The following is a 55181-nucleotide window of genomic DNA, read 5'->3' on the forward strand; positions in this document are numbered from 1 at the left end:
CACGATCGCAACCGCGCGGGCTGCGCCGCCGCCGCCGAGGCTGGCGCGGACGTGCTGCGCGCCGGCGGCAGCGCCGTGCTCGCGGCCGAGGCGGCAGTGCGGGTGCTGGAGGACGATCCGGTGTTCAACGCCGGCTTCGGCTCGGTGCTGACCAGCGACGGCATCGTCGAGATGGACGCGGCGTTGATGGAAGGCACCGAGCTGACGCTCGGCGGCGTCGCCGGCGTGCGGCGGGTGCGCAACCCGGTCAGCGTGGCCCGGGCGATGTTGTCCGCCCGCCCCGTACTGCTCGCCGGAGAGGGCGCCGAGCGCTTCGCGGCGAACCATGGCACCGACTTGGTGGAGCCGGAGGCGATGCTGTCGCCGGAGGCACTCGCCTCGGAGAACAGCAAGGCGCACGACACCGTCGGCTGCGTGGCGATCGACACCACCGGGGCGATTGCCGCGGCGACGTCTACCGGCGGGCTGCCCGGCAAACATCCCGGCCGCATCGGCGACTCCCCCGTGCCCGGCGCGGGGCTCTATGCCGACGACACGCTGGGCGGCTGCGCCTTTTCGGGCGATGGCGAGGCGATCCTGCGGACGATGCTCGCCGCGCAGGTGATGCACGCGCTCGAACGCGGCGGCTCGGCGGGCGAGGCGGCGGAACATGCCATCGCCCGGCTTGGCCGCGTCGGCGGCGAAGCGGGCGCGATCGTCGTGGAGCGCTCGGGTGCCTTCGGCGTTGCCCATAACAGCGACCATTTCGCGCTGGCACTCCATTCCGACGGGCTCGATGCCCCGCGCGCGGGCGTTCACCGCGACGAATTGAAGGACGTGCTGCATGGCTGAACGCACCGGACCGCTCATCATCATCGGCGGCCATGAGGACAAGGAAGGCGACAAGACCATCCTCAAGGAGGTCGCGCGCCGCGTGAACGGCGGCAAGCTCGTCATCGCCACCGTCGCCAGCCATCAGCCCGACGGCTATTTCGACGCCTATCAGAAGGCGTTCGGCGCGCTCGGCGTCGACAACCTCGTCGAGCTCTATGTCCACGAGCGCGGCGAGACGCTGGAGCAGGAAACCCAGTCGGTGTTCGACGATGCCGCCGGCATCTTCTTTACCGGCGGCGACCAGCTCCGCATCTCCAGCCAGATCGGCGACACGCCGGTCGAGCGGATGGTGCGCGACATCCATGCGCGCGGCGGCGTGATCGCCGGCACCTCGGCCGGCGCCTCGGTGATGAGCGAGACGATGCTGGTGAAGGGCTCCAGCGCGGAATCGCACCGTATCGGCGACCTCCACATGGCGCCGGGGCTCGGCCTGGTCCGCGACGTGATCATCGACCAGCATTTCGCCGAGCGCGGCCGGATCGGCCGGCTGCTCGGCGCGGTGGCGCAGAACCCCCGCGTGCTCGGCATCGGCATCGACGAGGATACCGCGATCGTGCTGGAGGGCTGCTGCTTCCGCGTCGCCGGCGCGGGTGCGGTCTATATCGTCGACGGCTCGGGCGTCACCCGCTCCAACATCGCCGAGGCAAGCCCCGAACGCACGCTATCGATGCACGACGTGCGGCTGCACGTGCTCAGCCATGGCGACGAGTTCGACCTCGACGAACGCCGCCCGTGCCCGCGCGCCGACCGCTGACGCTCAGTTCGCCGCGACCGGCTCGACCCCGTCGAGCCGTCCGCGGAACACCGAGATGCCGCGCTTGTGCAGCTGGTACCAGAAGGCGGCCGTGACCAGCGCTTCGGTGAACAACAGCGCCGCCGCCGCGCCGACCGCACCGAGCTGGTGCCCGAGCACCGCCAGCAGCACCACGTTCAGCGCGCCGCAGGCGACCAGCATCGCGCTGAACTGCCGCTTCAGCCCCAGGTTCAGCATCACCAGGTTGCCGAACACCGAGTTGAGGCCGACGATGAACGGGATCGGGGACAGCACCCGCAGCACCGCCGCCGCCGCCCCGAAGCGCGCGCCCAGCACGATATAGACGATCAGGTCCGCCGCGACGAAGGTGACGATCGACACGAAGCCCATGCCGAACACCAGCAGCCAGGTGACATTGCGCAGCAGCGGCCCGGTGCCCGGGGGGTCGGTCCGCAGCCCCTTGGCGATCCGCCCGAAATAGGCGTTGGTCACCGCCACGATCGGCATCGAGGAGAGCCCGCGCAGCCGGTCCGCCGCGGCGAAATAGGCGACCTGGGTGTCGGTGCTGACGAAGCCCAGCACGATCGCGTTGCTCGCCGCGTACAGGCTCACCGCCCCTTGCGCGATGAACAGGTGGAAGCCGTCGCCATAGGCCGCGCGCACCGCACGGAAGCTGGGCAGCACGAAGCGGGTGACCAGCTTGCGGCGCAGCACGATGCCGGTGCAGATCAGCCCGCCGAGCAATGCGCCGCCGCTGTTGAGCAGCGCGAGAATCCATTCGTCGCCGGGTGCGCGCACCAGCAGGAACACCGGGATCACGAACGCCAGCCGCGCGACCAGCACCGCGATCGACGAGGCCGCCATCGCGCCGACACCGAGGAACAGCCAGGTCGATTGCAGGATGCTCGCCAGCAGCAGCGGCAGCGAGGCGAGGATCACCCCCATCGCCTGGCGGATGTCCGGTGACAGCAGCCAGAAGATTCCGATCGAGGCGGTGGTCGCGACGAACAGCCCGAACTTCGCCACCTGCACCGTCCAGTAATAGGCGGAGATATCCTTGCCCTGGGTCTGCAGTTCGACGACGCGGCGCGACGCCGCGAACTGGAAGCCGAAATCGACGATGATCAGCAGATACTGCACCACCGCGACGCCGAAGGAATAACGGCCATAGGCGGGCGGGTGCAGCGCGCGCACCGCCCAGGGGAAGGTCATCAGCGGCACAAGGAGCGTCGCCACCTGGGTCAGCATCAGGTAGAAGACGTCCTTCAGGCCCTTGTCGCGAGCGATTGCGCCGATGCGCGCCATGCCGCTCAGTGGGCCGCCTGGATGCCGAACACGGCCCGCACCTCATCTTCGAACCGCGCCGGCTCGGCGGCGATCGAGGCACGATAGCGGTCGAAGCGCGGCGCGTGGCTGCCGAAATCGTCCATGATGGCGATGATGCGGTCGACCGCCTCGACCGCGAAGCCGTCGCGCGTGTCGTCGACCTTGTAATATTCGTCGATCGCCACGTCGCGCGCATTGGCCGCGCTGCCGCGCTTGTTGGTGAGGATGCAGGCGCCCTTTGCCGCCGCCTCGCGCGGGATGCGATCCTTGCCCGGGTGCCCGCCGAAATCGATGTAGAGCTTGGCCCGCGTCAGCAGGTCCTTCACCTGGTCGCGGTTCATGTTCTGCAGCGGCGCCGGCTTGATGTCGGTGCGACCGCGCCGCTCCAGCTCGGCGAGGATCAGCGCGGTGCGCTCGGCGCCCTTTTTCGGATTGTAGACCAGCAGATTTTCGCGCGCGGTGGCGTTCGCGGCGGTCTCGATGCCGTCGAGATATTCCTGCGCGAGGTAATCGGTCAGCGATTCCGCACGGCCCAGCTTGTTTGCTTCGAGGAACTGGCGGGCATAATCGCTCTGGTAGAGATGGACGTCGACGCCCTGGCGCAGCCGCGCCATCGTGCCCCGTGCGTACAGCCAGCGCGGAAACATCCGGGCGAGCCGGGAGAATTCGACCATGAAGAAATTGTCGACGCTCATCCACCAGAAGTAGATGCGCATGCCCTTGAACATCGGGAGCAGCCTGGGGAACGCTTCCGGCAGTACCACGATGTCGCCCGGCGTCATGTCGTCAAGGCTGGCGACCGGCACGTCGTAGCGAATAAAGGCCTCGGGCGTCGCGGCAGGCTGGTCGAAGGGGGTGTAGAGCATGCGCGCATCGACCCCGTGCCGACGCAGACTATGCCCCAACTGCTGGCTCAGCTCGGTGCCCCCGGTGACGATACCGGTCGGCGCTACCAGAAAAACCTTCGCCATCGAACGCAAGTCCCCTCATCTCCGCGCCGGAAGGCGGGCGGACTTGCATCTAACGGGTGCGCAAAGGTGGCACAAGCGCGTGGTGCGACGCGAAATTCGCCGCCTTGGCCCGCCGGTTATAGCCAGCTATGATGTCTTCGAATCCAAGATCATCTTTGGGGGTATCATGTACGACTGGCTTGTTGTTGGCGCCGGTTTCGCTGGGGCTACCTTGGCGGAACGCCTCGCCAGCCAGCGCGGCGAGCGGGTCCTGGTGGTGGACCGCCGCCCCCATATCGGCGGCAACGCGTTCGATGTCGCCAATGCGGACGGGCTGCTGATCCACCAGTACGGCCCGCACATCTTCCACACCAACAGCGACATGATCGTCGACTATCTGTCGCAGTTTACCGAATGGCGCCCCTATGAGCACCGCGTGCTCGCCAGCGTCGACGGGCAATTGGTGCCGATCCCGATCAATCTCACCACGATCAACAAGCTCTACGGGCTGTCGCTCACCGAGGAGGAAGTGCCCGCCTGGCTGGCCGCGCGGGCGGAGCCGGTCGAGGTGATCAAGACCAGCGAGGACGTCGTCGTCTCGGTCGTCGGTCGCGAACTCTACGAGAAGTTCTTCCGCGGCTATACGCGCAAGCAATGGGGCCTCGACCCCAGCCAGCTCGACAAGTCGGTCACCGCGCGGGTGCCCACCCGCACCAACACCGACGACCGCTATTTCGGCGACAGCTTCCAGGCCATGCCGAAGGAAGGCTATACCAAGATGTTCGAGCGGATGCTCGATCATCCGAACATCGAGTTGCGCACCGGCGTCGAGTTCAAGGACGTGACCGACGGCTATCGCAACCTGATCTTCACCGGCCCGATCGACGAATATTTCGAGTTCCAGCACGGCAAGCTGCCCTATCGCTCGCTGCGCTTCGAGCATGTCACGCTCGACCAGGAATGGCACCAGCCGGTGGCGGTGGTGAACTATCCGCAGGACCAGGACTATACCCGGATCACCGAGTACAAGTATCTGACCGGGCAGGAGCACGCCAAGACCGCGCTCACCTACGAGTATCCCTCGGCCGAGGGCGATCCCTATTATCCGATCCCGCGCGACGAGAACTACCAGCAGTTCAAGAAGTACGAGGCGCTGGCCAACGCGCAGGACAAGGTCTGGTTCGTCGGTCGCCTGGCGACCTATCGCTATTACAACATGGACCAGATCGTCGGTCAGGCGCTGGCGACCTTCCGCCGCATCGACGAGCGGCTCGAGCGGCCGGCAGCCGCCGCCGAATAATACCAACCTGCACGGAAAAGAACCTATCTTCGTCCTCCACATCGTCACCCCGGCGAAAGCCGGGGTCCATTGCGGTCTCGCTATCGGCGTTTGCTGAGACCGAGAGGCGAATGGATCCCGGCTTTCGCCGGGATGACGGGGAGAGGCTGGAGGAGTTGGTATCAACGCAGCCTGGTATAAGCCCGCGCGGGCGCGTCCTCCGGGCCCCAAGGCACGCGCAACGCAAAAGGCCCGCCGGCTCCCGGCGGGCCTCTTTCTTGTCCGGCACCTGGCCGCCCGGCCGCCCAGCCGGGCGCGGCGTTCAGGCGACGAGCGGTCGCCCGAGCGGGTCGGGCGTGCGGACGTCCTCGCTGCCATATTGCTCGGCACCCGCGTGCACGATCTGGCCGGTGCGGTTCCGATAGACCACCGCGATGCCGATGCCGAACAGCATCCAGTAGAGCATGTCGCTGTCCCATTGGGAGAGCACCGACCGCGTACTGAGGAAGGTGGCGAACACCGAAACCAGCGCGAAATCGAACGGCATGCCGTTGCCCTTCCACAGCACGCCGCTGATCGACAGGATGATCATCAAGGCGATGACGCCGCCGAAATAGGTGCCGAAGCCGATCAGCCCCTCGTCGGCCGCGGTCGACAGGAAGGCGCTGTCGATCGACAGGAAGCCGGCACCGTTGCGCCAGCCCACCGCATAGGCGCCGGCGCCGGGGCCGTAGCCGAATAGCGGGCGCTTCGCGACGGCGGGGATCGTCATGCGGAACTGCTCCTGGCGCGCCTGACTGCTCCCCTGGGTGGCGCCGCCGCCGAGCACGCGGTTGTGTACCGCCGGCACGAACAGGATCGCGCCGAGCAGCGCGACCATGAACGCCGGATACATCATCATCGCGGAAACACCGATCAGGCTGCCCGGATGGTTCCGCCAGCGGCGGACCGCCCACAGGAACACATAGACGGTGTGCGCAAGGATCGCGCCCACCACGGCCAGCCGCGCCCCGCTCATATAGCCCGAGGAGACCAGCGCCAGATCATAGGCCGCCCAGAGCAGCTGCGACGCATTGGTCTTCGCGTTGAACAGCCGGTGCAGCGCGAACGGGATGGCCAGCGCCGTCAGCTCGCCCCAGGACAGGGGGCCGGTGAAGGTGGTGGAGATGCGGTAGCCGTTCCGGAAGTTGGGCGTCAGGATCATGTTCAGCATCTGCTCGTCGACGTGCAGGAAGCTCGGGATCGAGTTCGCCCAGAGGATGTGCTTCTCGTGATATTCGAGCACGCCGATCACCATCAGGATGGCGACGAAGATCATGAAGCGATTGATCCACCAGTCGAACGTGCGCACGCCGGTGGCGAAGATCCAGATCGTGACGAAGAACATCGGCGTGTTCACCAGCGTCGTACCGATCCAGCGCGAGATCGCTTCCGAAGGCGACACCGAGGTGAAGGCCGAGATCGTGCTCGATACGAAGAAGATGAGGAACAAGGTCGAAATCGGACGCGATTCCTTCAGCGCGACGCTGAGATCCGCCCGGAAGGGCCGCGACATCGACAGGCACATGAGGAAGACGATCGTGGTGATGGTGCCCACGAGGCGCCGCAGCGCAATCCAGGGCAGCCCGCCGACGTCGAGCGCGATATAGTTCGGCCAGAGCAGCTGGACCGCGAAATAGACCAGGAACAGGCGGAGCAGCACCTTGAACGGCGGCGTGCGCGACCCCGGCAGCGCCCAGATCACGAACAGGCCGAGCAACGCATAGGGCGCACCGATCATCGCCAGCAATGCCGGCGGCAGGATGGCCGAGGCGACGCCGTAGAACATCGCGGTGATCATCACCACCGCGAACAGGACGGTGCGACGAAACGCGATCAGCCAGCCCGCCCGCTGCGGCGTGTACAGGGGCAGCACATCGCGGCGACGCTGGAGGAGTTCCTGCAGCCAGGCAGGGCGCCGGGCGCGCGACACGAAACCGCGAAGCGGGTCGATCCTGAACCTTCGCGACACGGTCACCATCGGCATCTCCTCCAATCCGCCGCGCCGGTCAGTTCGGGCAGGCGAAGCGACGCAGCACGTCGTGTTCGTTTGGTTCAGCAACACAAAGAAAGCAAGGTACATGACGCACCGCACAAGATGAAATGGCGGAGGTTTGCGCCCCCGCCATCTTCCATACTGCGCGACACGCAGATCGACTTATACCAAGGTGCATTCAGGCGGACTCATCATGCCGCACACCGTCATCCCAGCGAGAGCCGGGGTGACGATATGGGGCCGCGATGGGTTCTTAACCGCGCAACCTGGTAATACACGTCGATCCGTTTACGCGTGGTTGAGCTGCAGCGCGCTCAGCTTCGACGACAGCAGCGCGCTCGACGAGGACGACGAGAGGCTGCCGGCGCCGATGCCCGCCTGCTGGGCCATTGCCAGCATCAGCTGCGCGGCCTGCGCGCTGGCGCTGTTCACCGTGTTCGTCGCGAGCGTCGGGGCAGGCTGCAGCGTCTGGCTCGAGCCGGTGCCGGTCGCCAGCGAGGTTGCGGTCGGCACCACGCCCTGGGTGAGGTTGACCTTCACCGCATCCGCCGACGCCGGGTTGCCGGTCAGGGTGAGCGACTGCACCTGGGCGGCGCTGAGCGCGGTATCGCGGATCTCGATGTCGCCCACCGTGCCGCTGACCGCCTTGCTGAACTGGCCGCCAATGTACAGGCCGCCCGATTCGACGCCCTTGGTCGTGCCGGTGACGAGGCCGCTGCCGCGCTGGACGCCGTCGACATAGATCAGCAGCTGGCTGCGCTGGCTGTCATAGGTGAACGCGATCTTGTGGTTGTTCGCGTCGGTCAGCTTGGCCCCGCTGGTCGCGACACTATAGCCCTTGCCGCTGGCGTTCTCCATCGCGAAGACGAGTTCGCCGTCGGCGCGCAGCGACACCGTCCAGCTGCGGAAGATGCTCATGATGTCGCCCACCGCGGCGGTCGGCGCATCGCGCTTGAGATCGAAGCTGATGGTGAACGCCGAAAGCCCGTAGAGCTGCTTGCTGGTATTCTTGTCGAGCGCGACGCCAACGCCGGTCTGGATCCGGAAGCTGTTGCCCGAAACCTTGGTCAGGTCGATCGGCGCGATGACCGACGTCGATGCCCAGCGCGACTTGTCGACCAGCCCGGTCGAATTGAAGCTGAGGTCGAGCAGCAGCGAGGAGGCGGTCGGCTTGGCCGCAGCCTGCTGGCTCTGCACCAGATCGGCGACGATGCTGCCCTTCGGCGGCTGATAGCCGACGCCGGACACCAGCAGATCGGCAATCCGCGCTGCATTGACGTCGTTCAGGCCGGCGATGCTGCGCATCACGCCCAGATCGGATCCGAGATTGACGTTCTTCGACTGCTGGATGTTCTTCGAGCTCGACGTCACGATGATGCTGTCGGCGATGTTGTTGGTGACCTTGGCGCCATCCACCGCGTTCAGCTGGATCCAATAGGCAACCCCGTCCACCTTCGACATGACGCTGTTCGAATCGAGCGTCACGTTCTTCGCGCTGCTTACCGAAATGCCCTGCGACCAGCCGTTCGAATACACCATGTTATTGGAGATGTTCAGGGTATCGTAGATCAGCGACGGGTTTTCGCCGCCGATGAAGATGCCCTGCGAGCCACGGCCGGCGCCCTGCATGATCACGTTGTTGGTGATCGTGACGTTGCTGCTGGCGTACTTGCTGTTCGCGGTCCAGAACTGGATCGCATCCGGGTGCTCGGTGCCGACAGGGAACAGGTTGGTGAAGCTGTTGCTGTCGATCGTGGTGTTCTTCATCTCGGAAAAATTGGTGTGGTCGCGGCGGTTGTTTTCGAAAATGCTGTCCTTGATCAGCATCCCGTCCACGGTCTGACCTGCCAATCCGACGGCGAAGTGATCGATGGACGAGTTGGTGATCGTGACATTGTTCGACTGCCGCACCTGCAGGCCGACCCCGATCGACGCGCTGGGATCCCCGGTGCCCCCGCTGAACCCGACCTTGTTCAACACGATGTTGCTGGAAGAGGCCACTTGGTTGGCCAGTGTATCCGTCGTCATCGTCCGCTTGACGTCGAGATTGTCCACCGTGAGGTTGCTGCTCGACGCGACCGTCAGCACGCTGACGTTAACCTTGCTGTTCGGATCGAGCGAGGTAATCGTTACGTTCGAGGCGAAGTTTTTGTACATCACGGTCAGGTTGGTATAGCTACCCGCCGCAAGCTTGATGGTCTCGCCACCCCTCGCCGCCTTGATCGCGGCGTCGAGTTCGCTCTGATTTTTAACGATGATGTCCGGCATGTTCGTACTCTTGACTAGTTCGACCCCCGTCGAACGTTGACCCCAACAATCCGAAAGTACCGCCCGGCCTCTGAAAATTGGCCCAAGGGATAGGGTTAAGGGTTCTTTATCAGGTTTTTAGCTGCGCGGCCGAAACGACCCGTCCGGCCGGCATTGCGGCTCGACGCCGCAGCGCAGCGTAGCTATAGCGAGCTATGCCCAGCGTCCCCGCTCCCGAGGTCAGCGTTCTGGTGGTCGCCTACCAGTCGGCCGCGTTCCTAACCGAATGCTTCACCAGCATCGCCGCCTCCGCCGCGCAGACGCCGCACGAGATCCTGCTGATCGACAATGGCGACGGCTCGAGCGAGGCCTTTGCCCGTGCGAACTTCCCGCACGTGCGAATCGTCCCGAGCGAGGGCAATATCGGCTTCGGCGCCGGCAATAATCGCCTCGCCGCGCAGGCCCGGGCGCCCCGGCTGCTGCTGGTCAACCCCGATGCCGCGCCCGTCGCCGGCGCGATCGATCGCCTGGTCGCCTTCTCCAAGCAGCATCCGGAGGCCGCGGCCTGGGGCGGGCTCTCCTATTTTCCGCATGGCGAGCTGGATCCCTCGAACTTCATGGCGCTGCCCACCCCGCGCGATTTCGTCGTCTCGGTGGTCGACAGCCGACCGCTGCGCCGCGGCGGGCTGCCGGTCGGCACCAAGGAGCCGGGCCCGGTGGAAGTGCTGAGCGGCGGCTTCATGATGGTTCGCGCCGATGTCTGGCGCGAGATCCAGGGGTTCGACGAGAGCTTCTTCCTCTACGCCGAAGAGATCGACTTCTTCGCCCGGATCCATGCCCTGGGCTATGCGGTGCTGGTCGATCCGGCCGTGCGCGTGATCCACAGCCCCGGCAGCGGCGCGTCGATGTCGGGCAGCAGGCTGCTCTATCTCACCACCGGCCGCATGCACTATGCGCGCAAGCACTTCAGCAAGCTCGGCGCGTGGATGACCGGCAGCGCCTTCGTGCTGACGGCCGCCAAATATGCCTTTCTGTGCCCGGTGCTGGCAAAGCTGAAGCCGCACGATGCGGAGCGGCTGATGCAGCTGAGCAAAGGCTGGGGAACGGTGCTGCGCCAGCGCGCGCGCTGGTGGCAGGGCTATGGCTCGCGCAGCGCGCGCGGCTGAGACAGCGGACTCACCGGGACGGACGTTCCGCGCCAGTCGGCGGACGCGCGGGGAGGAAGAAGCGGGGCTGCGCCGTACAGCCCCGCCCGTCTTCGCTTAGTTGGCGTTGCCGGTCACCGCAGCCGACGGCTCGGTGCGCGGTGCCGGGCTGGCACCCGCGCCGGCCTTGGCCTGCGGCGGCGGGCTGTAGCCCGGCTGGTACTTCACCGTCTCGCGGGCCTTCTTCAGGCGATCGTTGAGCTGGGCATCGGCCGCCTTGCTGAAGCGCTCGCTGCGCAGCGCGTTGAGCGCGAGCTCGTGCGCCTGGTCGCCGGTGAGCGGCTGGATCGTCGTGGCGGTGATCATGTTGGCGCTCAGGCCCTGCGGCGTCGGCAGGATGAACAGCTCGCCCGCGGGCAGCGCCGCGATCTTCGCCGCGATTTCCGGCGGCAGCGCGGCGGTGTCGATCTGGCTCGGCGCGCGGCGGAACTGGGTGCCGTCGGCAGTCAGCTTGTCGGCCAGCTGCTCCAGCGTCTTCAGCGGCGCGAACTGCTTGAACGCATCGGCCGAGGTGGGCGGCGGGAACATGATCTGGTCGACATTGTAGACCTTGCGCTGCGCGAACCGGTCCGGATGCTGCGCCTGGTATTGCGTGATCTCGCTTTCGGTCGGCTGGGCGATACCGCTGGCGATCTTGTCGCGCAGCATGGTGGCGAGGATCAGCTCATCGGCGCGGCGCTGCTGCACCAGATAGGCCGGGGTCTTGTCGAGCTTCTGCTCGCGAGCGATCTTGGCGAGGATCTTGCGCTCGATGACGCGCTGCAGCGCCATCTGCTCGGCCAGCTTGCGGTCGGTCCCCGGCGGCACCGGCGTCGCCTGCATCTCGGCATTCAGTTCGAAGATCGTGATCTCGTCGCCGTCGACGGATGCGACAACCTGCCCCTTGTCGAGGTTGCCGCCCTTGCCGCCACATCCGGATACGGCCAGCGCGGCCGCAGCCACCGCCGTCACCAGGTACCATTTCTTCATGAAGACCTCCCCACCGCCGCGGAATTGCGCACGGCACAAACTTCTACTTGAACCTATTCGGGCGCGCGGGCATCCGCAATAGCGTTGGCAGCGCAGCATGGCTCCCGCCGGGAGACAGTTGGCACGAGGGGACAGCATGGCAGAAGCGACCGCGACACAGGGGACTGCCGGCAAGCCGCTGAAAATGTGCCTTGCCGCCTCGGGCGGCGGCCATCTCCGCCAGATCCTCGATCTGGAATCGGTGTGGCGGGAGCATGATTATTTCTTCGTCACCGAAGATACCGCGCTCGGCCGCAGCCTCGCCGAAAAGCATCCGGTGGAACTGGTCGAGCATTATGCGCTGGGCCAGGCCAAGCTGGGCCACCCCTTGCGCATGCTCGGCGGCGCGCTGCGCAACCTGCGCCAGAGCCTGTCGATCATCCGCCGCCACAAACCCGATGTGGTGATCTCCACCGGCGCCGGCGCGGTCTATTTCACCGCGCTGCTCGCCAAGCTTTCGGGCGCCAGGTTCGTGCATATCGAAAGCTTCGCCCGCTTCGACCACCCCTCCGCCTTCGGCAAGATGGTCAAGGGCATCGCCTCGGTCACCATCGTCCAGTCTGCCGCGCTGCAGCAAACCTGGCCCGATGCGGAGCTATTCGATCCGTTCCGCATGCTCGACACGCCGCGCCCGCCCAAGCAGGCGCTGACCTTCGCGACAGTGGGCGCCACCCTGCCCTTCCCGCGGCTGGTGCAGGCGGTGCTCGATCTCAAGCGCGCCGGCGGACTGCCGGGCAAGCTGATCCTGCAATATGGCGACCAGGATCTTGCCGACCCCGGCATCCCCGACGTCGAGATCCGCCGGACCATTCCGTTCGACGACCTGCAACTGCTGCTGCGCGATGCGGACATGGTGATCTGCCATGGCGGCACCGGCTCGCTGGTCACCGCGCTGCGCGCCGGCTGCCGCGTCGTCGCCTTTCCGCGTCGCCACGACCTGGGCGAGCATTATGACGACCACCAGGAGGAAATCGCCCAGACCTTTGCCGATCGCGGCCTGCTGCAGGCCGTGCGCGACGAGAGCGGGCTGGGCGCAGCCGTGGCGGCGGCCAAGGCGACCGAGCCGAAGCTCGCGACCACCGACCATAGCGCGCTCGCCGCGCGGCTGCGCGAGCTGCTGGCCGGCTGGAGTGCGAAGCGATGAGCGCGCCGCGGATCAGCGTCGTCATCCCGCACTATAACGATCCGGACAGCCTGCGGCTGTGCCTCGACGCGCTCGATCGCCAGACGATCGGCCGCGACGCCTTCGAGATCATCGTTGGCGACAATGATTCGCCCTGCGGCCTGGCGGCGGTGGAGGCGGCGGTTGCCGGCCGCGCGCGCATCGTCACCATCCGCGAAAAGGGTGCCGGGCCGGCGCGCAACGGCGCGGCGGCGGCGGCGCAGGGCGAGATCCTCGCCTTTACCGACAGCGACTGCGTGGTCGATCCCGGCTGGCTCGCGGCGGGGGCCGCGCGCGTCGCGCCCGGGCTTTTCCTCGGCGGGCACATGTATGTGCTGCGCCCCGACAAGCCCAATGGCGCCGCCGCGCTGGAGATGGCGCTGGCGTTCGACAATGAAGGCTATGTCCGCCGCGGCCGGTTCACGGTCACCGCCAATCTGTTCGTGCTGCGCGCCGATTTCGAGCGGGTCGGCGGGTTCCGCACCGGCGTGTCGGAGGACCTGGAATGGTGCCACCGCGCGATCGGCCAGGGCCTGTCGATCGACTATGCGCCCGATGCTTCGGTAGGGCATCCGCCCCGGCCGGACTGGGCGGCGCTGCTGGTGAAGACGCGCCGCATCCAGCGCGAGCTGTTCCTGTTCCACCTCGAACGCCCCAAGGGCCGGCTGCGCTGGCTGGCGCGTTCGGTGCTGCAGCCCGCGCTGCTCCCATCGGATCTGGCGAAAATCCTGCGCACGCCGGGCACCGAAGGCGCACGGCTGCGGGCGATCACGATGCAGGTAGGGCTGCGCTTCTGGCGCGGCGGTGCCGGGCTGGTGCAGATGCTCGGCGGCAAGATCTGAGCTTCGAAGCGCTCCGCACGGCAGGGGACCACCCTGCCGTGCGGAACCGGGATCAGGCGGTTGCCAGCACTTCTTCGAGCGAACCGCTGTCGAGCCGCAGGCGGCCGACCATCAGCCAGAGATAGATCGGCAGGGCGTCGTCGGTGAAGCGGAAGCGGCGCTCGCCATCCTGCACATCGCTTTCCAGCCCCAGCTGCGCCTTCAGGCTGACCAGCTCCTGCTCGACCTGCTGCGGGCTGATCGAGACGTTGGGCAGCAACGCCACCACCGACTCGCCATCGAACCAGCCATCGACCGACCGCGACGCTTCGCCCAGCGCCGCGACCAGCGGATCGTAGCGGCCGCCGACGAACTTCTGCATCTCGGCGACGGTCCGCGGCGTCATCCGCCCCTCGAGCTCGAGGATCACCTGGTCGAGCCCGCGGCGCAGATGGCTGAGGCTGACCGAGAGTCGCCCCTGGTCGAGCGCCTCGAGGGCCGAATGGTGGCACAGCAACCGCGCCAGATAGGGCGAGCCGAGCGCGAGCAGATGGATGATGTGCGCCAGATCCGGATCGAAGCGAACGCCCGTCCCCTCCTCGCCGAGCGCGATCATCTCCCGCACTTCGGCCTCGCCGAGCCGCGGCATCGGGAAGCCGATCACGTTGCGGCGAATCGACGGCACATAGCCGATCAGTTCCTGCAGGTTCGACGCGACGCCGGCGATCACCAGCTGCACGCGCGCCGAGCGATCGGACAGGTTCTTGATCAGCTCGGCGACCTGCTGGCGGAAGCCGGTGTCGGTCACCCGGTCATATTCGTCGAGGAAGATCAGCACGCGGGTGCCGGTGATGTCCGCGCAGAGATCGGCCAGCTCGCCCGAATCGAACGCGCCCTTGGGCAGCCGGTCGGCGAAGCTGGCGCCGCTCTCCGCCTCGTCGGCGTTCGGCGGCACGTCGCGGTGGAACCGCAGCGGCACGTCTTGGAGCAGCGCGCGGAAGAGATCGGGGAAGTTGGCGTTCGCGCCGCACGTCGCATAGCTGACGATGTAGCTCGATTCGCGGGCAATATCGGTCAGCACGTGCATCATCGACGTCTTGCCGATGCCGCGCTCGCCGTGGAGCACGATGTGGCTGCGCTGGCTCTCGATGGCGGAGATCAGCCGCGCCAGCACGTCGAGCCGGCCGGCAAAGCTGCCGCGATCGGACACCGGCTGGGTCGGCGTGAAATAGGTAGTGAGCGCGAAACGGGCCCGGCTGATCTCGCGCCGCTCCTCGCGACGGCGATCCTGCGGCCGATCCAGCGCGGAGGCGCGGAACATCGGGAAGTCGGCGCGGACCTTGCCGACGCTCTGGAGATCGCGCTGGCGAACGGCGGTCGCCATGATCGGAAGATAGCTCTCTTCCTCTTCGGAGGAGTCCCGACGGCCGAACGGCCACAAGAATCTCAGCGCGGAACGTACAGCCACTCAAACACCCCTTCTACCATTCGCCATGGGCGCTCCGCGAACATGACGCGTCTCCAGATCACAGCGCACGGTATGCCGCCCCCGTTCCCCGATCAGCACCGCTCAGCGCCGCTTGAAGAACTCATACGGTTTGATCACTAGCGCTATATAGGCAATTACTAACGCGATCGTTAGGATCGCGAAAACATCATAGCCTCCATTACCGAGGTAATTAGCCACGGCGCAACCAATTGCCGGCGGCAGATAGCTGATCATCGTATCACGAACGGCCGAATCGGCTTGCGAACGTTGCAGGAAGATAACGATCAGGCCTGCAAAAATCGCGATCGTCACCCAATCATAGGGCGTTTGCATGCAAGTCCTTTCTTTTCCCCATCGGCTCGAACCGGGATCCGGCGCCGTTGCGCTGCACTAGCAGCGGCTGTCGCAACTCGCTAGATACCCTGCGGCGTGATAAAAGGACGTTAATCCTGTCATGCCATTGCAACGGTGAACGCATCATGAGCGCCCCAGGGTGCGCGACAACCGGTTGGCACGATTGCGGGACAGATGGGACAGGCCGTTGCATCCAAACCCGTGACCAATCAGGTTGCTTGTAGAGGATGCCATTGTTAATGAAGACACAACCGGGGGGAAATGTGTGCAAGTAACGAACCTTCATAAGGCCGAACCTTTTCGCCTGTCCGGCTGCGGAATCGGTTCGTATGCGTTTCTGGCCGCGACCCTGCTGTCGGCGGCACCCGCGTTTGCGCAGGGCGGCGGTCGGAAGATCGATATCCGGGCGGTCAACACGATCGATTATAACGACAACGTGGTGCTGAACGATCCGCGGATCAGCGGCGGCGGTACCCGCGGCGACGTTTCGACCTCGCCCTCGCTCAGCCTCGATATCGTGCTGCCGCGCGCCACTGGCAGCACCTATGTCAACGGGACCATCGGGTACCGCTTCTTCAAGAACTATACCCGCCTCAACCGCGAGAACATCTCGCTGAACGGCGGTGCCGACCAGAGATTCGCGTCCTGCCTGACGCACGGCGAAGTCGGCTATACGCGCGCGCTGGGCGAGCTCTCCGATCTGCTCACCACGGACACGCCGCAGAGCTTCCGGAACACGCAGGAAAGCCGTCGTTTCTCGGCAGATATCGGCTGCGGCAGCTACGGCCTGCGGCCGTCGCTGGCCTATAGCCGCTTCGAGACGCGCAACAACAGCGCGCTGCGCCAGTTCGGCGATTCCAACTCGGACAGCCTGACGGCACAGCTCGGCCTGTCCGTCCCCGCCATCGGCACGATCTCGGTGTTCGGCCGCGGCTCGGACACCCGCTACATTCACCGCCTGACGCCGACCGGCGGCAAGGACGGCAGCAAGAGCTATGCCGTCGGCGTCCAGCTGGAACGCAGCCTGGGCACCCGGCTCAATTTCAGCGGCTCGGTGAACTACACCAAGGTCGATCCCAAGCTGGCGGGGACGCGCAGCTTCTCGGGCATCGGCTACCAGCTTTCGGCCTCCTATCGCGGCGACGATTACAGCGTGCAGCTTTCCGGCTCGCGCAGTTCGGAACCGTCGGCAATCTATTTCGTCAGCTACAATATCACGACGACGATCTCGGCAAGCGTGTCGAAACAGCTGTCGAACCGCATGTCGCTCGGCGTCAACGCCGGCCGCACCTGGCGCGATTTCGCCGCATCCAGCCTCTTCCTCAACGCACCCGTCTCGGGCAGCGACGAGTCGTTCAACCTGGGCGCGAACATCAGCTATTCGGCGATCCGCCGCCTCCGCTTCTCGCTGGGCACGACCTATTCGGAGCGGACATCGAACATTCAACTTTTCCCGTATAAATCGACGCGCGTCTTTTTCACGACCTCGTTGGCGCTCTGATAAGGGCTGGATACATGCAAAAGAAAACTGCCTACCTGATTGCTTCCACGCTCCCCGCGCTGCTCGGCATGGCCGTGCCGGCGACGGCACAGATCCCCAACCGCTCGCTGCCCCCAGCTGTCCCCGCCCCCGCGCGCCCCGCACCGCAGGCGCAAGCGCCGCAGCAGGCGCCCGCGACGGCGGCGCAGGACATCAGCGTCAGCAACGGCAAGGATCAGCTCGCCCCGGCGGGCTACAAGCTCGGCGTCGACGACGTGTTCGACGCCAATGTGCTCGGCCAGAGCGATTTCCACACCCGTGCGCGGGTTCGGCAAGACGGCACCGCCACGCTGCCCTATCTGGGCAACGTGCCGGTCGTCGGCGAAACCGCGGTTTCGCTGGCGGACAAGCTGGCGGCGCTGCTGAAGGCCGGCGGCTATTACGCCAAGCCGATCGTCAGCGTGGAGATCGTCGGCTTCGTCAGCAACTACATCACCGTGCTCGGCTCGGTCGGCAGCTCCGGCCTGATGCCGGTCGATCGCGTCTACCATCTGTCCGAAGTCATTGCCCGGTCGGGCGGCATTCGCGGCGATGCGGCCGAATATGTCGTGCTGACCCGCAAGGACGGCACCCAGTCCAAGATCGAGTTCAAGAAGCTGGCGCAGGGCGGTCCGGACGACGATCCCCTGGTGACGCCGGGTGACAAGGTGTTTGTCCCCGAGGCCGAACTCTATTACATTTACGGCGCGATCAATTCGCCTGGGAAGTTCCCGATTCGCTCGGACCTGACGCTGCAGCGCGCGATCGCGTCGAGCGGCGGCCTTACTGCGGCTGGCTCGTTCAAGCGAGTGAAGGTCACGCGCGATGGCAAAGAAATCAAGTTGAAGATGAGCGACCTGATCAAGCCCGGCGATACGATCGTGATCGGCGAGCGGCTGTTCTGATCAACCCTTGTGATGTTAGCTGACGAGGCGCACCGGTGAATATTGTACAATTCTTCCGCATTCTCTGGGCGCGACGGTGGATCATCATCCCGGCGTTCCTCGTCTGCGTGACCACCGCCACGCTCGTGGTGCAGTTCCTCCCGGAGCGGTATCTGGCGACCACGCGGGTGGTGCTCAACACGTTCAAGCCCGATCCGGTCACCGGCCAGGTCATGAGCTCGCAGTTCATGCGCGCCTATGTCCAGACCCAGACCGAACTGATCGAGGACTATGCGACCGCCGGTCGCGTGGTCGATCAGCTCGGCTGGGCCAATGATCCGGCGAACATCGCGGCGTTCAACGCCTCGTCGGCGGCGGGCACCGGCGATATTCGCCGCTGGCTGTCGAAGCAGATCATCGCCAACACCAAGGCGGGGATGATCGAGGGCAGCAACATCCTCGAGATTTCCTACTCGGACAGCTCGCCCGAGCGCGCCGAGCGCATCGCCAACATCATCCGCACGACCTTCCTCGAGCTGGCGCGCGCCGGCAAGCGGCAGGCCGCGACCAAGTCGGCCGACTGGTACGCGGTGCAGGCGGAAGAGGCGCGCAAGTCGCTGGCGGCGGCGGTGCAGGCCCGCACCGACTTCATGAAGAAGACCCATATCGTCATGACCGAGGGCGGCGGGGACCTTGAGACCCAGAAGCTCCAGCAGCTCGAGGGCGCTACCGCAGCCGCAGCCGCTCCCACCATCATTGCCGGTGGCGGCATGGGCCCGGCGCAGATGCAGCTCGCGCAGATCGACCAGCAGATCCAGCAGGCAGCCACCAGCCTCGGCCCGAACCACCCGGCCTTCCAGGCGCTGCAGCGCCAGCGCGAGGTCTATGCCAAGGCCGCCGCGCAGGAGCGTGCCCAAGCCAGCAGCCCGGTCGGTCCGGGCCGCGGCGCGATTGAAGGCGCAGCGCAGGCCCAGCTCGCCCGCGTGCTCGGCAATCGCGAGGATGTCGATCGGCTGATGCAGCTGCAGCGCGACCTGTCGCTGAAGCAGGACCAGTATATGAAGGCCGCCCAGCGCGTCGCCGATCTGCGCCTCGAGGCGAGCAGCGACGACACCGGCATGTCGACGCTGAGCGAAGCCACCGCACCGGAAAGCCCCTATTACCCGAAGGTGCCGATGATCATCGGCGGTGCCGCGGCTTTCGGCCTGGGCCTTGGCCTGCTGGTCGCGCTGCTGGTCGAGCTGCTCGGCCGCCGCGTGCGGAGCCCCGAAGACCTCGAAATCGCGGTCGACGCGCCGGTGCTCGGCGTGGTGCAGAGCCGCGCTTCTTTGACGACCCGACTGCGCCGCGCCCATGAGGACGCTGGCGACACCGTCGCCCCGCACGGAGCTGTAGTAAACTAATGGACGCGATCACCACGCCCGCCCCGCTGCCCGAAGGCAATCGGCCGAACCCGCAAGTGACCGCACCGGACACGACCGGGGTCCTCGAATACCAGCTCGTGCTGTCGGATCCGACCGGGATCGAAGCCGAAGCGATCCGCGCGCTGCGCACCCGCATCATCGCGCAGCACCTGCGCGAAGGCCGGCGCGCGCTGGCGCTGTGCGCCGCGTCGGAAGGCGTCGGCTGCAGCTTCATGGCGGTGAACCTCGCTACCGCGCTTGCGCAGATCGGCATCAAGACCGCACTGGTCGACGCCAACCTCCGCGATCCGAAGATCGGGCCCGCCTTCGGCGTCGAGCCGAGCAAGCCCGGCCTGGCCGACTATCTCTCCTCGGGGGATGTCGAGCTGGCCTCGATCATCCACCCGACCGGCCTTGAGCAGCTGTCGGTGGTGCCGGCCGGCCATGTCGAGCACAGCCCGCAGGAACTGCTCTCGTCCGAACAGTTCCGCGACGTGGTGACGCAGCTGCTGCGCGAGTTCGACATCACGATCTTCGACACGACGGCGTCGAACACCTGCGCCGATGCGCAGCGCGTCGCCAACGTTGCCGGCTATGCGATGATCGTCGCGCGCAAGGACTCCAGCTTCATCCGCGACGTGAATACCCTCACCCGCACGCTGCGCGCCGACCGCACCAACGTCATCGGCTGCGTGCTGAACGGATACTGATTTGGACAGTATGACAGCGACTGCGCTGAAGCAGCAGCGGGGTTCGTCCGGCCATGGCTATTGGCTGGCCGTCGTCGCGCTGATCGCCCTTGCCATCCCGACCTTCATCACGCTGGGCCGTCAGGTGTGGAGCTCGGAAGGCGGCGTCCATGGCCCGATCGTGCTGGCGACCGGCGCCTGGATGCTGGCGCGCCAGCGCAGCACGATCGAGGAGCTGCGTGCGCCGGGCAGTTTCGCGCTGGGCGCGCTGTTCCTGTTCGGGTCGCTGCTGCTCTATACGATCGGGCGCATCTTCGACTTCATCAGCGTTGAGACGGCAGGCCTTGTGCTCACCGTCATCTCCACCGGCTATCTCTATTTCGGCGCCAAGGTGCTGCGCGCGGCGTGGTTCCCGGTGCTGTGGCTGTTCTTCCTGATCCCGCCGCCGGGCTGGGTGGTCGACCGCGTCACCGCGCCGCTCAAGGAATTCGTCTCCTACGCCGCTACCCATTTCCTGTCGGCGCTCGATTATCCGATCCTGCGCCAGGGCGTGACGCTGTTCGTCGGCCCCTATCAGCTCCTCGTAGAGGATGCCTGTTCGGGCCTGCGCTCGCTGTCCAGCCTGGTGGTGGTGACGCTGCTCTACATCTACATCAAGAACAAGCCGTCGTGGCGCTATGCGCTGTTCATCGCCGCGCTGGTCATCCCGGTCGCGGTGGTCACCAACATCGTGCGCATCATTCTGCTGGTGCTGATCACCTATCACTTCGGCGACGCCGCCGCGCAGAGCTTCCTCCACGTCTCCACCGGCATGGTGATGTTCGTGGCGGCGCTACTGTGCATCTTCGCGATCGACTGGGTGGTCGAACAGCTCCTTCTTCGTCGCGGAGGCCAGCATGTTCAGCCGGCGTGACCTTCTGATCGGCGCAGGCAGCCTCGCCGCCACCGGCGCATCGATCGGCTTCAAGCCGCATCGCCGCATGGACCTGCTCGGCAAGACCAAGCTCGACACGCTGATGCCCAAGGCCTTTGGTGCCTGGAAAGCAGAGGATACCGGCTCGCTGATCGCGCCGCCGCGTGAGGGCAGCCTGGAAGACAAGCTGTACAACCAGGTCGTCAGCCGCGCCTTCTCGCGCGCGGACGGCGCCACGGTGATGCTGCTGATCGCCTATGGCAACGCACAGACCGATCTGCTGCAGCTCCACCGGCCGGAAGTCTGCTATCCGTTCTTCGGCTTCACCGTGCTCGACACGCACCCGCAGACGATTCCGGTCGCGGGCAAGATCGCGATCCCTGGGCGCGCGCTGACGGCGACCAATTACAACCGCACCGAGCAGATCCTCTACTGGGCGCGCGTCGGCGAATATCTGCCCCAGAGCGGCAACGAGCAGCTGCTCGCCCGGCTGAAGAGCCAGATCGCCGGCTGGATCGTCGACGGCGTGCTGGTCCGCATCTCGACCGTGACCAGCGATGCCGAGCAGGGCCTTGCCGCCAATCTCGACTTCGCCCGCGAGCTGGTGAAGACCCTCGACCCGCGGGTGCTGCGGCCGCTGCTGGGCACCGAACTGACCCAGGAAATCATTCCGCTGCGCCGCCCCGGCGCCTGAACGCGGAAAGGGGCGGCGCCGGGCGCCGCCCCTTCCTCTCCCATCGCCTTCACGATCCGGATACGCTCGATCAGCGCTCGTGCAGCGCGTCGCTGCCGGTCTCGAGCACCGGACCGACGAGATAGCTGAGCAGCGTGCGCTTGCCGGTGACGATGTCGGCGCTGGCGACCATGCCGGGGCGCAGTGCCACCTGCGCACCATTGGCCATGATGTGGCTCCGCTCCAATGCGATCCGCGCCTTGTAGACCGGCGGCTGCCCCTCCCGCATCTGAACGGCCTCGGGGCTGATCCCCACCACCGTGCCCGGGATCATGCCGTAGCGGGTATAGGGGAACGCCTGCAGCTTCACCTTCACCGGCATGCCGGTGCGGACAAAGCCGATATCGCTGTTGTCGATCATCACCTCCGCCTCGAGCCGGGCATCGTCCGGCACCAGCGACAGCAGCGGCTTGGCGCCTTCCACCACGCCGCCTTCGGTATGCACCTGCAGCTGCGAGACGGTGCCGCTCACCGGCGCGCGCAGTTCGCGGAACGAGCTGCGCAGGCTCGCCTTGGCGACCTCCTCGCTGCGGCCGCGGACCTCGTCCTGCGCCTTCACCAGATCCTGCAGCACCTGCGCGCGTGCCTCGTCGCGCGTTTTGGCGGACAGGCTGCTGACGCTGTGCGACTGCTGCCCGAGCTTGGCGACCGTGGCGCGGGCGGCGGTCAGATCCTGGCGTTCGGCAATCAGCTGGCGCCGCATCTCGACCACGCGCAGCTTCGAGACATAGCCCTTGGCGGCCATCGCCTCGTTCGCGGCGATCTGCTGTTCGAGCAGCGGCAGCGACTGTTCGAGCTTGCGCACCTGTGCCTGCGCCTCGGCCGAAGCGGCAATTGCGGCGCCGCTTTCGGAGCGCCCGCTGGACAGCGACGCCTCGATCTGGCCGAGCTTGGCGCGGGCGAAGCTGCGATGCGTCTCGACCTCCGCCGGGCTCGCGCCCGCCGGTGCCGCGAAGTGGAAGCCCTTGCCGTCGAGCGCGTCGATGATCGCCTGGTTGCGTGCGACGTCGAGCTGGGCGCTGAGCAGCGCCACCTTGGCCTGCGCCGCCTCGGCCGCCGACACGGTCGGGTCGAGGGTGATCAGCACCTGGCCCTTGGCGACCTGCTGGCCCTCGCGCACGAGGATCTGGCGGACGATGCCGACCTCCGGCGACTGGACGATCTTGGTCTCGCCGATCGGGGCGATGCGCCCCTGGGTCGGCGCCACCACCTCGACCTTGCCGATCGCCAGCCAGGCGGTGGTGACCGCCAGCCCCCCCAGCATCACCTTGGCGGTGAGGCGCGCGGTCGGCGATACCGGGCGCTCGATGATCTCCAGCGCGGCCGGCAGGAACTCGGTATCGTAGTCGACCCTCGGGGCCGGCTTGCGCATCCGGCGCAGCGGACCGCCGCGATCGATGGTGACGACGGCGTTCATGCGGCAATCTCCCCATAGCCGCTTTGGCGGCGGTGCAGGTCGGCATAGCGCCCGCCCAGGCGCAACAATTCTTCATGTCGGCCGCTCTCGACGATACGGCCCTGTTCGAGCGTGATGATCCGGTCACACCCGCGCACCGCGGACAGACGGTGCGCGATGATCACCAGCGTGCGGCCGGCGGAGATCGCGCGCAGATTGTTCTGGATCAGCTCCTCGCTCTCGGCATCGAGCGCCGAGGTCGCCTCGTCGAACACCAGGATGCGCGGATTGCCGACGAGCGCGCGGGCGATGGCGAGCCGCTGGCGCTGGCCGCCGGAAAGGTTGACGCCGCGCTCGACGATCTCGGTATCATAGCCGCGCGGCTGGCGCAGAATGAAGTCGTGCGCGCCCGCGAGCGTCGCTGCGGCCACGACATGCTCGAACGGCATCGAGGGGTTGGCCAGCGCGATGTTCTCGCGGATCGAGCGACTGAACAGCAGGTTTTCCTGCAGCACCACGCCGATCTGGCGGCGCAGCCAGGCGGGATCGAGCTGCGCCACGTCGACCTCGTCGACCAGCACGCGGCCATGGCTGGGCATGTTCAGCCGCTGGAGCAGCTTGGCAAGCGTCGACTTGCCCGAGCCGGACGAGCCGACGATGCCGAGCGACGTGCCGGCGGGGATGTCGAGCGTGATGTCGCTCAGCACCGGCGGCTGATCCTCGGCGTAGCGGAAACTGACATTCTCGAAGCGGATCGCACCGCGCAGCGCCGGCAGCGTCGCCGCCGAGGCCGAGCGCGGTTCGGCGGGATGGTTGAGCACGTCGCCCAGCCGCTCGATCGCGATGCGGACCTGCTGGAAGTCCTGCCACAGCTGCGCCATGCGGATCACCGGGCCCGAGACGCGCTGCGCGAACATGTTGAACGCCACCAGCGCGCCGACGCTCATCGCGCCGCTGATCACCGATTGCGCCCCGAAGAACAGGATCGCGGCGAAGCTCAGCTTGGAGATCAGCTCGATCGTCTGGCTGCCGGTATTGGCGGTGTTGATCAGCCGCTGCGACGAGGCGGTATAGGCGGCGAGCTGGCGCTCCCAGCGATTCTGCCAGTGCGGCTCGACCGCGGTCGCCTTGATCGTGTGGATGCCCGAGACGCTCTCGACGAGCATCGCGTTGCTGGCCGAGCTCTTCTCGAACTTGTCCTCGACGCGGGCCCGCAGCGGCCCCGCGACGCTGAACGAGACGATCGCATAGGCGACCAGCGACACCAGCACGATGGCGGAGAGCATCGGCGAATAGATCAGCATCGCCGCGAGGAAGACGAGCGTGAACAGCGGATCGACCATCACCGTCAGCGAGGCGTTGGTGAGGAACTCGCGAATCGTTTCGAGCTGGCGGACGCGGGTGACGGTGTCGCCCACCCGGCGCTTCTCGAAATAGCTGAGCGGCAGCGCGAGCAGGTGGCTGAACAGGCGCGCACCCAGCTCGACGTCGATCTTCTGCGTCGTCTCGGTGAACAGGCGGGTGCGGATCCAGCCGAGCGCCACTTCCCAGATCGACACCGCCAGAAAGGCGAAGGCGAGCACGCTGAGCGTGCTCATGCTGTTGTGGATCAGCACCTTGTCGATCACGCTCTGGAACAGCAGCGGCGCGGCGAGGCCCAGCAGGTTGAGCGCGAGCGTGATGCCCAGCACTTCCAGGAACAGCTTCTGGTAGCGCTTGAACTGCGCGGTGAACCAGGAGAAGCCGAAGCGCAGTGGCTGATGGCCTGCCGCGGCGCGGGTGGTGAGCAGCACCAGCGTGCCCGACCAGATCGCGTCCAGCCCGTCGCGGTCCACCTGCTCCGGCGCGTGGCCGGGGCGCTGGATGATCACGCCGTGCTCGGTCAGGCCGCCGATCACGAACCAGCCGTCCGGCCCGTCGGCAATCGCGGGGAGCGGCTGGCGCGCAAGGGCGCCGCGCGGCACGTCGACCGCCTTGGCGCGCACGCCCTGCTGGCGCTTGGCCAGCAGAATCAGATCATCGACGCTGGCGGCCTCGGCATGGCCCAGCATGTGCCGCAGCTGCTCCGGCGTAATGCCGATATTGTGGACCCCCAACAGCAGCGACAGCGCCACCAGCCCGGATTCCCGCAGTTCTGCGTCGCGTGCCGAGGCTGCCTGGGCAGCAAAGGCGCTTTGCAGGTGCGCCTGCATTTCGTCGCGTGTCATTCCGGAACTCTGCCTCCATGGCGCTACTAACCGCGGCCATGATGAAGAAGGGTGGTAAAGACTCGCTTAAGCCAGTGTTTTCAGGGATTTTGCGTAGGCCCGATAGATCCGGTTTCGAAATGATCTGGAACCGCTTGGTGCTGCCACCGCCGGCCGATCATGTTAGACGAACGTTAAGCACGGCACGCTATCCCGTTGCGATCGCTGGAGTGCCGGGCTTGTGCAGCGCAGCGCACAACGCGTATTTTCTATGTTGCGACTGCGAGAATTCGGGCGCCACACGCCGCCTTTCCAAGCGTGAGGAGAGATGCGGAGACGCTCGTTACACGTAGGAAAGGCTGTGCTTCGACAATTCGCCAGGACTTGCTAAACAAAGTGCATTCCGGGCGGATACAACACGGCACGTCACGCGTTCAGGCGGGTTGGATCCACGTCGGGAGGGCATATGCGGGGTGGATTCCTGTTGTTTCAAAGTCTCACAATTAGACCGGTTCGCCGATCCGGAGACTATCCGATCGACTTGCGTCCCATTATAACGCAGTGCAACAGGCCGACTCGGCCGCTGACAGCGTGCGCGATCCGTTGAGGGAGCCGGACGAGGCAATGAACGCTTTCGAAGCACAGCGCGCCTTTGAGGCGGAACTCCGGGCGCACGCGCGCCTGGACGCCGGCATTGCCCCCGTCTGGCGCCGCTCGACCGCGCGCATGATTCTCTACACCGAGCTGGTGCTGCTCGACAGCATCGGGATCCTGGCGGGCTTCTACATCGCCGCCTGCTCGCGCGACGGCAACTGGCTCTCGCTCGCGGGGGTCAATGTCGGCTTCTTCCTGTTGCCGATCACGCTCGGCACCGCGCTCGCCAGCGGCACCTATTCGCTGAGCTGCCTGCGCCACCCGGTCAGCGGGGTGAAGAGCATCTTCTCGGCCTTCTTCTTCGCCGTCTTCGTCGTCCTGCTCGGCAGCTATCTGCTGACCGCCGAACTGCCGCTGTCGCGGATGCAGCTGGGCGAAGGCGCGCTGCTGGCGCTCAGCCTGGTGATGATCGGCCGCCTCACCTTCCGCCGGCACGTCCGCGCGATGACGCGCGGCCAGCTGCTCGACGAACTGGTGATCCTCGACGGCGTGCCGCTCGATGTTGCCGGCGCCGTGACACTCGATGCGCGAATCATCAACCTGTCGCCGAACCCGCGCGATCCGCAGATGCTCCACCGGCTGGGTACCACCGTCGTCGGCTTCGATCGGGTGATCGTCGCCTGCACCGAGGAGCATCGCGCGGTGTGGGCGCTGCTGCTCAAGGGGATGAACGTCAAGGGCGAGATCCTGGTGCCGCAGTTCAACGCGCTCGGCGCGATCGGCGTGGACGCCTATGACGGCAAGGATACGCTGGTGGTCTCGCAGGGGCCGCTGAGCATGCCCAACCGCGCCAAGAAGCGTGCGCTCGACCTCGCCATCACCCTGCCCGCCGTCCTCGCGCTGTCGCCGCTGATGATCCTGGTGGCGATCGCGATCAAGCTGGAGACGCCGGGCCCGGTGCTGTTCGCGCAGGACCGCGTCGGCCGCGGCAACCGGCTGTTCAAGATCCTCAAGTTCCGCTCGATGCGCCAGGCCCAGTGCGATGCCGACGGCAACGTCTCGGCGAGCCGCGACGACGAGCGCATCACCCGGGTCGGCCGCTTCATCCGCAAGACCAGCATCGACGAGCTGCCACAGCTGCTCAACGTGCTGCGCGGTGACATGAGCGTCGTCGGCCCGCGGCCGCACGCCCTGGGCTCGCGCGCGGCGGACCATTATTTCTGGGAGATCGACGAGCGCTACTGGCACCGCCACACGCTGAAGCCGGGCATGACCGGCCTCGCCCAGGTCCGCGGCTTCCGCGGCGCCACCGATCGTCGCGTCGACCTGACCAACCGGCTCCAGGCCGACATGGAATATATCGACGGCTGGGACATCTGGCGGGACATCACCATCCTGTTCAAGACGCTGCGGGTGATCGTCCATTCCAATGCATTCTGATCGGACGCGGCGCAGCCACCGGTGAGGGGTAGGCGGCTGGATTGACAACGCCGTCGCTTCCGCATTTTTCGTTTCGTTGCAGTTGCGGGCTCAGGTCCCGCCCCAAGGGGGAGTATTGAATGAAGGGCATCATCCTTGCGGGGGGCAGCGGCACGCGCCTCTACCCTGCAACGCTGTCGATCTCGAAGCAGCTGCTTCCCGTCTATGACAAGCCCATGATCTTCTATCCGCTGTCGGTGCTGATGCTCACGGGCATCCGGGATATCCTGATCATCTCCACCCCGCGCGACCTGCCGATGTTCCAGGCGCTGCTCGGTGACGGATCGGCGTTCGGCATCAACCTCAGCTATGCCGAACAGCCCGCGCCGAACGGCCTTGCAGAAGCGTTCATCATCGGTGCCGATTTCGTCGGCAACGATCCCAGCGCGCTGATCCTCGGCGACAACATCTATCACGGCGAAAAGATGGGCGAACGCTGCCAGGCCGCGGCTGCCCAAGCAGCGCAGGGCGGGGCCAATGTCTTCGCCTATCATGTCGACGATCCCGAGCGCTACGGCGTCGTCGCGTTCGATCCCGAAACGGGCGTCGCGACCAGCGTCGAGGAGAAGCCGGCGACGCCCAAGTCCAACTGGGCGATCACCGGCCTCTATTTCTACGACAAGGACGTTGTCGAGATCGCCAAGTCGATCCAGCCCTCGGCGCGCGGCGAGCTCGAGATCACCGACGTCAACCGCACCTATCTGGAGCGCGGCGACCTGCACATCACCCGGCTCGGCCGCGGCTACGCCTGGCTCGACACCGGCACGCATGACAGCCTGCACGATGCCGGCTCGTTCGTCCGCACGCTCGAGCATCGTACCGGCGTGAAGATCGCCTGCCCCGAGGAAATCGCCTTCGAGTCCGGCTGGCTCGGCGCCGAGGATCTGCTCAAGCGCGCCGCCGGGCTCGGCAAGACCGGCTACGCATCCTATCTCCGCAAGCTGGTGGCTACCGCATGACCCAGGTTCATCACCACGAACTCTCCGGCGTGATCGAGTTCACGCCCCCCAAATATGGCGATCATCGCGGCTTCTTCTCCGAGGTGTTCAAGCAGTCGGTGCTCGATGCCGAGGGCGTCGAGGCGCGCTGGGTGCAGGACAATCAAAGCTTCTCGGCAGCCCCGGGCACGATCCGCGGCCTGCACCTGCAGGCGCCGCCCTTCGCCCAGGCCAAGCTGGTCCGCGTGCTGCGCGGCGCGATCTACGACGTCGCCGTCGACATCCGCCGCGGCTCGCCCACCTACGGCAAGTGGGTGGGCGTCGAGCTCTCGGCGGAAAAGTGGAACCAGCTGCTGGTTCCCGCCGGCTATGCCCACGGCTTCATGACGCTCGTTCCGGATTGCGAGATCCTCTACAAGGTCAGCGCCAAATATTCGAAGGATTCGGAAATGGCGATCCGCTGGGACGATCCGGATCTCGCCATCACCTGGCCGGACATCGGCGTCGAGCCCGTGCTCTCCGAAAAGGACGCGGTCGCCACCCCGTTCGCCGCGTTCAACACCCCCTTCTTCTATCAGGGCTGAGCCATGCAGCAGACCTTCCTCGTCACCGGCGGTGCCGGCTTCATCGGCTCGGCGGTGGTGCGCCATCTCGTCCGCCAGGGCGCGCGCGTCATCAATCTCGACAAGCTCACCTATGCCGGCAACCCGGCCTCGCTGACCGCGATCGAGAACGCGCCCAATTACCGCTTCGTCCATGCCGACATCGCCGACACCGCGACGATCCTGCCGCTGCTCCGCGAAGAGCAGGTCGACGTCGTGATGCACCTCGCCGCCGAGAGCCACGTCGATCGCTCGATCGACGGCCCGGGCGAGTTCATCGAGACAAATGTCGTCGGGACCTTCAAGCTGCTCCAGGCGGCGCTGCAATATTGGCGCGAGCTGGAAGGCGAGAAGCGCGACGGCTTCCGCTTCCACCACATCTCCACCGACGAGGTGTTCGGCGACCTGCCGTTCGACAGCGGCATCTTCACCGAAGAGACGCCCTATGATCCCTCCTCGCCCTATTCGGCGTCGAAGGCGGCGAGCGACCATCTGGTCCGTGCCTGGGGCCACACCTATGGCCTGCCGGTGGTGCTGTCGAACTGCTCGAACAATTACGGGCCGTTCCACTTCCCCGAAAAGCTGATCCCGCTCACCATCCTCAACGCGCTCGAGGGCAAGCCGCTGCCCGTCTATGGCAAGGGTGAGAATATCCGCGACTGGCTGTATGTCGACGATCACGCCAAGGCGCTCGCCACCATCGCCACCACCGGCAAGGTCGGCCAGAGCTACAATGTCGGCGGCCGCAACGAGCGGACCAATCTTCAGGTGGTCGAGACAATCTGCGACCTGCTCGACCAGCGCATTCCCCTGCCCGACGGCAGAAAGCGCCGCGAGCTGATCACCTTCGTCACCGATCGCCCGGGGCATGACCGCCGCTACGCGATCGACGCAACTAAGCTCGAGACCGAGCTGGGCTGGAAGGCCGAGGAGAATTTCGACACCGGCATCGCCGCGACGATCGACTGGTATCTCGCCAACGAATGGTGGTGGGGCCCGATCCGCTCCGGCAAATATGCCGGCGAGCGGCTGGGGCAGACCGCCTGATGCGCATCCTCGTCACCGGCAAGGACGGCCAGGTCGCGCAGGCGCTGGCCGAGCAGGCCAAGGGCCATGAACTGGTCTTCGCCGCCCGGCCCGAGTTCGACCTCGCCCAGCCGGCGACGATCGAGGCGACGGTGGCGCGGGTGCATCCCGACCTGATCGTCTCGGCTGCGGCCTATACCGCGGTCGACAAGGCCGAGAGCGAGCCCGAGATCGCGATGGCGATCAACGGCGACGGCCCCGGCGTGCTCGCGCGCGCGGGTGCCAAGATCGGGGCACCGATCATCCACCTTTCGACCGACTATGTGTTCGACGGCAGCCTCGATCGGCCCTGGCGCGAGGACGATGCCACCGGCCCGCTCGGCGTCTACGGCGCGACCAAGCTGGCCGGCGAGCAGGCGGTACAGGCCTCGGGCGCAGACCATGCGGTGGTGCGGCTCGCCTGGGTCTACAGCCCGTTCGGCAACAATTTCGTCAAGACGATGCTGCGCCTTGCCGAGACGCGCGACGCGCTGAACGTGGTGGAAGACCAGCAGGGCTGCCCCAGCTCGGCGCTCGACATCGCTACCGCGATCCTCGCGGTGGTGCAGCGCTGGCAGCAGGATGGCGCCACCAAGGGCCTCTATCATTTCGCGGGATCGGGCGAGACCAACTGGGCGGCATTCGCCCGCGCGATCTTTGCAGAGAGCGCCCGGCATGGCGGCCCGACGGCAACGGTCACCGGCATCCCGAGCTCCGGCTATCCCACGCCGGCCAAGCGCCCGGCCAATTCGCGGCTAGACTGCAGCCGGTTCACCGAGACCTTCGGCTACCGCGCACCGGCCTGGGAGGACTCGCTGGCGCGAGTGGTGGAGCGGCTGCTCGTCCAGGCCTAGGGCGCGGCGTCGCCGCTGCGATACGCCTGCTCGCGGGCGGGAAGCTGGGCGAGAAGCGCCCGCTTCTCGCGCCGGCTATAGGAGCGCCACGCAGCGATTTCGTCCCGCCGCCGCCAGCAGCCGACGCAGAGATCCTGCGTCATGTCGATCCGGCAGATCTTGCGGCACGGCGATTCCGGCTCCGGCGGAAAGAGGCGATCGATCAGCCCGTGCAACATCGTTCCCGCCTCCTGCGCGGCGCCCCCGTTCCTTTTACTTGCCGTGGTGGTCGCGCACCAGCATCACCGCCGGCTTGATCACCTTGATCGCCACTTCGCGCAGCGCGCGTCCGGGTGCGGCGACCAGCCGATCGAACAGGATGTCGCCGCCATGGACGCGTTCCGCGGCAACGTCGTCGCGCATCTTGAAGGAATCGATGACCGCGGTGTCGGACACCAGCTTGCCCTTGATCCGATTGGTGACGTTCTCGCCGTGCACCACCTGCAGCCATACCGGGCGGCCGGCCACCTGCTTGATCGTCCACTTCTCGCCGAGCTCGTGATGGGCCTTGGCCCAGATCGTCTCGACTTCCGCCAAATCGCGCTCGACCAGCGAGGTGAACGGGTTGCTCTGGTCGCTGGCGGAGTAGAGCCGGCCCCGTCGCATCGCGATGCCATGGGTGAAGTTGAGCACGGTCTGCGCCGGCGCGTCCTGCGCCGCCGCCTGCACCCGCGCGACGAAATCGTCGGAGACGGCGTCGTCATTGTCGAGCCGGGTGGTGACGATCAGGTCCTCGTCCGGCGTGCCCAGCGCGCGGACGTCCTCGGCGATCAGCGCCTTGTCGAACAGCGCGACGAAGCGCGGCGTGAAATTGTAGATCTGCCGGTCGCGCTCGATCCGCTCGCGGAACTCGGCGGGCGTGTCCTTGTCGAAATAGATCAGCCAGTGGAAGTTGCGGTTCTTCTGCCCGGCGATGCTCGGCAGGCAGAACTGCTCGAACAGGCCGAACCGGCGATCGAGCCAACCCGGCGAGTTGCGGATCGCGACCTCGCGGCCGCGGCTGGCGATGTTGAAGCGCGTCAGAATTACGTGAAGCATCGATGTGTCAGCCCCGCTATGCGACAGCAAAAATGTTCGGCACCGCGGATCGATCCCCGGGAGCGGCGGCAGCACCGCAGCGGACCGGCGGCTGAGCCATGCTGCACGGGCTACCCCCTTGTTCTTGCCGTTCCTTTGTTCGGGTACGGGATAATGCCGGGCCGGGCAACCGGGGATTGCTGCGCTGCGCCATGCGCCGCTTTTCCGCATCGATAAAACGGCTTGCCGCCCGCCGCCCCCTTCCCTAACCCTCGCCCCGTGCCCGAAGCCCGACCCGACCGCATCGCCACCGGCCTGGCCCTCCGCCTCTTTGCCATCGCCTGCATGTCGACGATGTCGGCGCTCATCAAGATGTCGGAACTGCGCGGGGCCTCGCTGATCGAGACGATGTTCCACCGCCAGCTCTGGGCGGTGCCGCTGGTGACCCTGTGGGTGGCGATGGGCCCCGGCCTCAAGTCATTGAAGACGCAGCGCTTCGGCGCGCATGCCTGGCGTACCGCGGTGGGCCTGACCGGCATGATCTTCACTTTCGGCGCGGTGATCCTGCTGCCGCTGGCCGAGGCGCAGACCTTCCAGTTCACCGTGCCGATCTTCGCGACGCTGCTCGGCGCGCTGATCCTGGGCGAGCCGACCGGCTGGCATCGCTGGGGCGCGGTGATCCTGGGCTTTGTCGGCGTGCTGATCGTCGTCCAGCCCGGCCAGCAGGCGATCCCGATCTTTGGCGCCTTCGTGGGCCTGATGGCGGCGCTGTTCGTGGCGATCGTCGCGATCACGCTGCGCCAGATCGGCAAGACGGAGAGCGCCGGCACCACCGTGTTCTGGTTCTCCTTGCTGTCGGTGCCGGTGCTCGGCGCGATCTACGCCTTCAACTTCCGCCCGCACGACCTCCAGACCTGGGCGATCCTGATCGCCACGGGCCTTGTCGGCGGCGTCGGCCAGCTCGCGCTCACCGGCGCGATGCGCTTCGCCCCCGTCTCTGCCGTAGTGCCGATGGACTATTCGGGGCTGATCTGGGCGACGCTCTATGGCTGGCTGCTGTTCGACGTGTTCCCGACCTTCTCGACCTGGCTCGGCGCGCCGGTGATCATCGCCAGCGGACTCTACATCGTCTATCGCGAGCAGAAGCTCGCGCGCGGCCAGGCTAGCTACGCCGAAACGCCACTATGAGGTTGTTGGCGGGCATCGCCACCCGCCAACAACCTAAAGCTGCTTAGCTACTAAGCATGCTACTCAACATCGGATACGTCGACCGCCTTGAAAATGATAACTCTCTTCAACCGGCCATCGATCGCCTCAACCCGCGTGAACCAAATCCGAGTAGGTGCAGGCTTGTTATTCGCATAACGGTCTAGGCACCGCGACAAAACAGTCATTGTCTCAGGGTCCGCATCGGACGAAACCCTAAATGGAACAGTGCGCTTCAAATCATGAAAATACGCCCGCCCTGTTCTATCATTCACATTTAATGCAGATACAGAAACATCCTGGAAGTCATCATCACCGTCAACACTGTCAAGAAGATAATTTTTTGAAGCCTGATCCAGTTTAATGATGACTTTTTTGGAATTAATTTCCTCAATGACGATCTCGTGAGCAGTTTCACCGATACCGTAGTGAGCCTTCTTCAATGCAGGCTCTACTGCCTCAATGAGTGCTTCAATATCGCCCCCACGTTCACGGTTAAGTTTTTGCACCTCTGCACTTACTGCAGTTGGCTCTTCACCAATAGCCCGGCCGATCGACAATTTTGCGAGATCGTAAACTGCGTTAGTACTAAGACCTAACGCGAGAGAGCCCGTGATGGAGAGGGCCACTTTCCAATTGAAGCTCCCCTCTTCAGTACCTTCGAGGAAAAATTTTACATTCGTATCAAATGGATACCGATGGCGAACAGTGCCTGTAGCAGCATAATGCCCGATCAGAGCCAACGCTCTGGCCACACCGGCAGCACTTTCGATTCCAGCAAAAGCATCAAGATGTCCTTCGTCAGCATCTTTGCCACGAAAACTGATGATCAACTCCCCGCTCACTTTACCCCCCAGTTTTTGTAACCTGCCCAAGCATAAACAAGGCAGGATCAGTAATTCTACAAAAATCTCTTGGATGATAAATAGGGAGGCTAGCTACGCCGAAACGCCACTATGAGGTTGTTGGCGGGCATCGCCACCCGCCGCTCGAACGCCAGCCCCTGCGCTTCCGCCGCCGCGATCACCTCGTCCAGCAAGCGCAGCCCCCAGGCCGGATCGCGTGCGCGCAGTGACTGGTCGAACGCCTCGTTCGAAGGCGCGGTAGGCACGCCGGTCTCGCGATAGGGGCCATAGAGGATCAGCGGGGCGCCCGGCGGCAACAGCCGCCCCGCCCCCGCCATCAACCCCAGCGTCGCCGCCCAGGGGCTGATATGGACCATGTTGATGCACAGGATCGCATCGGCATGCCCGACCGGCCATGTCGCCGCCGCCGCATCGAGCGCGATCGGCGGGCGGACGTTTGCCAGCCCGTTGCACCACGACGCGATCGAGGCGAGCGCATCCGGGTCCGGATCGCTCGGATGCCATTCGAGCCTGGGGAAATGCTCGGCGAAATAAGCGCAATGCTCGCCGCTGCCGCTCGCCACTTCGAGGACGCGGCCAGCCATGGGCAGCAGTTCGCCGAGCATCGTCGCGATCGCCGCGCGGTTGCGCAGCGTCGCCGGGGCATGCCGCCGCACGCCTTCGGGCGGGGCGAGCCAGCTGCGGTCGCCGTCGTTCATAGGGCAGCGCGCGCCTGGGCGAGCAGCCGCTTGCCCCGCAGATACATCTCCACCCGCATCGCGCTGAACAGCCCCAGCGCCATCGTCCCGAAGGCCTGGGTCAACAGCATCACGTTCAGGTGCAGCGCCGAGCCCTCGGCCTGGCCGATGAACTTGATCGCGATCAGCGCGACGATGAACAGCAGCCCGCCGATCGACGCCTTCTGGTTGAGCTGGTGCGTGGCGGGATCGACCGAGAGGTGCATCAGCTTGCCTCGCTGCCACCCCAGCCCCACGCCCACCGCCAGCGCCGCCGCGCACAGCGCCCAGCCGCCGAGGCTCGGCTGCGCCTGGACGAACAGGCTGGCGACGAGCAGCGCGTAGAGGCTGGGGATGATCCACAGCCGCTCCAGGGTAAGCGGCCGCGCCTTCGACATGCGGCGGATGCGGAGCGCGAGGATCAGCCCCACGACGAGCGCGGTGATGCCGTAGCGGATCAGGTGCGGCGTATCGAACTGCATGGCGGAGTCCCCCGGGTGCGATGCGGTGCAGCATAAGGGGAAGTGCGGCGGGGTCAAAATGCTGTGGTGCCAAGCCGCGCCGTCATCATGATTCCCGGCGCCTTCCGGCACGATCGACATCCCGGAGGCGCGCGAGTCCCGGTTTTTAGACTGGCATCAGCGCCACCAATTTATGATCCGGACGTTCACCCGCGTTGAACGTATGCTGGGAAAAGCTGAGCGGCCCGTCCAACGGATGAACGAATGTCCGGATCCCGCCTTCCCGCGCCGAGACGCTTTGCGAATCCCACTCCTGGGCGAACAGTTCGGACCTCGCGCGCAAATCCTTGGCCAGACCGTCCAGGAAAGGATCGTTCATTCGTCGCACGCAATCGGCCCGAAACTCGGCTAGCACCCGGCGGGCGCGCTGCTCCCAGTCCGGCAGGAGCATCTTGGCCGATGGCGACAGAAACGTGTAGCGCAGCAGATTGCGCTCACCGCACGGTCCAAGCCAGCCCGTGAACAAGCGCTCGGCGGCCGAATTCCAACAACTCGCGTTCCAAAGACGATCGAGTCCATAAGCCGGAACCGATAGCGTCCCGACGAGCGCGGCCACCGAGGCAGGTGCCGTCGCAACCGTCGAGATCATGGGTTCGGCGGGATCACGGCGGCCGCCCAGTTCGAACAAATAGCAACGCTCCGCCGGCGTTAGCGCGAGCGCCTCCGCGATGCGCGAGAGCGTCTCGGCGGAAACACTGACTTCGCGACCTTGCTCAATCCAGGCGCACCATGTCACGCCGATCCCGGCAAGGGCCGCCAGTTCCTCACGGCGCAACCCCGGCGTCCGCCGGCGCCGGACCACCACCTCCGGCTTCATCCGCTCGCGGTGCGACCGGATGAAGCTTCCGAGCAGCTTACGTCGTTCTTCGCTGGTCATGGGAGTCATTATAACAGGATAAACGCTTATCTTGTACCAGTCTAAACGCGTGACAGAGAGGGTATCGAGGAGGACATGACATGACCCGTTCCCAAGATGCCGTCGTCGAAGCCCAGTTCGGCAGCCAAGCCGCAGCCTATGTCGCCAGCAACGTCCATTCCAGCGGCGAGGACCTCGCCGCGCTGGCCAAGATCTGCGCCGAGTTGCGCCCCGGTCGGGCGCTGGATATTGGTACGGGCGGCGGGCACGTCGCCTATCTACTGGCGCAGCACGCGCGCTCCGTCGTCGCCGTCGACCTGTCGCCTGGAATGCTTGATGTCGTCGCGCAGACCGCATGCGAAAGGGGCCTCTCGAACATCGAGACAACGAAAGCGCCAGCTGAACGCCTGCCCTTTGAAGATGCGTCGTTTGATCTGGTGGCCTGCCGCTACTCGGCGCACCATTGGAGCGATCTGGACGCCGGCCTGCGGGAAGCCCTGCGCGTACTGAAACCAGGGTGCCCCGCAATCTTCGTTGACGTCATATCGCCCGCAGTCCCGGCGCTCGACACGCACCTGCAAGCAGTCGAGCTGCTGCGCGATCCGTCGCATGTGCGGAATTACAGTGAAGCCGAGTGGACCGCTGCTCTGGCTCGCGCAGGATTTCGCGTGCGTCGTGCCGAGACGCGCCGCATTCGAATGGACTACCCCTCCTGGGTCGGTCGGATGCGGACCTCCGAGGCGCATCAGGCGGCCATTCGATCGCTCCAGCAGCAAGCTTCGGCACAGACTGCCACCTATTTCTCGATCGAAGCCGATGGTTCGTTTTCGATCGATGCTTTGCAGATCGAAGCATCCGCTTGCCGAACGCGGCAGCGCTGAAAGGTGCTCCGCGCGCGCCGCAGCCCTCTACGCCGGCTTGAGCGGGTCGAGCGGGTCGTCGAAGCGGCAGCCTGAGGCGAAATGGGGTGCGGACCTTCCCGCCTTCGTGGCTGTGGCGCGATAGGTCTCGCAAATGCGATAGCACCCGAACGCAAAACGCCGGCTGGAAGCGGGGGCTTCCAGCCGGCGTGTGCGACCCTCTCTCGGGGGGTAACGGGTCGGGGGCTTACTCGGCCGCTTCGGCCGGTGCCGCGTCCTTATAGGCCAGCACCGGCTTGCGCGCGGCGAGCGTCTCGTCGAGGCGGCGGCGGGGGGCGAAGTGCGGGGCGCTCTTCAGCGCCGCCTCGCCCTGCTTGGCCTTCATCGCGACGTTGCGGAACGCGCCGATGAACTGGTCGAGCGCCGCCTTGCTCTCCGTCTCGGTCGGCTCGACCAGCATCGCGCCGTGGACGACGAGCGGGAAATACACCGTCATCGGGTGATAGCCCTCGTCGATCAGCCCCTTGGCGATGTCGAGCGTCGAGAAGCCCTCGGGCAGGCCCTTGTCGCTGAAGATCGCCTCATGCATGCACGGGCCGGTCTTGGCGAAGGGCGCGTCGAGCACGTCCTCCATCGACCGCAGCACGTAATTGGCGTTGAGCACCGAATCCTCGGCGACCTGGCGCAGGCCGTCGGCGCCGTGGCTGAGGATATAGGTCAGCGCGCGGGTGAACATGCCCATCTGGCCGTGGAAGGCGGTCATCCGGCCGAAGGTGCCGGCATGATGCTCCTCGGCAGTCTCCTCCTCGACGAGGCGGTAGCCGTCCGCGGTCTTCTCGACAAACGGCAGCGGCGCATAGGGCGCCAGCGCCGCCGACAGCACAACGGGGCCCGAACCCGGACCGCCGCCGCCATGCGGGGTGGAGAAGGTCTTGTGGAGGTTGATGTGCATCGCATCGACGCCGAGATCGCCCGGGCGGACCCGGCCGACGATCGCGTTGAAGTTGGCGCCGTCGCAATAGACATAGCCGCCGGCGGCATGGACCGCGTCGGAAATGTCCTTGAGGTCCGGCTCGAACAGCCCGCAGGTGTTCGGGTTGGTGATCATCACGCCCGCGATGTCCGGCCCCAGCCGCGCCTTGAGCGCCGCCACGTCGACCCGGCCTTCGGGCGTCGCGGGGATGTCCTCCACCGCGAAGCCGGCGAACGCCGCCGTCGCCGGGTTGGTGCCGTGCGCGCTCTCCGGCACCAGCATGATGCGGCGCGCGGTCTCGCCCTTGGCGTCGAGCGCGGCGCGGATCGCCAGCACGCCGCACAGCTCGCCGTGGGCACCCGCCTTGGGGCTCATCGCCACCGCCTGCATGCCGGTAAGCGTGATCAGCCAGTGCGCGAGCTGGTCGATCGCCTCCAGCGCGCCCTGCACGGTATCGACCGGCTGGAGCGGGTGGATGTCGGCGAAGCCCGGCAGGCGCGCCATCCGCTCGTTGAGGCGCGGATTGTGCTTCATCGTGCAGCTGCCCAGCGGGAACAGGCCGAGGTCGATGGCATAGTTCTGGCGGCTGAGGCGGGTATAGTGGCGCACCGTCTCCGGCTCGGACAGGCCCGGCAGGCCGATCGGCTTGCTCCGCTCCATGCCGGCAAGGCGCGACTTGCCCGCAGGGGCTTCGCCGAAATCGACGCCGGTGGTGTCGGTGGAGCCGATCTCGAAGATCAGCGCCTCTTCCAGCATCAGCGCGCGGTTGCCGGTGAAGGTGCCCTCGGCGCTCTCGCCGCCCTGCGACGGCGTGGTGGGGCGCCAGCCCGACGGATTGATCGTGCTCATGCCAGCACCTCCTCGAGTGCGGAGGCAAGCGTCTCGACGTCCTCCTCCGTGGTGGTTTCGGTGACCGCGACGACGAGCCCGTTCTCCAGCTCCGTCACGCCCGGATAGAGGCGGCCGAGCGACACGCCGGCCAGGATGCCCTTGTCGGCCAGCTGGCGGACGACGGGGCGCGCTTCCTTCGACAGCTTCAGGGTGAATTCGTTGAAGAATCGGTCGGTGACCAGCTCGACCCCGTCCACTTCGGCCAGGCGGTCGGCGGCGGCGCTGGCGCCGACATGGTTGAGCTCGGCGAGCTGGCGCAGGCCCTTCTCGCCCAAGAGCGTCATGTGCACCGACATGGCGAGCGCGCACAGCACCGAGCTGGTGCAGATGTTCGACGTCGCCTTTTCGCGGCGGATATGCTGCTCGCGGGTGGAGAGCGTCAGCACGAAGCCGCGCTTGCCGCTGGCGTCGACGGTCTCGCCACAGAGGCGGCCGGGCATCTGGCGGACCAGCTTTTCCGAGCAGGCGAACAGGCCGACATAGGGCCCGCCGAACTGCAGGCCGACGCCGAGCGACTGGCCCTCGCCGACGACGATGTCCGCGCCCATCTCGCCCGGCGCCTTGATCGCCCCCAGCGCCACCGGCTCGGTGACGACGGCGATCAGCAGCGCCTTCTTGGCGTGGCAGGCATCGGCGAGGGCCGACATGTCCTCGATGCGGCCGAGAATGTCCGGATACTGGACGACGACGCACGAGGTGTCGGCGTCGATCGCGTTGATCAGGTCGAGCGTGTCGGGCTCGGGGCTGAACGTCGGCACGCCGGTGACGAGCTGGTCGCCGGTGAAACGCGCCATCGTCTTGGCGACCGAGACATAATGCGGGTGCAGGCCGCCCGAGAGGATCGCCTTGCCGCGCTTGGTGACGCGCCGCGCCATCGAGATCGCTTCCCAGCACGCCGTCGAGCCGTCGTACATCGAGGCATTGGCGACGTCGCAGCCGAGCAGCCGGGCGATCTGGCTCTGGAACTCGAACATCATCTGCAGCGTGCCCTGCGCGATTTCCGGCTGGTAGGGCGTGTAGGCGGTGAGGAACTCGCCGCGCTGGATGAGGTGATCGACCGAGGCCGGCACATGGTGGCGATAGGCCCCTGCCCCGAGGAAGAACGGCGCCTCACCGGCGGCGAGGTTCTTGGCGGCCAGGCGAGTCATGTGGCGTTCGACCGCGAGCTCCGACGCGTGCATCGGCAGGCCGGCGATCGGTCCGCTGAGGCGGGCGCTTTCGGGCACGTCGACGAACAGATCGTCGATCGACTGGGCGCCGATCGTGCCAAGCATCGCCTGACGGTCGGCCGGGGTAAGGGGCAGGTAGCGCATCGACTGTCCTACTCTACCTCCCGCAATCGGGAGGGATGATGGGTTGGGATCGAGGCGATCCCATCTTGCTTCATTTCCTCCCCCTTGACGGGGGAGGATAGCGGAGCTTGGCGGCTTGCCGCCTAGCGCAGCTTGGAGAGGGTGAGCGGTTGCGCAGCAACCGCGCGATTTGCGCTTGCAAATCGCCCCCCTCTCCCTCCCACCGCCTGGGGCGGCGGGCCCCTCCCTCCCCCGCGAGGGGGGAGGGGGAGAGAGATCTATGCCCCTCCCACTTCTAAGCCCCTCCCCTTCAGGGGAGGGGTTGGGGGGTGGGGCCGGCGGCGGCGGGGGCTCGATGCCCCCGGCGGCGCCTGTACGCTTGGAGATCAGGACGCTCGCTAATCGCTCGCGCCCACCCCAACCCCTCCCCTGAAGGGGAGGGGCTACGTCACATCACAGCTTGCTTACGAACGCCTGGTACTTGGCCTCGTTCATCAGGCCTTCCAGCTCACTCTCGTCGCTGAGCGTCATCTTGAAGAACCAGCCTTCGCCTTCCGGATCCTCGTTCACCAGCGCGGGGTTGTCGGCGAGGTCGGCATTGCCCTCGACGACGGTGCCCGATACCGGCGCGTACACGTCCGACGCCGCCTTCACGCTCTCGACAACGGCGGCATCGTCGCCCTTGCTCAGTTCCTTGCCCTCGTCGGGCACTTCGACGAACACGATGTCGCCGAGCTGGCTCTGGGCATATTCGGTGATGCCGACCGTCGCGACGTCGCCGTCGACTTCGATCCACTCATGGTCTTCGGTAAAATAACGGCTCATGTCACGCTCCCTTTCGGACATAGCGGTGGGGTACGAAGGGCATCGCAACGACCTCCGCGGAATGCTGCTTGCCCCGCTGGACAAGCGTAATCTTGGTGCCGGCCGCTGCAAGGGCCGACGGCACATAGGCCATCGCGATCGGCTTCTGTACGCTGGGCGCAAACCCGCCCGAAGTGACCTTGCCGACTTCCGCGCCGGAAGCATCGACCACCGCCGCGCCCTCGCGCACCGGCTGGCGGCCCTCGACGATCAGGCCGACGCGCTTCATCGCGCTGCCCTGTTCGCGCTCGGCGAGGATGCGCTCGGCACCGGCAAAGCCACCTTCCTCGCGGCGGCGCTTCGAGAGCGCGAAGCCGAGATCGGCGGCGACCGGCGTGGTCTCCAGATCGAGGTCATGGCCGTAGAGTGGCAGCCCGGCTTCCAGGCGCAGCGAGTCGCGCGCACCCAGGCCGATCGGCTTCACTTCCGGCTGCGCGGTGAGCGCGTCGGCGAACGCCTCCGCCGCCTCGCCCGGCAGCGAAATCTCGTAGCCGTCCTCGCCGGTATAGCCCGAGCGGCTGACCCAGAGCGGATTGCCGTTCCATTCGAACGCCGCGGCGGTCATGAACACCAGCTTCTCGACGCCCGGCAGCACGCGGGCGAGCGCGGTGACCGCCTCCGGCCCCTGCAGCGCCAGCAGCGCCTGGTCCTCGAGATGGTTGATCGTCACTTCGTCGGGCAGGAACTCGCGGAACACGCCCAGATCGTCCCACTTGGTCGCGCCATTGACGACCATGTAGATCGTGCCGCCCTCGATCTCGAAGGCGTTGTCGGCGGGCAGGCGGGTCATCATCAGGTCGTCATGGATGCCGCCCTCTTCGCTGAGCAGCAGCGAATAGCGCATCCGGCCCTCGCCCAGACCCTTCACGTCGCCCGGCAACAGCTTTTCGAGGCCGGCGTCGAACTCGACGCCCGAGAAGAGCAGCTGGCCCATATGGCTGACGTCGAACAGCCCGGCATGCTCGCGCGTCCAGAGATGCTCGGCCATGATGCCTTCATACTGGACCGGCATCGCATAGCCCGCGAACGGGACCATCCGGCCGCCGCGCGCGCGGTGCCAGGCGTCGAGCGGCAGCGTCTCGATCGGCAGGTCGGTGGCGGTGTCTTCGGCGGCTTCGCTCATCGGGGCACTCCGGGCATCAAGGGTTCAACGGCGCGCATGGAGCCGAAGCCCTTCGCAACACCATCGCCCCCTCTGTCACGGAACCTGAGAGCTTTCGCGCGGGTTTGGGCCCGGCTTACCCCTTCGGTGGAGCCCAGCCGCTATGGCCGTCTCGCTTTCCAGAGTGTCGTGGCCTGCGCGGTCCTCGGTGCCTGAGAGATTCCGGGGCGGTTGCTCCTTCGGCGATCCGGCGAACCGGATTCTCTCCCGCGCATGCCCATGCCGGTTGCCCGGCATCGACGCTGGCGAGCCTTGGCGGCAGGGCTTGTCGGAGTCAATCGGGATTGAGGGTAAATCTGGGCAGAACCTGCTCCCCTCCCGCTTGCGGGAGGGGTCGGGGGAGGGATCGACGTGGAAGTAGCGCCCAGCCGCTCCATCCCCTCCCCTAGCCCCTCCCGCAAGCGGGAGGGGGACTTAGAAGATCACCGCGTCGCGTTGTACTTCAGCTGCTCGTCGGTCAGCTGAAATCCCACCAGCGCCTCGAACGTCGCCGACAGCACCGAGCGACGCACCGCCGGATCGCTCAACGGATCGGTCGCGGCCGATTCCGCGCCGGCCTTGCGCTTCTCGGTCAGGCGGCGGCGGACCTCGTCGGGCAGGGTTGCCGCGGCGTGCGAGACGCTGCTCGTCGCCTGGCCGACCGCGCTGGCGCGGATCTGGCCGGCATCGAAGTGCAGCGTGATGTTGGCGACGCGCTTGGCCTCCACCTGGGTGCCGCCGCGCACCACGGTGAGGAAATAGGGCAGCACCACGTCGCGCGCCGGGCCCGCATCGCGGCGGCGCGCCAGCACGTCGAACTTGATGCCGGTCACCACCTGCGCGCCCGCATCATCGCAGGTCGACTGGACGTTGGTGATCGTCGCCACCACGTCGATCGCGGTCGCCTCGCGGCTGGTCGCGGGGTCGAACAGCGTCACGTCGCCGGTGCCGGCCGGAATCGCCACCGTCGGGCAGGCGGTGCGGACCGCGCTGATGCCGCCCTCGGTAATTTCGCCGGTGCGAGCGCAGCCGCCGGCGGCGAGCAGGATCAGGGCGGGAACGGTGAACTTCGCGACAGACAAGGGTGGGCAACCTTTCGAACCGAACAGCCGCCCCCCATCTCGCACGGACCGGGGCCGGAACGGCGCGCACCATAGGAACCGCCTTCCGCCCGCGCAAGCAATCGCGTAGAGGCTCCACCCGATGGCAAACACCGAAAAGCGTCCCCTGGAGCTGCTGATCGCAGCCCCCCGCGGCTTCTGCGCCGGCGTCGACCGCGCGATCCGCATCGTCGAACTCGCGATCGAGAAATATGGCGCGCCGGTCTATGTCCGGCACGAGATCGTCCACAACAAGTTCGTGGTCGAGAATCTGCGCGCCAAGGGCGCCGTGTTCGTCGAGACGCTGGACCATGTGCCGGACGGCGTGCCGGTGGTCTTCTCCGCCCACGGCGTACCCAAGGCGGTGCCGCACAAGGCCGAGCAGCGCGGCCTTTCCTATCTGGACGCGACCTGCCCGCTGGTCTCCAAGGTGCATCGCCAGGCCGAGCGCCATGTCGCCGCCGGGCGCCACATCCTGTTCGTGGGGCACGAAGGCCATCCCGAGGTGATCGGCACCTTCGGCCAGGTGCCCGAGGGTTCGATGACGCTGGTCGAGACCGAGGCCGACGCCGAATCGGTCGTGGTGCCCGATCCCGAGAACCTCGCCTTCCTGACCCAGACCACACTGTCCGTGGACGATACCGCCGCCGTGCTCGGCATCCTCAAGCGCCGCTTCCCGACGATGCTCGCCCCCGGCGCCGACGACATCTGCTACGCCACCTCCAACCGCCAGGGCGCGGTGAAGGCGATCGCCGAGCAGGCCGAGCTGGTGCTGGTGATCGGCGCGCCCAATTCGTCCAACTCGCTGCGGCTGGTCGAGGTCGCCAAGCGCGGCGGCGCGCGCGCGGTGCTGATCCAGCGCGCCGCCGAGATCGATTTCGCCTGGCTCGAGGGGGTGGCGAAGGTCGGCATCAGCGCCGGTGCCTCGGCGCCCGAGATCCTCGTGCGCGAAGTGGTCGAGCGGATCGGCACGCAGTTCGCGGTCTCCGAGCGCGAGGTCGAGACGGTCGAGGAAAGCGTCGTGTTCAAGCTCCCCCGCGGACTCGAGGCTGCGTAATGGCCGTCTACACGCAGGTTTCGGCCGAGGCGCTCTCCGCGTTTCTCGAGCGCTTCGACGTCGGCGAGCTGGTCTCCGCCAAGGGCATCGCCGAGGGGGTGGAGAACAGCAACTATCTGGTCGACACCACCAAGAGCCGCTTCATCCTGACGCTCTACGAAAAGCGCGTCGACCAGGGCGACCTGCCCTATTTCATGGCGCTGCTCGATCACTGCGCCGATCGCGGGCTGCCGGTGCCCCCGGCAGTGCCCGATCGCGATGGCACGCTGATCCACACGCTGGAGGGCCGCCCGGCCTGCCTGATCCAGTTCCTGTCGGGCGTCTCGGTCTCCCACCCCACCCCGGCGCAGGCGCGCGCGGCAGCGGAGGCGATGGGCAAGATGCACAAGGCCGTCGCCGACTTCCCGCAGGACCGGCCCAACTCGATGGGCGTCGACACCTGGCGCCCGCTGTTCGAGCGCTGCGGCACCAGCCTCAACGAAATCGCGCCGGGGCTGTACGACGAACTCGGCCAGGCGCTGGATCGCGTCACCAAGGCCTGGCCGCGCGGGGGCTTCGATACCTGCGCGATCCATGCCGACCTGTTCCCGGACAATGTGCTGATGCTCGGCAACCGGGTGACCGGGCTGATCGACTTCTACTTCGCCTCCACCGATCTGCGGCTCTACGACCTTGCGGTGATGCACACTGCCTGGGCATTCGATGCGACGGGCGCAAAGTTCGATCCCTATGTCTCCGAAGCGCTGCTCCAGGGCTATGAGACCAGCTACAAGCTGACGGAACAGGAGCGCGCGATCCTGCCGCTGCTGGCGACCGGCGCGTGCATCCGCTTCACCCTGTCGCGTGCCTGGGACTGGCTCAACACCCCCGCCGACGCGCTGGTGACGCGCAAGGACCCGATGGCCTTCTGGCGCCGCGCGCATGTCTATGCCTCGGCACTGGCGGCGCTCGCATGACTGGCGAGCTCCAGCATGTCGAGATCGCGACCGACGGCGCGTGCAAGGGCAATCCCGGCCGTGGCGGCTGGGGCGTGCTGCTGCGCATGGGCGATGTCGAGAAGGAACTCTCCGGCGGCGAGGCGCACACCACCAACAACCGCATGGAGCTGATGGCGGCGATCGAGGGACTGAGGGCCTTGAAGCGCCCGTGCCGGGTGACGCTCTCCACCGACAGCCGCTATGTGATGGACGGCCTGACCAAGTGGATCCATGGCTGGATGAAGAATGGCTGGCGCACCGCCGACAAGAAGCCGGTCAAGAACGCCGATCTCTGGCAGGAACTCCTCGCCGCCGCCAAGCCGCACCGGGTCGAGTGGAAATGGGTGAAGGGCCATGCCGGGCATCCGGACAATGAGCGCGCCGACAAGCTGGCCAGCGACGCGGCGGTCGCGGCAAGATAGACATCGACCAACTTCCGGAGTGGGTGACCATGCGCGCGTCCGGACTTCTGCTAGCCCTTGGCGCCCCGCTCGGCGCCGCGCCGGCCTCGGCCCAGACGGCGTCCGTGGCTCCGGCCCAGGCCGAGCATGTAGCGATCCAGGCGTCGGACATCGATCGCAGCGCGACCTTCTACCACGAGGCATTCGGGCTGCGCCTGATCCCCACCCCGCTCAAGAACCGCCGCTGGCTGGACCTCGGCCACGGCATGGCGCTGCACATCCTCGACGGCCGCACCGCGCCCAAGCCGTCGAACCGCGACGAGCATCTGGCCCTCCATGTCGACGATCTCGCGACGGTGACGGCATGGCTCGATGCGCATCATCTGGTGTGGACCAACTTCACCGGCGAGCCGCGCAAGATGCAGCTCCGCTTCGACGGCGTGCGGCAGATCTATGTGCAGGATCCCGACGGATATTGGCTGGAGGTGGGGGACAGCCGGGGCGTGCCGGCGAAGTGACGGAAAGCACCCCAGTTGCGGACATTCATTCGACGTGGGAGTCTGCCGCATGCAGGTCAACGTGATCGAAGGTGACATGCTCATCGGCGCTGCCGCCATAGAGCATCTGGACCCGCCGATGGGCGTTGCGTTTGGTCCTTTCTCGCCGACCCTCGTCTATGCGTCGGCTTCGCACGCAAACGTTATTGAGGGCGAGTATGTGGGCGATAAAGGCCTGATCTTAGCGGCCACCGCTGATCCACATGGCGCTTTGAATGCTTCGATTGCCATCGAAGATTATGGCGATCTCGGGCGGCAGCTGACGTTGTTCTTTAGGGACGGCGAAACCTTCGCCGCGCTTTTTGCCACGCACCCGGATTACATAGCATATTACCCCCACCTCGCTAACGGCAGCTAACCACCAGTACCCGCCGTCCCACTTTCATTCAGGACATTGCGCGAGACCAAATCACTGCGTCATCCCCGCGCAGGCGGGGATCCATTGGCGCTGGTTGCGCGGTTCTTTCCCCCGGCGTCCTGGCAAATGGATTCCCGCCTTCGCGGGAATGACGGTGGTGTTTGACGGGCCGACGCGGGCGTCTCTTGGCGAACGCCCCGCCCCTCACGCCGTCGCCAGCGCAACCTCATACGCCGCCGTGGTCTTCGCCGCGACTTCCTCCGCCGTCACCCCCGGTGCCAGCTCGATCAGCCGGAACGGCGAGCTGTGATCCACCCGCGAAAACACCGCGAGATCGGTGATGATCATGTCCACCACATTCTTCCCCGTCAGCGGCAGGGTGCAGTCGGGAATGAACTTGGGGCTGCCGTCCTTGGCAGTATGCTCCATCACCACGATGATCTTCTTCACGCCGGCGACCAGGTCCATCGCGCCGCCCATGCCCTTGATCATCTTGCCCGGGATCATCCAGTTGGCGATGTCGCCGCCCTGGCTCACTTCCATCGCGCCGAGCACGGTCAGGTCGATATGCCCGCCGCGGATCATCGCGAAGCTGTCCGCCGAGCTGAAATAGACCGAACTGGGCAGCTCGCTGATCGTCTGCTTGCCGGCGTTGATCAGGTCCGGGTCCTCGTCGCCCTCATACGGGAACGGCCCGATGCCGAGCATGCCGTTCTCGGACTGGAGCGTCACCTCGACGCCCGCCGGAATGTGGTTCGCCACCAAGGTCGGGATGCCGATGCCCAGGTTGACGTAGAAGCCGTCCTGCAGCTCCTTCGCGGCGCGCGCCGCCATGTCGTCGCGGGTCCAGGCCATCAGTGCTTCTCCTGCGGATCCGTCCAGCGCGTCGCCGACGGGAAGGTTTGGTCATAGGTGGAACCGAGCCCGGTTCCGTAGACGGGGTTGGGCAGCACGAACCAGCCGCGGCCCCACATCGAGCCGATCACCGGGCTGGCCGCGGCCATGCGCCGCTCGGGCGGAATGAGCCCCGCGAACAGGTCGGTAAAGTCGCCGAGCTGGTCGCCGCCCATCGCCACCACGCACCAGCGCTGGGCAATCGCATCGCGGCGGCCGTCCTTGCCGGACTTGCCGTCGACATCGCCCTTGAGGAACAGGGTCTCGCCATGCCTGGCCGGGCCGAGCCCCGCGAAGGTCAGCGCGGCTTCCGTCTGCTCGGCATTGGCGGCGGCGCGGTTGGTGTTGAAGATCACCGTCACGCCCATCGCCCGCAGCGCCCGCACCGCGTCGAGCGCGCCGGGCACCGCCGCGACCTTCATCGCGCCGGTCTTCTCCCAGCGATCCCAGCGCGCGGCGTCATAGGCGCCGCCATGCTCGGCATCATAGGATTCATAGCCGAGGTTGAGCAGCAACGTCTCGTCGACGTCAAACACCGCCGCCGCCGGCTTGTCGCCGCACGACTGGAAGCGCGGGCTCGCCAGCGTCGCGCCGGGCGCCAGCACCACCGAGGTGCGCGGGCCGCTGCCCCTAGGATCGTCCTTGGCCATGCGCGCGCGGACATGATCGACCAGCGCGGCATAGGCCTGCGCGCTCAGCGCCGCCGCTTCGCCCGAGCCGTAGAGATACTGCATCCCCGCCGGCACGCCGCCCGCCGGGGCAGCCTGCACCGGCGGCGCCTGCACCACATGGGTGTCGACGATGCAGCCCGATAGCGCCACGCCGGCAGCCGCCAGCAGCAGGGCGGACCGGATCATGCCGCCTCGCGCGGACGGACGGTGCGGAACTCGATCTTCTTGTCATAGGGCGCGCCGACGACCAGCCGCTTCACATAGATGCCCGGCAAATGGATCTGGTCGGGGTCGAGGCTGCCGACCGGCACCACTTCCTCCACCTCGGCAACGCACAGATGGCTGGCGGTGGCCATCGGCTGGTTGAAGTTGCGCGCGGTCTTGCGGAAGATCAGGTTGCCGGCTTCGTCGGCCTTCCAGCCCTTAACGATCGACAGATCGGCGCGGATGCCGCGCTCGAGGATATATTCCTCGCCGTCGAAGACCTTCACTTCCTTGCCCTCGGCGACCTTCGTGCCGACGCCGGTCTTGGTGTAGAAGCCGGGGATGCCCGCGCCGCCGGCCCGGCAACGCTCGGCAAGCGTGCCCTGCGGGCAGAATTCCACCTCCAGCTCGCCGGAGAGGTACTGGCGCTCGAACTCCTTGTTCTCGCCGACATAGGAGGAGATCATCTTCTTCACCTGCCGACTGCGCAGCAGCTTGCCCAGGCCTTCATTGTCGATGCCGGCATTGTTCGAAGCGATGGTGAGATCCTTGACGCCCGAGGCCTGGATCGCGTCGATCAGCCGCTCGGGGATGCCGCACAGGCCGAAACCGCCCGCGCAGATCATCATCCCGTCGAACAGCAGCCCTTCCAGCGCTGCGTTCGCGTTGGGGTAGAGCTTGTCCATCGACGATTCCCTCCGAATGTTTGGAGCGGCGATAATCCGCCCGAGGCAGCCCGGTCAAGCGAACCTGAACCGACTTTCAACTTCACTTGCATGACGCTACGGCAGCGCTAACCGTTGCATTTGCGCAACACACGTCGATGTAACGCATTTGTCATATTGCACCCGCGAACGCAGTGCCTATTTGGGGCGCCTGGATGGCCATCCGGTTATAACAAGTAATCAGTCCAAAGGTATCACATCATGCGTATTTTCGCAGCGACGGCGCTCGCCCTCATGGCCTCCGCAACCCCCGCCCTGGCGCAGGACGCGACCTTCCAGGGTCCGCGCGTCGAAGTCGTCGGCGGCTGGGACCGTATCGAGACCAAGGGTCCGGACGCGTCGGGCTTCGTCTATGGCGGCGCAGCGGGCTATGACCTGCAGCGCGGCAACATCGTCGTCGGCGTTGATGGCGAAATCACCGGCACCACCACCAAGAAGAGCTCGGCGCTCGCTGGTGTGAAGGGCGGCCGCGATTTCTATGCCGGTGCGCGCCTCGGCTATGTCGTCGCTCCCTCGACCCTGCTGTACGGCAAGGTCGGCTATGACAACAGCCGCGTCATCACCACCGCCGGCAAGGCGCGCTTTGCCGACAACGTCGACGGCATCCGCCTCGGCGCGGGCGTGGAGCGGACCTTCGGCCACTATTATGGCAAGGTCGAGTATCGCTACACCAACGCCGCGCAGGGCGTGGAGCGCCACCAGGTGCTGGCCGGCCTCGGCTACCGCTTCTGAGCGAGCTTGGATGCGCGGCGTGGCCCCCCGCGCCGCGCTTCCCGGAGCCCCGCATCGGCAACGACGCGGGGCTTTTTCGTGCGTGTTCGACACGGCAACGGATTGCTTTATGACTGGTTTTGGACCGGTCCATTTAATATAAGCAGGGTCGGCATTGACCATGGGGGGATTCGCGGGGCCATCGGTCGCCCGCGCATCGATCGAGGTCCTGCCGGTCTGGCGGCAGCCGCTGGGGGGCTGGCTTCCCGTTGGCGGCGTGCGCGCTGCAACCGTCAACGGGAGATTACGCATGCTGTATCGAACAAGGATTGCGCTCGCCCTTTCCGCCGCCGCGATCGCGCCGGTGGCCCATGCCCAGGACGTGGCAGGCACCACGTCCGCGATGTTCCTCGATCCCTCGCCGGCAAACGCCGTCACGCAAGGGCTGGGATCGGCGCATTTCGGCTGGGGTACCCCGTTCAAGCCGGTCCCGTCGCAGCCCTATCAGGGCGCCAACGAACTAAACTTCATTGACACCCCGTTCAGCGCCAATTTCGAGCAGGCGTTCAAGATCGGCACCCTGTATTACTATAACGGCACCACCCTCGGCCTGCTGCCCGACACGATCGATGTCGCCATTTCGCTGAGCTTCTCGCAGCCGCAGATCCCGGTGTTCAGCAACAGCTTCACGCTCAAGCTCAAGTCCACCGACAACAAGGGCGATGACGCCGCCAATGCTGACTACGTCTATTTCCCGCAGACCTTCTCAGCGACCGAATTCACCATCAACGGCACGGTCTATCGGGTGCAACTGACCGGGTTCGCCAACATCGTCGGCGATGGCTATCTCGCCTCGAATGCGCAGCAGCTGCACGTGGTCGAGGGCAAGGCGGCCACTGCCGATCTCTTCGCCCGCGTGACCACCCAGACCCCGGGGGTGCCGGAGCCGGGCAGCTGGGCGATGCTGATCGCCGGCTTCGGCGTCACCGGCGCCGCGATGCGCCACCGCCGCAAGGCGCAGGTCCGGCAGACCGTGCTCGCCTGAGGCGAAGCCACCCGGCGGGGCGGCTCGACTCGACCGCCCCGCCGGGACTACCATCGCCGCCATGACCACGAACCGTACCGGGGGCCGCATCCTCGTCGACAATCTGGTGGCGCAGGGCTGCGACCGGATCTTCCATGTCCCGGGCGAGAGCTTCCTCGCCGTGCTCGACGCGCTGCACGACACGCCCGAGATCGACCTCGTCACCTGCCGCCAGGAAGGCGGCGCGGCGTTCATGGCCTGTGCCGACGGCGCGATGACCGGGCGGCCGGGGGTGTGCTTTGTCACCCGGGGGCCGGGGGCGACAAACGCCAGCATCGGCGTGCATGTCGCGATGCAGGATTCGCAGCCGATGCTGCTGTTCATCGGCGATGTCGATCGCGGCATGCGCGACCGCGAGGGCTTTCAGGAAGTCGACCTGCCCGCGATGTTCGCGCCGCTCGCCAAATGGGCGACGCGGATCGAGGACGCGCGCCGCATCCCCGAATATGTCGCCCGCGCCTGGAACGTCGCCACGTCGGGCCGGCCGGGCCCGGTGGTGATCGCGCTGCCCGAGGACATGCTGCTCGATGTCGTGGAGGCGGTGGACCGGCCCGCCATTGCCGAGCCGATCCAGGCGGCGGACGCCTTCGACCTCGACCAACTCTACGATCTGCTGCGCGGTGCCGAGCGCCCGATCGCGATCGTCGGCGGCGCTGGCTGGGATTCGGATACCGCGGAGGATTTCGCCCGCTTCGCCGAATCGATCGATCTGCCGGTCGCCTGTGCGTTCCGGCGGCAGGACGCGATCAACAATGCCTCGCCGGTCTGGGCGGGCAATCTCGGCTATGGCCCCAACCCCAGGCTGGTCGACCGGATCAAGGCGGCAGACCTGCTGCTGGTAGTCGGCGCCCGGCTCGGCGAGGCGACGACCGACGGCTACAGCCTGATCACGCCGGAGCATCCGGGGCAGACGCTCGTCCATGTCCATCCGGACCCGAACGAATTCCACCGCGTCTATCGCGTCGACCTGCCGATCTGCGCGCGGCCGTTCGAATTCGCGGTTGCCGCCGCGGCGACGGCAGACGCGGCCAGCCTCCCCCGCTTCGACGGCGCCGCTGCGCACGCTGAGTGGCAGGAATGGGCGACCCCCAAGCCGCGCGAGGGCGTGGCGCTCGATCTCGGCCCCTGCGTCGCCGCGATGCGCGACGCGCTGCCGGCGGACACCATCATCTGCAACGGTGCGGGCAATTTCTCGGGCTGGTGGCATCGCTATTGGCACTATGCCGCACAGCCGAGCCAGCTCGCCCCCACCGCCGGTGCGATGGGCTATGGCGTGCCGGCCGCCGTCGCCGCCGCGCTGCGCTTCCCCGACCGCCGCGTGGTCGCGGTGGCAGGCGACGGCGACTTCCTGATGAACGGGCAGGAACTCGCCACCGCCGTCCAGCACGACGCCGACCTGCTGGTGATCGTCGTCGACAACGGCGCCTATGGCACGATCCGCATGCACCAGGAGCGGGAATTTCCCGCCCGGCTCTCCGGCACATCCTTGCGCAATCCCGATTTCGCCGCGCTCGCCCGCGCGTTCGGCGGCTGGGCGGCGACGGTGGAGACGACCGACGGCTTCGCGCCGGCGCTGGCCGAAGCACTCGCCCAGCCCGGCCTCAAGCTGCTCCATTGCAAGACCGACATCGAGGTGATCAGCCCCGCGACGACCGTCACCAAGCTGCGAAATCGGTAGAAGGATAGGAAGCCGTTAACCGCCCCTGGCTAGAATGACGTCATGGGACAGCAGACGGTAGAGCGGTGGCGCACGGCGCATGTTGGAAAGCGGGGCGACCGTGCCCGGATCGGCGGCCTGCCGGTGTGGCAACGCGAGTGGCGCTGGATCAACAAGAAGATGGTTCGCCTGCCGCACCCGCTGCACACCAGCGACACCATGTCGTTCATGATCTGCGAGATCGGCCCGGCCACGGCACCGATCCGCTTCGCCGCCGCGCAGGTAGAGCCCGACATGTGGGCGTTCTACGTGCCGGATTGAGGAACACGCTTCTAAGCCCCTCCCCTTCAGGGGAGGGGTTGGGGTGGGGCCTGAACTGAGAACGACTCCTTCGCTCGTCGGTCATCCCCCACCCCCAACCCCTCCCCTGAAGGGGAGGGGCTTTAGGTAGAATCAAAACGGGCCGCGCCTCTCGGCACGGCCCGCTCAAATGTCCGGTTTCGTCCGCGACTTAGATGTCGTCGCCGAGCGCACCCTTGATCTTGCCGCCGAGCTGCTGGGCCTTGCCCTTCATCTCCTGCGCCGCGCCTTCGTCGCGCGTCTCGGGATTGTCGCTGTGCTGCTTCACCTTGCCGGCCAGCTCGTTGAGATTGCCTTTGATCTTGTCGGTCAGCTCGCCCATGATCGATACTCCTGGCTAGGGTCGGGTGCCACAAGAACACGACACCATCGACTTGCTCGAAATAACGTACATTGGGCGATCAGGGTTCCCGATCAGCCGCGCGTGACTTCGCCCAGAAACGCCATGGTCGCGCGCCATGCTTCCTGCGCGCCGTTCGGGTTCTTGGTCCGGAGCAGCGTCGAGCTGCCATGCACCCCGCCCAGCTTGGGCACGAACTGCGTCTTCTGCGTCGAGGGCGAGGCGGCGAGGATCGTGCGCGCGGCATCCTCCTCATGCCCGTCCTGCGCCGAGGTCACGAAGATCGGCACCGAGACCTGCCTGGCCGCGCGCGCCACCGCGCCCTTGTCGCCCAGATATTCGCCCGGCGAGAAGGCGAGCAGCGCCTTGACCTGCCCCGGATGCTCGGCGGCGAGCGGGAAGATCAGCGCGGCGGAATAGCTGCTGCCCCACAGGATGATCGGCAATTTCTGCTCGCGCGCCCAGGCGAAGGCGGCATCCAGATCCTTCTTCGCATCGGCATAGCTCGCCGAATGGCCGAGCATCTTCACCGTCTCGTTGGTCCCGAACAGCGTCCCGCCGGCGCGCTGGTCGATCCGCAGCGACGAATAGCCCGCCTGCGCCAGCTGGGGCGCGAGCAGGGCATATTCGTCCTTGCCCGATTCGGCCTGGTGGAACAGCAGGATCAGCGCCTTGGGCTTGGCCGCGCGGGTATAGATGCCGGCGATCCGGATCCCGTCCGCCGCGCGCAGCGACACCGGCTCGGCCGAGATCGGCCCCTGATTTTCCATCGGATCGCCCTGCGGCCGCGGGTGGCACGCAGCCACCCCGAGCAGCGCCAGCGCCGCCAGCGCCGCCCGCATCAGATCAGCCCCGCCAGCGGGCTGGACGGATCGGCATAGCGGCGCTTGGCCATCCGGCCCGCGCGGTACGAGAGCCGCCCGGCCTCTACCGCCGCCTTCATCGCCGCGGCCATCAGGATCGGGTCCTTGGCCTCGGCGATCGCGGTGTTCATCAGCACGCCGTCGCAGCCCAGCTCCATCGCCACCGCCGCGTCCGAGGCCGAGCCGACGCCGGCATCGACCAGCACCGGCACCTTGGCGCCCTCGACAATCAGCCGGATCGTCACCTGGTTCTGGATACCGAGCCCCGAACCGATCGGCGCGCCCAGCGGCATGATCGCGACCGCGCCGGCATCCTCCAGCCGCTTGGCGGCGATGGGATCGTCGACGCAATAGACCATCGGCAGAAAGCCTTCCTTGGCCAGCACCTCGGTCGCGCGCAGCGTCTCGACCATGTCCGGATACAGCGTCCGCGCTTCGCCGAGCACTTCCAGCTTCACCAGCTCCCAGCCGCCCGCCTCGCGCGCCAGCCGCAGCGTGCGGATCGCCGAGTCGGCATCGAAGCAGCCGGCGGTGTTGGGCAGATAGGTGATCTTCTTGGGGTCGATATAGTCGGTGAGCATCGGCGCCTTGGGGTCGCTGACATTCACACGGCGCACCGCCACGGTGACGATCTCGGCGCCCGAGGCGGCGACGGCCGCGGCGTTCTGCTCGAAATCCTTGTACTTGCCGGTGCCGACGATCAGCCGCGAGCGGAAGGTCTTGCCCGCCACCGTCCAGCTGTCGTCCGCAAGCGGCCCGGCATGGTCGCCACCCCCCACGAAATGCACGATCTCCAGCTCGTCACCGTCCTCGACGATCACTTGCGCGAGCGTCGAGCGCGGCACCACTTCGAGGTTGCGTTCCACCGCCACCTTCTCGGGCACCAGCCCCAGCTCGCTCGCGAGCTGCGCGAGGGTGAGCCCGGCGGTGATGCGCTTGTGTTCGCCGTTGACGCGGATGGAAACGGTGCCGTCGCTATGCATGAAAAGCCTTGGATTTGATCGGAGACGCCCTCTCATATAAGGAGCCTCGCATCCTGCCCGCAACCGAAAGGCGCCTGCTTTGGCCGATACGATCTTCGTCTTGAACGGTCCCAACCTCAACCTGCTGGGCCTGCGCGAGCCGGAAATCTATGGGTCGGACACGCTGGACGACATTGCCGGCATGCTGGAGGACCGCGCCCGCGAGCTCGGGCTCGAGGTCGAGGTCCGCCAGTCCAACC

The 55181-nt window shown here is 66.5% G+C and carries 55 protein-coding genes and 1 riboswitch (2 of these 56 running past the window's edge); of the genes, 29 read left to right on the forward strand and 26 right to left on the reverse strand.

Going from position 1 to position 55181, the window contains the following annotated elements; translation table 11 throughout:
- Window positions 1–831 carry the 3' portion of an isoaspartyl peptidase/L-asparaginase family protein gene (locus tag SAZ01S_RS09415; RefSeq protein ID WP_084582013.1) on the forward strand. Its footprint begins 66 nt before the window's first position, so the window shows 831 of its 897 coding nt (coding positions 67–897); the start codon falls outside the window, past its left edge; its stop codon occupies window positions 829–831.
- Window positions 824–1627, forward strand: coding sequence for a cyanophycinase (locus SAZ01S_RS09420; protein ID WP_084582014.1), 804 nt, complete (start codon window positions 824–826; stop codon window positions 1625–1627). Before SAZ01S_RS09415 ends, SAZ01S_RS09420 begins: the two co-directional genes overlap by 8 nt.
- A 3-nt stretch (window positions 1628–1630) precedes the next feature.
- On the opposite strand, the gene SAZ01S_RS09425 is transcribed toward SAZ01S_RS09420, so the two are convergent.
- Window positions 1631–2932 (reverse strand): oligosaccharide flippase family protein, encoded by a 1302-nt coding sequence (locus SAZ01S_RS09425; RefSeq protein ID WP_084582015.1) that lies wholly within the window; start codon window positions 2930–2932, stop codon window positions 1631–1633.
- A gap of 5 nt (window positions 2933–2937) precedes the next feature.
- On the reverse strand, window positions 2938–3924 hold the full coding sequence (locus SAZ01S_RS09430) for a hypothetical protein (protein ID WP_084582016.1): 987 nt from the start codon (window positions 3922–3924) through the stop codon (window positions 2938–2940).
- 166 nt (window positions 3925–4090) lie between these two features.
- Between SAZ01S_RS09430 and glf the strand changes: the two genes are divergently transcribed.
- Complete coding sequence (glf, locus tag SAZ01S_RS09435) at window positions 4091–5203, forward strand: UDP-galactopyranose mutase (protein ID WP_084582087.1); 1113 nt, start codon at window positions 4091–4093, stop codon at window positions 5201–5203.
- A gap of 301 nt (window positions 5204–5504) precedes the next feature.
- Here the strand turns inward: glf and SAZ01S_RS09440 are convergent, their stop codons facing one another.
- Both SAZ01S_RS09440 and SAZ01S_RS09445 read right to left on the reverse strand, forming a co-directional pair.
- On the reverse strand, window positions 5505–7202 hold the full coding sequence (locus tag SAZ01S_RS09440) for an O-antigen ligase family protein (RefSeq protein WP_167693124.1): 1698 nt from the start codon (window positions 7200–7202) through the stop codon (window positions 5505–5507).
- 303 nt (window positions 7203–7505) lie between these two features.
- Window positions 7506–9485: a LamG-like jellyroll fold domain-containing protein gene (locus SAZ01S_RS09445; RefSeq protein WP_084582018.1), complete on the reverse strand. Its 1980-nt coding sequence runs from the start codon at window positions 9483–9485 to the stop codon at window positions 7506–7508.
- A gap of 194 nt (window positions 9486–9679) precedes the next feature.
- On the opposite strand from SAZ01S_RS09445, the gene SAZ01S_RS09450 reads away from it, so the two are divergent.
- Window positions 9680–10630, forward strand: a complete 951-nt coding sequence (locus SAZ01S_RS09450; RefSeq protein WP_084582019.1) for a glycosyltransferase family 2 protein — start codon at window positions 9680–9682, stop codon at window positions 10628–10630.
- 96 nt (window positions 10631–10726) lie between these two features.
- Here SAZ01S_RS09450 and SAZ01S_RS09455 read toward each other — a convergent pair whose 3' ends face one another.
- Window positions 10727–11638: an EpsD family peptidyl-prolyl cis-trans isomerase gene (locus tag SAZ01S_RS09455; protein WP_084582020.1), complete on the reverse strand. Its 912-nt coding sequence runs from the start codon at window positions 11636–11638 to the stop codon at window positions 10727–10729.
- Window positions 11639–11774: 136 nt separating this feature from the next.
- Between SAZ01S_RS09455 and welK the strand changes: the two genes are divergently transcribed.
- Entirely contained in the window at window positions 11775–12821 is a 1047-nt protein-coding gene (gene welK / locus SAZ01S_RS09460; protein ID WP_084582021.1) for a beta-1,4-glucuronosyltransferase WelK, read from the forward strand.
- The gene (locus tag SAZ01S_RS09465; protein WP_084582022.1) at window positions 12818–13681 is read left to right on the forward strand and encodes a glycosyltransferase family 2 protein; all 864 of its coding nucleotides are present in this window, start codon (window positions 12818–12820) and stop codon (window positions 13679–13681) included. The genes welK and SAZ01S_RS09465 overlap by 4 nt, the downstream gene beginning before the upstream one ends.
- A 52-nt stretch (window positions 13682–13733) precedes the next feature.
- Here the strand turns inward: SAZ01S_RS09465 and SAZ01S_RS09470 are convergent, their stop codons facing one another.
- Together SAZ01S_RS09470 and SAZ01S_RS09475 are read right to left on the reverse strand one after the other, a co-directional pair.
- On the reverse strand, window positions 13734–15128 hold the full coding sequence (locus SAZ01S_RS09470; RefSeq protein WP_084582023.1) for an ATP-binding protein: 1395 nt from the start codon (window positions 15126–15128) through the stop codon (window positions 13734–13736).
- 102 nt (window positions 15129–15230) lie between these two features.
- The gene (locus SAZ01S_RS09475; RefSeq protein WP_084582024.1) at window positions 15231–15482 is read right to left on the reverse strand and encodes an XrtV sorting system accessory protein; all 252 of its coding nucleotides are present in this window, start codon (window positions 15480–15482) and stop codon (window positions 15231–15233) included.
- Window positions 15483–15768: 286 nt separating this feature from the next.
- Here SAZ01S_RS09475 and SAZ01S_RS09480 point away from each other — a divergent pair, with 286 nt between their 5' ends.
- The 6 genes from SAZ01S_RS09480 to epsI are packed head-to-tail and all read left to right on the forward strand — an operon-like array spanning window position 15769 to window position 21605.
- A complete protein-coding gene (locus tag SAZ01S_RS09480; RefSeq protein WP_245824743.1) occupies window positions 15769–17004 on the forward strand; it encodes a porin family protein in 1236 nt (411 codons plus the stop codon).
- 14 nt (window positions 17005–17018) lie between these two features.
- Window positions 17019–17927 (forward strand): polysaccharide biosynthesis/export family protein, encoded by a 909-nt coding sequence (locus tag SAZ01S_RS09485; RefSeq protein WP_084582025.1) that lies wholly within the window; start codon window positions 17019–17021, stop codon window positions 17925–17927.
- A 35-nt stretch (window positions 17928–17962) separates the two neighbouring features.
- Window positions 17963–19309, forward strand: a complete 1347-nt coding sequence (locus tag SAZ01S_RS09490) for a Wzz/FepE/Etk N-terminal domain-containing protein (RefSeq protein ID WP_084582026.1) — start codon at window positions 17963–17965, stop codon at window positions 19307–19309.
- Window positions 19309–20019, forward strand: a complete 711-nt coding sequence (locus SAZ01S_RS09495) for a CpsD/CapB family tyrosine-protein kinase (RefSeq protein WP_084582027.1) — start codon at window positions 19309–19311, stop codon at window positions 20017–20019. Before SAZ01S_RS09490 ends, SAZ01S_RS09495 begins: the two co-directional genes overlap by 1 nt.
- Window positions 20020–20029: 10 nt before the next feature.
- Window positions 20030–20911 carry an exosortase V gene (xrtV, locus tag SAZ01S_RS09500; protein WP_084582028.1) on the forward strand — a complete coding sequence of 294 codons (882 nt, stop codon included), beginning with the start codon at window positions 20030–20032 and terminating at the stop codon, window positions 20909–20911.
- Complete coding sequence (gene epsI, locus SAZ01S_RS09505) at window positions 20895–21605, forward strand: exosortase-associated protein EpsI, V-type (protein ID WP_084582029.1); 711 nt, start codon at window positions 20895–20897, stop codon at window positions 21603–21605. The genes xrtV and epsI overlap by 17 nt, the downstream gene beginning before the upstream one ends.
- 70 nt (window positions 21606–21675) lie before the next feature.
- Here epsI and SAZ01S_RS09510 read toward each other — a convergent pair whose 3' ends face one another.
- Both SAZ01S_RS09510 and SAZ01S_RS09515 read right to left on the reverse strand, forming a co-directional pair.
- Window positions 21676–23061: an HlyD family type I secretion periplasmic adaptor subunit gene (locus SAZ01S_RS09510; RefSeq protein ID WP_084582030.1), complete on the reverse strand. Its 1386-nt coding sequence runs from the start codon at window positions 23059–23061 to the stop codon at window positions 21676–21678.
- The gene (locus SAZ01S_RS09515) at window positions 23058–25247 is read right to left on the reverse strand and encodes a type I secretion system permease/ATPase (protein ID WP_084582031.1); all 2190 of its coding nucleotides are present in this window, start codon (window positions 25245–25247) and stop codon (window positions 23058–23060) included. Before SAZ01S_RS09515 ends, SAZ01S_RS09510 begins: the two co-directional genes overlap by 4 nt.
- A 603-nt stretch (window positions 25248–25850) precedes the next feature.
- Between SAZ01S_RS09515 and SAZ01S_RS24415 the strand changes: the two genes are divergently transcribed.
- The 5 genes from SAZ01S_RS24415 (at window position 25851) to rfbD (ending at window position 30758) form a co-directional block, all read left to right on the forward strand.
- The gene (locus tag SAZ01S_RS24415; RefSeq protein ID WP_084582032.1) at window positions 25851–27260 is read left to right on the forward strand and encodes a sugar transferase; all 1410 of its coding nucleotides are present in this window, start codon (window positions 25851–25853) and stop codon (window positions 27258–27260) included.
- Between the two features lie 119 nt (window positions 27261–27379).
- Entirely contained in the window at window positions 27380–28258 is an 879-nt protein-coding gene (gene rfbA, locus SAZ01S_RS09525; RefSeq protein ID WP_084582033.1) for a glucose-1-phosphate thymidylyltransferase RfbA, read from the forward strand.
- The gene (rfbC, locus tag SAZ01S_RS09530; RefSeq protein ID WP_084582034.1) at window positions 28255–28821 is read left to right on the forward strand and encodes a dTDP-4-dehydrorhamnose 3,5-epimerase; all 567 of its coding nucleotides are present in this window, start codon (window positions 28255–28257) and stop codon (window positions 28819–28821) included. The genes rfbA and rfbC overlap by 4 nt, the downstream gene beginning before the upstream one ends.
- 3 nt (window positions 28822–28824) lie before the next feature.
- Window positions 28825–29886: a dTDP-glucose 4,6-dehydratase gene (rfbB, locus tag SAZ01S_RS09535; protein WP_084582035.1), complete on the forward strand. Its 1062-nt coding sequence runs from the start codon at window positions 28825–28827 to the stop codon at window positions 29884–29886.
- Window positions 29886–30758 carry a dTDP-4-dehydrorhamnose reductase gene (gene rfbD, locus SAZ01S_RS09540; protein ID WP_084582036.1) on the forward strand — a complete coding sequence of 291 codons (873 nt, stop codon included), beginning with the start codon at window positions 29886–29888 and terminating at the stop codon, window positions 30756–30758. The genes rfbB and rfbD overlap by 1 nt, the downstream gene beginning before the upstream one ends.
- On the opposite strand, the gene SAZ01S_RS09545 is transcribed toward rfbD, so the two are convergent.
- Together SAZ01S_RS09545 and SAZ01S_RS09550 are read right to left on the reverse strand one after the other, a co-directional pair.
- On the reverse strand, window positions 30755–30976 hold the full coding sequence (locus SAZ01S_RS09545; protein WP_084582037.1) for a DUF1289 domain-containing protein: 222 nt from the start codon (window positions 30974–30976) through the stop codon (window positions 30755–30757). The genes rfbD and SAZ01S_RS09545 overlap by 4 nt on opposite strands.
- Before the next feature lie 34 nt (window positions 30977–31010).
- The gene (locus SAZ01S_RS09550) at window positions 31011–31835 is read right to left on the reverse strand and encodes a glycosyltransferase (protein WP_167693125.1); all 825 of its coding nucleotides are present in this window, start codon (window positions 31833–31835) and stop codon (window positions 31011–31013) included.
- 258 nt (window positions 31836–32093) lie between these two features.
- On the opposite strand from SAZ01S_RS09550, the gene SAZ01S_RS09555 reads away from it, so the two are divergent.
- Window positions 32094–33002: a DMT family transporter gene (locus SAZ01S_RS09555; RefSeq protein ID WP_084582039.1), complete on the forward strand. Its 909-nt coding sequence runs from the start codon at window positions 32094–32096 to the stop codon at window positions 33000–33002.
- Window positions 33003–33061: 59 nt separating this feature from the next.
- Here SAZ01S_RS09555 and SAZ01S_RS23625 read toward each other — a convergent pair whose 3' ends face one another.
- From SAZ01S_RS23625 to SAZ01S_RS09570, 4 genes are all read right to left on the reverse strand, one after another.
- Window positions 33062–33853: a DUF7946 domain-containing protein gene (locus tag SAZ01S_RS23625; RefSeq protein ID WP_139810012.1), complete on the reverse strand. Its 792-nt coding sequence runs from the start codon at window positions 33851–33853 to the stop codon at window positions 33062–33064.
- Between the two features lie 101 nt (window positions 33854–33954).
- On the reverse strand, window positions 33955–34584 hold the full coding sequence (locus SAZ01S_RS09560; protein WP_084582040.1) for a DUF938 domain-containing protein: 630 nt from the start codon (window positions 34582–34584) through the stop codon (window positions 33955–33957).
- The gene (locus SAZ01S_RS09565) at window positions 34581–35084 is read right to left on the reverse strand and encodes a CcdC protein domain-containing protein (protein ID WP_084582041.1); all 504 of its coding nucleotides are present in this window, start codon (window positions 35082–35084) and stop codon (window positions 34581–34583) included. Before SAZ01S_RS09565 ends, SAZ01S_RS09560 begins: the two co-directional genes overlap by 4 nt.
- Window positions 35085–35229: 145 nt before the next feature.
- On the reverse strand, window positions 35230–36000 hold the full coding sequence (locus SAZ01S_RS09570) for a helix-turn-helix transcriptional regulator (protein WP_084582089.1): 771 nt from the start codon (window positions 35998–36000) through the stop codon (window positions 35230–35232).
- Between the two features lie 80 nt (window positions 36001–36080).
- On the opposite strand from SAZ01S_RS09570, the gene SAZ01S_RS09575 reads away from it, so the two are divergent.
- Window positions 36081–36860 carry a class I SAM-dependent methyltransferase gene (locus tag SAZ01S_RS09575; protein ID WP_084582042.1) on the forward strand — a complete coding sequence of 260 codons (780 nt, stop codon included), beginning with the start codon at window positions 36081–36083 and terminating at the stop codon, window positions 36858–36860.
- A 226-nt stretch (window positions 36861–37086) separates the two neighbouring features.
- On the opposite strand, the gene gcvPB is transcribed toward SAZ01S_RS09575, so the two are convergent.
- The 5 genes from gcvPB to SAZ01S_RS09600 form a co-directional block, all read right to left on the reverse strand.
- Window positions 37087–38661 carry an aminomethyl-transferring glycine dehydrogenase subunit GcvPB gene (gene gcvPB / locus SAZ01S_RS09580; protein ID WP_084582043.1) on the reverse strand — a complete coding sequence of 525 codons (1575 nt, stop codon included), beginning with the start codon at window positions 38659–38661 and terminating at the stop codon, window positions 37087–37089.
- Window positions 38658–40016, reverse strand: a complete 1359-nt coding sequence (gene gcvPA, locus SAZ01S_RS09585; protein ID WP_084582044.1) for an aminomethyl-transferring glycine dehydrogenase subunit GcvPA — start codon at window positions 40014–40016, stop codon at window positions 38658–38660. The genes gcvPB and gcvPA overlap by 4 nt, the downstream gene beginning before the upstream one ends.
- A gap of 432 nt (window positions 40017–40448) precedes the next feature.
- Complete coding sequence (gene gcvH, locus SAZ01S_RS09590) at window positions 40449–40820, reverse strand: glycine cleavage system protein GcvH (protein ID WP_084582045.1); 372 nt, start codon at window positions 40818–40820, stop codon at window positions 40449–40451.
- Window position 40821: 1 nt separating this feature from the next.
- A complete protein-coding gene (gene gcvT, locus SAZ01S_RS09595; protein WP_084582046.1) occupies window positions 40822–41982 on the reverse strand; it encodes a glycine cleavage system aminomethyltransferase GcvT in 1161 nt (386 codons plus the stop codon).
- A gap of 168 nt (window positions 41983–42150) precedes the next feature.
- Window positions 42151–42241: riboswitch (glycine riboswitch) on the reverse strand.
- Window positions 42242–42443: 202 nt separating this feature from the next.
- On the reverse strand, window positions 42444–43082 hold the full coding sequence (locus SAZ01S_RS09600; RefSeq protein ID WP_084582047.1) for a hypothetical protein: 639 nt from the start codon (window positions 43080–43082) through the stop codon (window positions 42444–42446).
- 121 nt (window positions 43083–43203) lie between these two features.
- Here SAZ01S_RS09600 and ispH point away from each other — a divergent pair, with 121 nt between their 5' ends.
- Genes ispH through SAZ01S_RS09625 form a run of 5 tightly spaced genes read left to right on the forward strand, consistent with a single transcriptional unit; the run spans window position 43204 to window position 46450 of the window.
- Window positions 43204–44157 carry a 4-hydroxy-3-methylbut-2-enyl diphosphate reductase gene (gene ispH / locus SAZ01S_RS09605; protein ID WP_084582048.1) on the forward strand — a complete coding sequence of 318 codons (954 nt, stop codon included), beginning with the start codon at window positions 43204–43206 and terminating at the stop codon, window positions 44155–44157.
- The gene (gene thrB / locus SAZ01S_RS09610) at window positions 44157–45113 is read left to right on the forward strand and encodes a homoserine kinase (protein WP_084582049.1); all 957 of its coding nucleotides are present in this window, start codon (window positions 44157–44159) and stop codon (window positions 45111–45113) included. The genes ispH and thrB overlap by 1 nt, the downstream gene beginning before the upstream one ends.
- A complete protein-coding gene (gene rnhA, locus SAZ01S_RS09615) occupies window positions 45110–45556 on the forward strand; it encodes a ribonuclease HI (protein ID WP_084582050.1) in 447 nt (148 codons plus the stop codon). Before thrB ends, rnhA begins: the two co-directional genes overlap by 4 nt.
- Window positions 45557–45585: 29 nt before the next feature.
- Window positions 45586–46053 carry a VOC family protein gene (locus SAZ01S_RS09620; protein ID WP_084582051.1) on the forward strand — a complete coding sequence of 156 codons (468 nt, stop codon included), beginning with the start codon at window positions 45586–45588 and terminating at the stop codon, window positions 46051–46053.
- Window positions 46054–46102: 49 nt separating this feature from the next.
- The gene (locus SAZ01S_RS09625; RefSeq protein WP_084582052.1) at window positions 46103–46450 is read left to right on the forward strand and encodes a hypothetical protein; all 348 of its coding nucleotides are present in this window, start codon (window positions 46103–46105) and stop codon (window positions 46448–46450) included.
- A 204-nt stretch (window positions 46451–46654) separates the two neighbouring features.
- Here SAZ01S_RS09625 and SAZ01S_RS09630 read toward each other — a convergent pair whose 3' ends face one another.
- The 3 genes from SAZ01S_RS09630 to SAZ01S_RS09640 are packed head-to-tail and all read right to left on the reverse strand — an operon-like array spanning window position 46655 to window position 48905.
- Window positions 46655–47305, reverse strand: a complete 651-nt coding sequence (locus tag SAZ01S_RS09630) for a CoA transferase subunit B (protein WP_084582053.1) — start codon at window positions 47303–47305, stop codon at window positions 46655–46657.
- Entirely contained in the window at window positions 47305–48201 is an 897-nt protein-coding gene (locus SAZ01S_RS09635) for an HAD family acid phosphatase (RefSeq protein WP_084582054.1), read from the reverse strand. The genes SAZ01S_RS09630 and SAZ01S_RS09635 overlap by 1 nt, the downstream gene beginning before the upstream one ends.
- Window positions 48198–48905 (reverse strand): CoA transferase subunit A, encoded by a 708-nt coding sequence (locus tag SAZ01S_RS09640; protein WP_084582055.1) that lies wholly within the window; start codon window positions 48903–48905, stop codon window positions 48198–48200. The genes SAZ01S_RS09635 and SAZ01S_RS09640 overlap by 4 nt, the downstream gene beginning before the upstream one ends.
- A 240-nt stretch (window positions 48906–49145) precedes the next feature.
- Between SAZ01S_RS09640 and SAZ01S_RS09645 the strand changes: the two genes are divergently transcribed.
- From SAZ01S_RS09645 to SAZ01S_RS09660, 4 genes are all read left to right on the forward strand, one after another.
- The gene (locus tag SAZ01S_RS09645) at window positions 49146–49676 is read left to right on the forward strand and encodes an outer membrane protein (protein ID WP_084582056.1); all 531 of its coding nucleotides are present in this window, start codon (window positions 49146–49148) and stop codon (window positions 49674–49676) included.
- Between the two features lie 289 nt (window positions 49677–49965).
- Window positions 49966–50700 carry a choice-of-anchor K domain-containing protein gene (locus SAZ01S_RS24420; RefSeq protein WP_245824745.1) on the forward strand — a complete coding sequence of 245 codons (735 nt, stop codon included), beginning with the start codon at window positions 49966–49968 and terminating at the stop codon, window positions 50698–50700.
- Window positions 50701–50761: 61 nt separating this feature from the next.
- Complete coding sequence (locus tag SAZ01S_RS09655; RefSeq protein WP_084582058.1) at window positions 50762–52417, forward strand: thiamine pyrophosphate-binding protein; 1656 nt, start codon at window positions 50762–50764, stop codon at window positions 52415–52417.
- 42 nt (window positions 52418–52459) lie between these two features.
- Window positions 52460–52717, forward strand: coding sequence for a hypothetical protein (locus SAZ01S_RS09660; RefSeq protein WP_084582059.1), 258 nt, complete (start codon window positions 52460–52462; stop codon window positions 52715–52717).
- A gap of 190 nt (window positions 52718–52907) precedes the next feature.
- On the opposite strand, the gene SAZ01S_RS09665 is transcribed toward SAZ01S_RS09660, so the two are convergent.
- The 3 genes from SAZ01S_RS09665 to thiS form a co-directional block, all read right to left on the reverse strand.
- Window positions 52908–53078 (reverse strand): CsbD family protein, encoded by a 171-nt coding sequence (locus tag SAZ01S_RS09665; protein ID WP_084582060.1) that lies wholly within the window; start codon window positions 53076–53078, stop codon window positions 52908–52910.
- Between the two features lie 92 nt (window positions 53079–53170).
- Window positions 53171–53938 (reverse strand): alpha/beta hydrolase, encoded by a 768-nt coding sequence (locus SAZ01S_RS09670; RefSeq protein ID WP_084582061.1) that lies wholly within the window; start codon window positions 53936–53938, stop codon window positions 53171–53173.
- Entirely contained in the window at window positions 53938–54942 is a 1005-nt protein-coding gene (thiS, locus tag SAZ01S_RS09675; RefSeq protein ID WP_084582062.1) for a sulfur carrier protein ThiS, read from the reverse strand. The genes SAZ01S_RS09670 and thiS overlap by 1 nt, the downstream gene beginning before the upstream one ends.
- 79 nt (window positions 54943–55021) lie before the next feature.
- Here thiS and aroQ point away from each other — a divergent pair, with 79 nt between their 5' ends.
- Window positions 55022–55181 carry the 5' portion of a type II 3-dehydroquinate dehydratase gene (gene aroQ / locus SAZ01S_RS09680; RefSeq protein ID WP_084582063.1) on the forward strand. Its footprint extends 275 nt past the window's final position, so 160 of the gene's 435 nt are visible here — the first part of the coding sequence; it begins with the start codon at window positions 55022–55024; its stop codon lies beyond the right edge, outside the window.

The organism is Sphingomonas azotifigens NBRC 15497 (assembly GCF_002091475.1).
Lineage (GTDB): Bacteria > Pseudomonadota > Alphaproteobacteria > Sphingomonadales > Sphingomonadaceae > Sphingomonas > Sphingomonas azotifigens.

Excerpts from the sequence above, each read along its gene's own strand:
- SAZ01S_RS09485 (WP_084582025.1), top strand. The coding sequence starts at position 17,019 with ATGCAAAAGAAAACTGCCTACCTGATTGCTTCCACGCTCCCCGCGCTG.
- SAZ01S_RS09630 (WP_084582053.1), bottom strand. The coding sequence starts at position 47,305 with ATGGCCTGGACCCGCGACGACATGGCGGCGCGCGCCGCGAAGGAGCTG.
- rfbD (WP_084582036.1), top strand. The coding sequence starts at position 29,886 with ATGCGCATCCTCGTCACCGGCAAGGACGGCCAGGTCGCGCAGGCGCTG.
- welK (WP_084582021.1), top strand. The coding sequence starts at position 11,775 with ATGGCAGAAGCGACCGCGACACAGGGGACTGCCGGCAAGCCGCTGAAA.
- gcvH (WP_084582045.1), bottom strand. The coding sequence starts at position 40,820 with ATGAGCCGTTATTTTACCGAAGACCATGAGTGGATCGAAGTCGACGGC.
- rnhA (WP_084582050.1), top strand. The coding sequence starts at position 45,110 with ATGACTGGCGAGCTCCAGCATGTCGAGATCGCGACCGACGGCGCGTGC.
- SAZ01S_RS09560 (WP_084582040.1), bottom strand. The coding sequence starts at position 34,584 with ATGAACGACGGCGACCGCAGCTGGCTCGCCCCGCCCGAAGGCGTGCGG.
- thiS (WP_084582062.1), bottom strand. The coding sequence starts at position 54,942 with ATGCATAGCGACGGCACCGTTTCCATCCGCGTCAACGGCGAACACAAG.
- SAZ01S_RS09510 (WP_084582030.1), bottom strand. The coding sequence starts at position 23,061 with ATGAACGCCGTCGTCACCATCGATCGCGGCGGTCCGCTGCGCCGGATG.
- SAZ01S_RS24415 (WP_084582032.1), top strand. The coding sequence starts at position 25,851 with ATGAACGCTTTCGAAGCACAGCGCGCCTTTGAGGCGGAACTCCGGGCG.
- SAZ01S_RS09645 (WP_084582056.1), top strand. The coding sequence starts at position 49,146 with ATGCGTATTTTCGCAGCGACGGCGCTCGCCCTCATGGCCTCCGCAACC.
- SAZ01S_RS09455 (WP_084582020.1), bottom strand. The coding sequence starts at position 11,638 with ATGAAGAAATGGTACCTGGTGACGGCGGTGGCTGCGGCCGCGCTGGCC.
- ispH (WP_084582048.1), top strand. The coding sequence starts at position 43,204 with ATGGCAAACACCGAAAAGCGTCCCCTGGAGCTGCTGATCGCAGCCCCC.
- SAZ01S_RS09450 (WP_084582019.1), top strand. The coding sequence starts at position 9,680 with ATGCCCAGCGTCCCCGCTCCCGAGGTCAGCGTTCTGGTGGTCGCCTAC.
- rfbA (WP_084582033.1), top strand. The coding sequence starts at position 27,380 with ATGAAGGGCATCATCCTTGCGGGGGGCAGCGGCACGCGCCTCTACCCT.
- SAZ01S_RS09550 (WP_167693125.1), bottom strand. The coding sequence starts at position 31,835 with ATGCTTCACGTAATTCTGACGCGCTTCAACATCGCCAGCCGCGGCCGC.
- rfbB (WP_084582035.1), top strand. The coding sequence starts at position 28,825 with ATGCAGCAGACCTTCCTCGTCACCGGCGGTGCCGGCTTCATCGGCTCG.
- SAZ01S_RS09570 (WP_084582089.1), bottom strand. The coding sequence starts at position 36,000 with ATGACCAGCGAAGAACGACGTAAGCTGCTCGGAAGCTTCATCCGGTCG.
- SAZ01S_RS09545 (WP_084582037.1), bottom strand. The coding sequence starts at position 30,976 with ATGTTGCACGGGCTGATCGATCGCCTCTTTCCGCCGGAGCCGGAATCG.
- SAZ01S_RS09620 (WP_084582051.1), top strand. The coding sequence starts at position 45,586 with ATGCGCGCGTCCGGACTTCTGCTAGCCCTTGGCGCCCCGCTCGGCGCC.
- SAZ01S_RS09670 (WP_084582061.1), bottom strand. The coding sequence starts at position 53,938 with ATGCGGGCGGCGCTGGCGGCGCTGGCGCTGCTCGGGGTGGCTGCGTGC.
- rfbC (WP_084582034.1), top strand. The coding sequence starts at position 28,255 with ATGACCCAGGTTCATCACCACGAACTCTCCGGCGTGATCGAGTTCACG.
- SAZ01S_RS09425 (WP_084582015.1), bottom strand. The coding sequence starts at position 2,932 with ATGGCGCGCATCGGCGCAATCGCTCGCGACAAGGGCCTGAAGGACGTC.
- SAZ01S_RS09475 (WP_084582024.1), bottom strand. The coding sequence starts at position 15,482 with ATGCAAACGCCCTATGATTGGGTGACGATCGCGATTTTTGCAGGCCTG.
- SAZ01S_RS09625 (WP_084582052.1), top strand. The coding sequence starts at position 46,103 with ATGCAGGTCAACGTGATCGAAGGTGACATGCTCATCGGCGCTGCCGCC.
- gcvPB (WP_084582043.1), bottom strand. The coding sequence starts at position 38,661 with ATGAGCACGATCAATCCGTCGGGCTGGCGCCCCACCACGCCGTCGCAG.
- SAZ01S_RS09665 (WP_084582060.1), bottom strand. The coding sequence starts at position 53,078 with ATGGGCGAGCTGACCGACAAGATCAAAGGCAATCTCAACGAGCTGGCC.
- xrtV (WP_084582028.1), top strand. The coding sequence starts at position 20,030 with ATGACAGCGACTGCGCTGAAGCAGCAGCGGGGTTCGTCCGGCCATGGC.
- SAZ01S_RS09565 (WP_084582041.1), bottom strand. The coding sequence starts at position 35,084 with ATGCAGTTCGATACGCCGCACCTGATCCGCTACGGCATCACCGCGCTC.
- thrB (WP_084582049.1), top strand. The coding sequence starts at position 44,157 with ATGGCCGTCTACACGCAGGTTTCGGCCGAGGCGCTCTCCGCGTTTCTC.
- SAZ01S_RS09655 (WP_084582058.1), top strand. The coding sequence starts at position 50,762 with ATGACCACGAACCGTACCGGGGGCCGCATCCTCGTCGACAATCTGGTG.
- SAZ01S_RS09515 (WP_084582031.1), bottom strand. The coding sequence starts at position 25,247 with ATGACACGCGACGAAATGCAGGCGCACCTGCAAAGCGCCTTTGCTGCC.
- SAZ01S_RS24420 (WP_245824745.1), top strand. The coding sequence starts at position 49,966 with ATGCTGTATCGAACAAGGATTGCGCTCGCCCTTTCCGCCGCCGCGATC.
- SAZ01S_RS09465 (WP_084582022.1), top strand. The coding sequence starts at position 12,818 with ATGAGCGCGCCGCGGATCAGCGTCGTCATCCCGCACTATAACGATCCG.
- SAZ01S_RS09575 (WP_084582042.1), top strand. The coding sequence starts at position 36,081 with ATGACCCGTTCCCAAGATGCCGTCGTCGAAGCCCAGTTCGGCAGCCAA.
- gcvPA (WP_084582044.1), bottom strand. The coding sequence starts at position 40,016 with ATGCGCTACCTGCCCCTTACCCCGGCCGACCGTCAGGCGATGCTTGGC.
- SAZ01S_RS09640 (WP_084582055.1), bottom strand. The coding sequence starts at position 48,905 with ATGGACAAGCTCTACCCCAACGCGAACGCAGCGCTGGAAGGGCTGCTG.
- SAZ01S_RS09420 (WP_084582014.1), top strand. The coding sequence starts at position 824 with ATGGCTGAACGCACCGGACCGCTCATCATCATCGGCGGCCATGAGGAC.
- glf (WP_084582087.1), top strand. The coding sequence starts at position 4,091 with ATGTACGACTGGCTTGTTGTTGGCGCCGGTTTCGCTGGGGCTACCTTG.
- SAZ01S_RS09430 (WP_084582016.1), bottom strand. The coding sequence starts at position 3,924 with ATGGCGAAGGTTTTTCTGGTAGCGCCGACCGGTATCGTCACCGGGGGC.
- gcvT (WP_084582046.1), bottom strand. The coding sequence starts at position 41,982 with ATGAGCGAAGCCGCCGAAGACACCGCCACCGACCTGCCGATCGAGACG.
- SAZ01S_RS09445 (WP_084582018.1), bottom strand. The coding sequence starts at position 9,485 with ATGCCGGACATCATCGTTAAAAATCAGAGCGAACTCGACGCCGCGATC.
- epsI (WP_084582029.1), top strand. The coding sequence starts at position 20,895 with ATGTTCAGCCGGCGTGACCTTCTGATCGGCGCAGGCAGCCTCGCCGCC.
- SAZ01S_RS09635 (WP_084582054.1), bottom strand. The coding sequence starts at position 48,201 with ATGATCCGGTCCGCCCTGCTGCTGGCGGCTGCCGGCGTGGCGCTATCG.
- SAZ01S_RS09495 (WP_084582027.1), top strand. The coding sequence starts at position 19,309 with ATGGACGCGATCACCACGCCCGCCCCGCTGCCCGAAGGCAATCGGCCG.
- SAZ01S_RS09660 (WP_084582059.1), top strand. The coding sequence starts at position 52,460 with ATGGGACAGCAGACGGTAGAGCGGTGGCGCACGGCGCATGTTGGAAAG.
- SAZ01S_RS09440 (WP_167693124.1), bottom strand. The coding sequence starts at position 7,202 with ATGGTGACCGTGTCGCGAAGGTTCAGGATCGACCCGCTTCGCGGTTTC.